Genomic DNA, 57,671 nt, shown 5'->3' with positions numbered 1-57,671 from the left:
TGAATCGTTCCAAATGTATCGGTCATTTTTTTGATATAGACACCATCTGAATTCGGCTGAAATTCATTTGCTTTAAAAAATTTATCGTTGCCCTCATAATCAATGGAATAGGTGTGAAGGGGACCTTTACCTGTTTTTTCATATTCATTTGATGCAATTGCCGTAATCGCACTGGAGTCTACACCACCAGATAAAAAAGTGCTAAGCGGCACATCGGAAACAAGCTGTCTTGTAACGGCATCTTTAAATAAAAACCGTACTTTTTCGACTGTTTCTTCAAATGAATCTTCATGTTTTTCACTTTTTACATTCCAGTAGCGCCAGATTTTTAAGCCATCTTGCGAAAACTTCAGCGCGTGGCCTGGTCTTAATTCTTTTATACCTTTAAAGATGCCAGAACCTGGTGTATGAGAAGGTCCTAAAGCAAATACTTCTGCCAATCCTTCACGATCTAACTCTGCTTTTACATTAGGGTGTGCAAGTAATGCTTTGATTTCTGAACCAAAAATAAATCCTGTTCCTACTTCGGCAATAAATACTGGCTTCACACCTAAACGGTCTCTGCCAATAAATAATCTATTTCTTTTTTCATCCCAAACTGCAAAAGCAAAAATTCCATTTAAGTATTGTAAACAATCTTCTCCCCATTCCATATAGGAAGCTAATAAAACTTCTGTATCAGAATGACCGTTAAATGAATATCCTTTTATTAGTAATTCTTTTCTTAAGTCTTCTGTGTTGTACAACTCACCGTTATAACAAATTGTATAATGAAAACCTTGTTTTTCTTTCGTCATTGGTTGAACGCCACAAAGAGGATCTACTACTACTAAACGTTTATGACCAAACCCTGCATGAAGTGCAGTCCATACATTTGTGTCATCGGGACCTCTTTTTGCCAATGTTTCTGCCATTGCTGATAATGTATCCGTTTCTTTTCTTAAATCTCTTTTATAATCAACCCAACCTGTTATTCCACACATCGTTATCATCCTTTCTTCGTGGAATTTTTGACTAGATGCCAATCAATATGGAGTATTCTATTCCGGAAAGAAGAAAATGGTTATTTGTCCATAGAAACTAATTCATTCTCTTGATTTTTTGAAGGGTATAACATCGTAGCCATCAACTTAAACATTTATCCATTTCGCGGAATTATTGAAATTAACGCGGGATTCACTAGCCTTTTCACGAAAGAATCTATTTTTTGTTAGCTTGATGGATATGGCTTATTACACCGTTTTTCTATACAAAAGCTTTATAAGTTTAGGCTGTTTTCTCAAAATTTGTTGTTTTTTATGTAAAAAAACGGGAGAAGAAGTACTCAGCAGCCTGAATACACGAAGACTCCTGTGGGAATGCGAGAAAGACGAGACCCCACAGGAGCGTATGCGACGAGGAGGCTCGACGCTCGCCCATGGAAAGCGAAGTGTATTCAGGCTGCGAGTTTAAAAGCAACAATCTATACGAAAACAGCCTAAGTTTAAAAACAATAAATTATGTCAAAAAAAGAAATTAACGGAGGAGGTTTATAATGAAACAGCAGCGTGCAAAACTGATTGAGTATCAAACCCGTGCGTTTACTACGGGAACTGTTGAATACATGAACGATCATTGGATTTTTTTTGATGATGAAACAGAGGAAGCCTCTACTTTAGAGGAATATATTCATCAAGAAATTGAAGTTTTATTATTAAATAATTGGCGGAAAGGCATCCTGTTAGAGGATGGAAGAGTCAACACTTCTGGTTCCACCCTTTCCCTTAAAAATCAGGATACAATCCGCATTCGCAAACACCTCGTTTTCGCCTTAGAAAGACTATTAGACGAAATTAGCGATGATAGCTTTTATCATTTTGTGACGACACTTAATACAATGAATTTTTCGATTTATGATTGTATTTACTGTTACAACCAATTAACTTTTCTAAAAGACGAAAAACGTAAAAGCGGCGTCAATATGATGATATTTGATAATCAAGAAGGATTATGCAGCGTCAATCACCATTTTTATTACAACGAAAAAATTTCCGATCGATTTGAATTTACCTTAAATACAGGCAAACGGATGATTATTGAGAAATTATCTTCTTAAGAGCTGAAAATATGTTTCAAAAAGGCTGACTTTTGTTAGTCTTTTTTTGTTGTTTGCATGTTTAGATGAAAATTTTTCCTGTTAATACGAAACTAATTAAGCATTAATACGTAAATAAATAATAACAAGTGCTGAAATTCTTCACTAGAAAGAAGGGATATTATGACACGGGAGACATTATATTTTACTGATAATTTTTTTTCAGCAGGAAAAACGACTATTTTCAATGAATTAAAGAAAGAAGTAGGCGTGCTTGATCTAAAGAGTGCTTTTACCTCTGGAGTAAGTGTTCTTGATACAGATGGTAATGCCGTCATTAGTGGAAAGTTCCCGTTAATGGGGAGTAGATGGAGAATCTATGATAATCAGGGCACAGAAATTGGAAACTTAAGAAATAAATTTTCTCTTTTATCTAAAAAATACGAATATAATGCATATGGTCGCGGGATATTTCTAATAAAATCAGAGGCTTTTTCTAAACAATATCAGCTGGTGAAAGAAGGAACGGAAGAAGTAGTTGCTGAATTTAATCGAATAACCGGTTTCTTTTCATCGCCTGCTTATCAGCTAATAAAATTTGATGACGTCCTCTTCATGGAGGAGTTAATAGTAGTTGTTATGGGCGTAAATGCAATTGAAAAAAGCATTAATAGTGCAGCAAGTTCATCTTGAGTGCCTGTCTAAGAAGTAAGAGGTTAATGCATATTTTATTTAACTATGTATTAACCTCTATGTTTTTGATTTAGGGTTTAAAAACTTCAAAGGGTATCACTTTTTTTAAACAGTCATTACCCTTTGATTTTATTTTGGAGAAAAGAAATGGTATCTGTTGCGATCTTTTTACGATGTAGGACGATTCCAGCATGTCCACAATGATAGATAAACCTTTTTGGTTTTCTCCATGACTCCCACAAGTAATTAGTATCTTCACTATGTACATATTGGTCATATTTTGCAGAGATTAGCAAAATATTATCTTTCTTCATAATAGGCATAGCTTGGCAAGGTTCTGTAATACGCCAATAATTGATTAAATCATGATAATTTACACCATGATGTTCTAAATCTTCCCTAATTAACTTCCCCGGTATGGTATTCCATATGGAATAAGAAAGACGATTAGCATAGAAAACAGAAACTAACGCATCAATTTGTGATTCAATCGTTGCAGCTAAATTTGTAATAAATCCGCCTAAGCTGACACCTATTAAGATGACAGGTCCTTTTTTATTTGCTTTAATCCATTGAATCAATGCTCTTAAATCAACCACTGCTTGTCTAGTAGATTGAACCGTCCGCTGGATATTGGCGCTTATCATATATTCTCCGCTGTAAAGTGAATGTTCTGGCTTCCTCTTAAGATGGTAGGGAAGAGGAAAATAATATAGATTCCACCCCATTTTCATAAAACGATTGTGAAATATTTTCTTCACGCGATCAAAAGAGTTCATACGCCATCCATGAACAAAGATAACATTAGGCGCACCTTCATTTTTATTTAAAAAAACATCTCCCACTAAGTGATCATTAGAGTGATCACCAGATGGAAGCAAGCTTTGGAATTTAAAGGTTCCTGCCTTGTATTTTCCGTCTTCATTATGTATGTCACAATGAATATCTATCGGATGTGTTTGATAAAATTCCATTCTGTCTCTTACTTCACTTATATCCGTGGAAAGTGAGGAATATTGAAACTCTTTGCTTCGATTTTTATGTAGCTGATTTAAGGCATATAAATCTATGATCTTTGAAAATATCAAAGTAAAAGCTCTCCCAACTGTTTAAAAATAATGGCATAATGCCATCTTACAAAAAAACTAATTATTTTGTAAGTTTAATCATACAAATTTTCGAGTTCTTTTGTTTTGTTTATTCTAATCCATCTGAAAATTTTTATTGTTTCTTCTATTTATAATTCTTTAGTCAAAAAACAGCCCTTCATTGTTATACCTTCTATCCTCATTAGGAAAAAGTTTTAACATAAACTTCCCTTTTAATTATCCTGCGACTATTGTAAACGCTATCATTTCATAATTTTCTAAAAATTCATTGACATCCCTGTACGTACAAGATAAAATGAAAGCGTAAACAAACCCTATACGTACAGGAAAGAAATCAACATAGTTTTTACAACTTAATGAAAACGCTTTTTTTGTTGAAAGGTATTATCGTTTTTATTTTTTTATCTTTTGTGAAAGCGTTACCTAAACATTAACTGAAGGGAAGAAAATCGATGAGTAAATTTACTGATCCAGCAAAAGAATTGCTGCAGTATATTGGAGGAAAAGATAATATTTCAACCGTAACCCATTGTGCGACAAGAATGAGATTTGTTTTAAATGAGCCAAGCAAAGCAGATGTCAACAAAATAGAAGCTATTAAACTTGTAAAAGGGACTTTTACTCAAGCTGGTCAATTCCAGGTTATAATTGGAAATGAAGTATCCTCGTTTTATAATGAATTTATAAAAGTTTCTGGTGTAAGTGAAGCTTCTAAGGATCAAGTAAAAGATGCAGCAAAGCAGAATATGAACTGGATACAACGGATGATTGCCCATCTTGCAGAAATATTTTCGCCATTAATTCCAGCTATCGTTGTCGGCGGGCTTATCCTTGGCTTCCGCAATATTATAGGGGATATTAAACTAGCGGCAGATGGTACGAAAACACTTGTTGAAGTTTCACAATTCTGGGGAGGCGTTCACTCTTTCTTATGGTTAATTGGTGAAGCGATATTCCACTTCCTTCCTGTTGGGATTACATGGGCAATTGCCAAGAAAATGGGCACAACCCAAATACTCGGAATTGTCCTTGGACTTACGCTAGTATCGCCGCAATTGCTTAATGCATATGCAGTTGCTACAGCAAAAGACATCCCTGTATGGGATTTTGGATTCGCACAGGTAGAAATGATTGGATATCAGGCACAAGTTATTCCGGCTATTTTAGCAGGACTGCTGTTGACTTTCCTTGAACGCAAGCTTCGTGCTATTACACCAAACTCTATTTCTATGATTGTAGTACCATTTTTGTCCTTATTGCCGACTGTTATTATTGCGCACACTGTCCTTGGTCCTATCGGCTGGAAAATAGGTGCTGTTATTTCTGCTGGTATATATGCTGGCCTTACTTCTTCTTTAGGCTGGTTGTTTGGAGCTGTATTCGGATTTTTCTACGCTCCGCTTGTTATTACTGGACTTCATCATATGTCCAATGCAATTGACCTTCAGTTAATGGGACAATTTGGCGGAACGAACCTTTGGCCGATGATTGCACTGTCCAATATCGCTCAAGGTTCAGCCGTGCTCGCTATGGTTTACTTAAATAGAAAAAATGAAGAAGAAAAACAAGTTTCCATCCCTGCTACTATTTCCTGTTATCTTGGAGTAACAGAACCAGCAATTTTTGGAATTAACTTAAAATATGGCTTCCCTTTCATTGCCGGTATGATCGGTTCTTTAATCGCTGGTGTAGTGTCTGTAGCATCCGGTGTAATGGCAAACTCTATTGGTGTTGGAGGAATTCCTGGAATCCTTTCTATCCAGCCGCAGCACATGATTATGTTTGCTGTCGCTATGCTGATAGCAATCACTGTTCCGTTCCTGCTTACGATTGTGCTTTCTAAAAAACCACAGTTTAATATAAAAACAGGATCTAAGCTTTTAAAAGTAAAAGGTTAAATGATAGATGGGAGAGCAATCTCCCTTTTATTTTAGCAAGGAGGACTATCAATGAAAGACTTTAAAAAAAGCATTGTTTATCAAATTTATCCTAAATCATTTAATGATTCAAACGGAGATGGACTTGGCGATTTAAATGGAATTATCGAAAAGCTTGATTATTTAAAAAAGCTCGGGGTGGATTATCTTTGGATTACCCCTGTTTATATTTCCCCCCAGAAGGACAATGGCTATGATGTAGCAGATTATACGTCTATTGATTCTCGTTTTGGAACAATGGAGGATTTTGAACGTTTAGTGTTCGAAGCAAAAAAACGAAATATCGATATTATGATGGATATGGTATTTAATCATACATCGACAGAGCACGAATGGTTTCAAAAAGCGATAAAAGGAGCTCCAAACTATAAAGATTATTATATTTTTAAAGAGCCAAAAATAGATGGCGGCCCACCTACCAATTGGATTTCTAAATTTGGCGGTTCTGCCTGGGAATACTCCGAAAAATATGGAGAATATTATCTTCATTTATTCGATGTTACACAGGCAGACTTAAACTGGGAAAATCCCATGCTTAAGCGGGAAATTTTTGATATAGTCGAATTTTGGCTGGAAAAAGGGGTAAAGGGATTTCGCCTGGATGTGATAAACCTTATATCTAAACCAGAAGTTTTCGCGGATGATGATTCGAGAGATGGACGGCGTTTTTATACAGATGGTCCAAAAATCCATGAGTATTTGAAAGAACTTAATAAAGAAACCTTTGGGAAATATGAAAATATTATCACCGTCGGAGAAATGTCCTCCACATCGATTGACCATTGTGTAAAATATTCTCGCCCTGAAGAAAAGGAATTATCGATGGTATTCAGCTTCCATCATTTAAAGGTTGATTACGAGAATGGCGAAAAATGGACGACAGCAGACTTTGATTTTCAAAAATTAAAAGAGATTCTCAGTTCCTGGCAGTATGGGATGCAGGAGGGAGATGGATGGAATGCCCTTTTTTGGTGCAATCATGACCAGCCGCGGATTGTGTCCCGTTTTGGTGATGATCAAAAGTATCATAAGGAATCAGCAAAAATGCTTGCTGCTGCCATTCATATGCTAAGAGGAACTCCTTATATTTATCAAGGAGAAGAGCTTGGAATGACAAATCCTTATTTTTCAAGCATTGATCAATATAAGGATGTCGAATCCATTAATTACTATAATATACTGAAATCTTCTGGAAGAATCGAGAAGGAAATAATGTCTATTCTCCAGGCGAAGTCCAGAGATAATTCAAGAACACCAATGCAATGGGACAGTTCACCTCATGCCGGTTTTACATCAGGTGAACCTTGGATTCAAACAGCGGAAAATTACAGAGGCATTAATGCAGAAAATGCCCTTGAAGATCAGGATTCTATTTTTTATCATTATCAAAAATTAATTGCTTTAAGAAAAAAATATGATGTGGTTGCATACGGAGAATATAACGAGATTTTACCAGGGCATGAGAACATCTATGCCTATACACGAAGCTACAAGGATGAGATATTATTAGTTATTAATAACTTCTATGGGCAAGAAAGCAAATTTGAATTGCCTAAGCAAAACCTTGTTGGCTATGAAAGTAAGATATTGTTGTCGAATTATCAAGATTCTAGTGATTCATATGCAAAAATGGTTCTTCGTCCGTATGAATCTGTTATTTACCTTTTAAAAGAATCAAAATAATAATATGTCTGGTGATGGAAATGAGCAGTAAATATGTAGCGCTTTACAGCGATATTGTTTCTAAAATTGAAAATGGCTCCTATACTACCAACTCTAAGCTTCCTTCAGAAAGCAGTTTAATGGAGCAATATGAAATATCCAGAGATACTGTCCGGAAAGCTTTGCATGCATTGGAGCAAAATGGATACATCCATAAAATCAAAGGAAAAGGCTCCTTTGTCATGGATTTCAGTAAATTTGATTTTCCAGTGACGGGATTAGTCAGCTTTAAAGAGCTTGCAGAAAAATTACATTTACAGACGAAGACGATTGTACATACACTGGAGCTTATACCCTCAGATTCTTTTTTGCAAAATCAGCTCGACCTGACAGGCAATGAAAAAGTATGGAAAGTTTTTAGAGCAAGAGAAATAGGCGGGAAAAAGATTATATTAGATAAGGATTATTTTCATCACACCTATATTCCATGTTTAACAAAAGAAATTTGCCAATACTCCATTTACAAGTACATTGAAGAAGAAATTGGACTACAGATAGGATTTGCCAATAAAGAAATTACAGTGGAGCCCTGCACTGAAGAAGATCGAAGTATTCTAGACTTAGAAAATTATCATATGGTCGTCGTCGTAAAAAGCACGGTTCACCTGCAGGATGGCAGCTTATTTCAGTACAGTGAATCAAGGCACAGACCTGATAAATTTAAATTTACCGATTTTGCAAGACGGATACAATTAAACTAATCTGGGTTGATGTTATCCCCTCTTTGTATAGCAATGAACTATTTATACTCTAGAGGGGATCAAGGCGACGAGTGTGAGTTTGTTATAGCGAAATCTAAAACTAAAGATAAAAGTACTTAAAAGGATTTAAAAGAACCATTAAAGTTAAAAAAACACACGTATTGAATTACAGATTAGTAGTTCAACGTGTGTTTTTTTTGACTATAGATTAAGTTATTTTTTTACTTATTCTACTAGGACAATATATTCCTTTATGAAACCTGAAGATACATATTAAAATTTAGAGGTCTTGGAAGAAAACCGCTGTAAAGTATCCCAACAAGAGAAACAATATTTGGATAAGAATCTTTTTAATAAGGCTGTTTTCTAAAAGTTTGTTGTTTTTGAATAAAACAATAGACTTGGTTGAAGCACTGAGCAGCCTGAATACACGTAGACTCCTGCGGGAAAAGCGAGAAAGACGAGACCCCACAGGAGCATAGCGACGAGGAGGCTCGGCACTCGTCCGCGGAAAGCGAAGTGTATTCAGGCTGCGGGGTACATAACAACAATCTATACGAAAAGAGTCATAAAAATAAAGACGAAACTTAATTTGATTTAATTTCTACTAAAACCAATCACCCAATCTACGAATTTCTACTCCTGCTTCTATTAAAGCACTCTTTATTTGTTGTGCAAGCTTTAATGATCCACTTGTGTCTCCATGAAGCAGCAATGATTGGCCGTCAACTTCTATTTCTTTACCAGTTATTGAAGTCACTTTCCCTTCAACAACCATCTTGACACATCGTTTTACAACTGTTTCAGGATCATGAATTACAGCGTTGGGATTATCTCTAGAAACCAATGTTCCATCGTCATTATATGCACGGTCCGCAAATATTACATATGCAACCTTTAGCCCTCTTTGTTCTGCTATGTTAGCCATTTCCCCAGGAGTAGTAACTACCATAAGAGATGGATCAAATCTCACTATGCCTTCAACAATTGCTTCAGCATATTTGCGATTCTCAACAGAGAGATTTCCTAATCGTCCATGAGGAGTTACGTGCTGCAATGTACCTCCATATGCTTTAACAAATGCGTTCAGTGCACCTAATTGATAGAGAATATCTGTTGTAATTTCCCATGATGATAACTCTATATGTCTTCGGCCAAACCCGACCAAATCAGGAAAACCTGGATGCGCACCAATCCCCACATTATTTTTTACTGATTTTTCTACAGCATCTGCCATCGTCCGAGGATCCCCTGCATGAAAACCACAAGCAATATTAGCGGAACTTACCAATTCAAGCAAACTAGAATCATCTGCCATCGTATAAGATCCAAAACCTTCTCCTAGATCTGAGATTATGTCAATTACTTTTCTCATAAAATGCCTCCGTCACCCGTCTTTATTAAACATGTATTATGAATTTCTCATCATTATTATAACGGTATTTACTTCTATATACCTATATTTTTTCTATATTGCTATTCCCCCCAGTATGGCATATCTATTAGATATGCCATATGAGCTTGGTATGCAAGCAACCGTTGTTAACCTTGTTTATTATACTTTCTTCATTTTAGTCCAATGATACTGTAAGTTTTGACGCGATGTTAACAATGTTCGCGTGATTCTCATTCCTATATTCCATCGCCTTTTTCTTGAAGTAATTTGCATCTTGTTTCAACAATTATCCCCTTATTGCTGAAGTAGACCTTGCTTTAACTTATTGGCCTGTTTTTTGCTTGCTGAAACGAGATCAAATAAATTCTTATTGGTTTCTTTGCGACGCGGCTTCAAACGGTTCAACCTGGTCTTGTGTTGTAGAAAATACCTCTTTGCTGATATCTTCAATTGATTGTTGTCTTGTTTCAATGCCTATAACAAGGATAACTAAAGCAACTGTTAGAAGTAATGCTCCTATTGCAATAAAAACAGCAACAGTACCATAATTAGTTAAGATCCAAGCAACTCCATAAGGTGTAAAGATGGATACAGCTCGTCCACAAGCATTACAAAATCCGGAACCTCTTAGGCGAATTTCAGTTGGCCATAATATCGAAGAATTGAATATTTATAATTTACTAAATATTTAAAATTAACAAAAGTCGCACTTAAATAGACCCGCCAATTAAATAATTTATATTAATTAGTAAGAAAATCTTCCATACTCGATTCACATAACCACATTTACCTATTTAAATAGTCTCTTGTTCGACTTAGAAATCAGCGTTTCAAATCCTTCCATTTCAAAGAGGCACTGACACTCTTGCAAGGTTTCAATTAATTCACATTTTCCTTTACATTTACTCCTATTTAGACAGCATCCTTTTCCTGAATTTACAATAAAAATTAACCTTTACAATTAAGCAGGAAGGGTTTTATAATTTTGTTAACTAAAATTGAAAGTAGGTTAACAAAATGAAGTTAAAAAAAATAATGTATGTTTCTATGTTTGCTGCAATTATGGCAGCACTGGGAATTGTTCCGCCAATTTTTTTAGGAATTACTCCTGTTCCAATAACGTTGCAAACATTAGGGGTCATGTTATCAGGAAGTGTGTTGGGAGCGCGTTTAGGTCCTAAATATGCAGCTCTTAGTCAAGCTTTATTTTTATTATTAGTAATGACAGGATTGCCTTTATTATCTGGAGGGCGCGGGGGAATTGGTGTTTTCTTTGGTCCATCAGGAGGCTATTTCATCGGCTGGATCATTGGTGCTTACGTAATTGGATATTTATGTTATCATATGAAAAACGTATCATTTGTGAAGATTTTGCTTACTACTATTCTTGGAGGTATTTTGGTTGTTTATCTATTCGGGATTCCGATTCAGGCAGCTATGATGAATATTTCTATTGCTAAAGCTATTACTCTTAGTCTAGTATATCTTCCAGGTGATTTTATAAAAGTAATTATTTCTTCATTTCTTGCGATTAAATTGCAAAAAGCTATTCCGATTTCAGAAAGGTTGAAGGCCTAAGTGAAAATTACGAGTACATATAGGATATATGCTCAAAAAGATAATAATCGACCTGCCATCGTAACAGATGACGAAAACGTTACATATGGTGAATGGTTCAATTTAGTGCAGCGTACAGCTGCCTCTTTTTTTAATGAAAAGGCAATTTATAAAAGAGTTGCCTTATTCTTGCCAAACGGCCGCTTGTTTTTACAACTATTCGCTGGAGCGAGTGAAGCAGGCTGGGCTAGTGTGGTAGGAGATATAAGGTGGAAAGAGCGAGAGCTAGCGGATCGACTTCAACAAATAACGCCTGATCTTATTATTGCTGATGAAAAGATGAAAGGATATTTTAAACAATATTCAACAAAAACGATTTTTTCAGACGAGATCGAAGAATGGCTATCTTCAAACAGCAATTTTCATAAAAGTGACGAAAATGTCCCTTTCTACATTGGTTTTACCTCTGGTTCAACTGGAAAACCAAAAGTCTTCATACGTTCCCATGCTTCATGGATTGAAAGTTTTCGCTGTAATCAAATAGATATAGGAATGACAGCGAAAGACCATGTGTTAATCCCCGGTTCCTTTATAAATTCTACCTTTTTATATGGTGCTTTAAGCACTTTATATTTAGGAGGCACGATCTACGTGCTGACAAAGTTTTCGCCTGCTCGTTTGATGAATTTTTTACATGACTATCCGATTTCTACTGTATATGTAGTACCTACCATGATTCAAGGACTATTAAAGGAAGGATATTCTTATAAACACCCCGTCTCCTTTCTATCTACAGGAGCGAAGTGGCTGCCAAGCGTAAAGACGAAAATGCGCCGTCAGTTTCCAACCGCTACTTTTTATGAGTTTTACGGGTCTTCCGAGCTTAGTTTTATCTCCGTTTTAAAAAATAACGAACAAATTCAATATGCAGATTCAGTTGGAAGAGCATTTCATAATGTTGAAATTAGTATTCGTAATGAAAAAGGACAGGAATTAGGTGTTGGAGAAGAAGGAATTTTATATGTGAAAAGCAACATGCTTTTTGATGGATATTTAAATAATAAGGAAGAAACAAAAAAAGTATTACACGGAGATTGGGCGACAGTTTATGATATTGCCAAAATTGATGCAGAAGGTTATGTATACATTCTTGGCAGGCAAAATGATATGATTCTTTATGGTGGAATGAATATTTACCCCCAAGAAATAGAACAAGTATTACTTAAATACGATGGAGTCGAGGAAGCAATTGTTTTAGGAGTCAAAGATGAGTATTGGGGGCAAAAAGTGACTGCTTTCATTAAAGGGAATGTATCTTTGCCTTCTTTAAAAAATTATTGTCTTCAGACGCTGTCCTCTTATAAAATTCCACGAATTTGGAGAAAAGTAGAAACTTTCCCCTACACAACGGGAGGGAAGGTTTCACGCCAAGAAGTAAGAAAATCGTTTGAAAAGGGGGAGTTAGGATGACGAGAGCGGTGATCGTCAAAGCAAAGAGAACCGTAATAGGAAAAAAAGGCGGCATCTTAAAACAGTATCCCCCTGAACAATTAGCAGCATTTGTTATTAGAGACCTCATTCAAGACCTGCCTGAACAGGTAGATGAAATTATTTTCGGCAATGCGGTGGGTCCTGGTGGAAATATTGCGAGATTGTCAGGCTTGGAAAGCGGTTTATCTGTTGCTATACCAGGTATGACAATCGACCGGCAGTGCGGCTCTGGATTAGAGGCAATTCGCCTTGCTTGTTTTCTTATCCAAGGCGGTGCAGGGCAAATATATATTGCGGGCGGTGTCGAAAGTACAAGTCAATCTCCTTATGAAAAACGGGCGCGTTTCTCACCTGAACAGATCGGTGACCCTGATATGGGCGTTGCAGCTGAATATGTAGCTGAAAAATATGGGATCACAAGGGAGATGCAAGATGAGTATGCTCTGCTTAGTTATCAACGAGCGATTCACTCATTAAAAAAAGGCTATTATGCTGAGGAACTCGTAAAAATCGCTGATTTTCCCTTGCAAGATGAAGGATTAAATCCGAAACTTAATTATGAAAGAATGCTTCGTCGATTGTCTCCTTGTTTTAAGGAAAATGGTACGGTAACGTTGGGAAACTGTTGTGGAGTCAATGATGGGGCATCAGCGGTCCTTGTCATGTCTGAAGAAAAAGCGAAGGAACTAGGATACGAGTCAATCATGCGTTTTGTGGATAGTGTTGTAACAGGAGTGAACCCAAATTATCCAGCTAGTGGTCCGATTCCTGCCGTTTCGCAATTATTATCTAAGCATTCTTTATCGATTCAGGATATCGACCTATTTGAATTGAATGAAGCCTTTGCTTCAAAAGTAGTCGCATGTGCAAGGGAACTTTCGATTCCTTATGAAAAATTAAACGTAGAAGGTGGCGCCATTGCATTAGGTCATCCTTATGGAGCATCGGGAGCAATTTTGGTAACAAGATTATTTTATGAAGTACAGCGATACAAAACGAACTACAGCATTTCTGCGTTAGGGATTGGCGGCGGAATTGGAATAGCCGTTTTATGGGAGAGTATGTTGTGAAAACAGAGGCGACTTACGTGACAATAACAGAAGAAATGGTCCATAACTATGAAGCTATTTTTGGTAAACAAAAGAAATTGCCGCCAACCTTTCCGATGATCTTTTATCGTTATATCAAGGTTCAATGGAACTACAAGGGAGCTCCCATTCATCGAAAACAGACCTGTGTTTGTTCCAAAGAACTTTCCATCGGAGAAACTTATCAGTGTGTCATTTCACTTGATCAAGAAAAGAAAAAAGGAAACTATACGTTTTACACCCAATCTCTCGTAGGGTATAACTCGGAAGGAAGCGAGTGTTTTCGATGTGTGTCCGAATTAGTCGTACATTTACCATAACGGAAGAAAAAGTGAAGCAATATGCGTTCCTCTCCGGGGACTTCAATCGGATTCATATGGATCAAAAGGAAGCAGAATGTTTTGGATTTAAAGCGCCGATTGCCCACGGAATGTTGACAATGGCCCTTACATCAAATATCGCTTCTTTTTTTATTGAAAAAGGAATGAGAATCTCCTCGTATGAGATGCAATTCCTAAAACCAATATACATGAATGATACGATTCATATATTAGCAGAAACGAAGCAGGAAAATGATTTAACCATTCTTGTCATTGAAGGCAGGAATGAAAATGAAATTGTAGTAAGAGGGCAATTAACTTTGAAGGAGTCTCTGTTAAACAATGATGTTGTTTCTGGGAAGGAAATCTGCGAGACTCCTGCGGAAAAACGGACTTGCAAGACCCCCGAGTAGAGGTACGAGAAGGCTTGCCAGTTCGTCCGAAGAAAGGGCTGTCCAAAAAGTCAGTGTAACTAACTTTCTGAACAGCCCCTAGATATTTTAGTTTCAATAAGGTAAGAGTTCATTCTGTAATTCTATGGGTTTGAGTTTCCTCCAACAGATCGATAAATTTCTTCAATCGTCTGCCCCTTCGCCCTTGCAAGGATCTCGATTCTTAACATAAGCTGTTTTTCCGAGTATTTCTTAATTTCAGAACTGTATTCCTTTCCTTTTTCACCCTCAATAATACCCTCTGCATTTAAGGAGGTAGCAAGAGGTGCCAATTCCTCAAGCTTCTTAACCACCCTGTCAAAAAGATGAGGATGTTCACAAATTAAGCGCTGTAGAAGAAACGTTCCATATGCAATATGCCTTGATTCATCTTTCTTTAAGTGGCCAATGCCCTCTAGAAGTCCAGGCATCTTACCGAACATTTGCAGTCCATCATAAAACGATTTATATCCAGTTTCTGCTAATACCCCTTCTACAAACATATTGTATACAGTTGCTGCATCAGCTATTACCTCTGGGGTTTGTTCATGCCATAGACGTTCCATTGTTTCGGGGAGAATTTCATAAAATAACTTTCGATAGGATTCAGAATGCAAGTGGGTAAGATCGCCTTTTGCACCAATAGCATTTAACACCAGCCGAAAGAATTCAGTATGTTTAGCTTCATCGCATAAAAATGTAGTGAGGAACATCTCCTCTTCTAACCTACCTTCTTTAGCAATCACCCTAAGCAATGGGAGTAAATCAAGAGTAACCGCTTCTTCCCCACCCTGAAATTGAGCGAGAAGTTTCAGAATCCACTCTTTTTGTTTAACAGATAGTGTATTCCAATCTTCTTGATCCTGTGAAAAATTGATAAGCTGAGGGTTCCATCCTCCAAACTTTTTTGCCTTTTGATACAACTGGTACGGATATGAATCTTCCATTAAACCTTCGGAGCCTGTTGTTAATAGTTTCTTTCTCAAAAATATTCCTCCTTAGAGTTACTATACATGCTATTTTATGCAAGGAGAAAATGATATGTTTGGACATATATTCGGGTCTGTTGAAAAAATAAAACAAGAGAATAAAGCGCATATATTAGTTCTAACTTCATCCCGTATAGTTTTAGTAGTCTACATAATTAACATGCTATGTGGAAACATAAAAGAAAAAAAGGAGGTGCTGATCATGTCAGAAGAAAGAAAAGATAGTAAGGCGTATTCAATGTTCCAAGCTAAACTAGTTGAAAAGAATATTTTTAATATCTACAAAGAAGATGTACTTGTAGCGGAAGTGAGAGGAACGAATCCTGAAACACAACAAGTGATTCCGATGCGTGAGCTAAATAATTACGAAGAAAATAAATTGCACGAATATATCGGTCATTTAGGGGAAAGGAACGATTAATTTACTCTTTCAATTATCCCCTATTATATTGTACTATATATCATTTTAGTGAAAAAATCTCTAGAAAAGTGGCCTCTAGAGATTTTTTCAAATCGTAATACTGGTAGCAAGAATCTGCACTTCTTTACCCGCTTAGGAGGTAAGCGTATATAAAATTGTTGAATCTGGTAAAATATTCTTCTATACCATTGCTCCCATCGAATACAGGTTATTTTTTGATAAGTTTCTTCTATAAATTCATTTCATAACAAAGGACATAATGTTAACATGATTATTCTTAAGTTATGATGGTTGAGATCTCTTTTTTCTTTCAACCTCTGGGTTGGCCAAATATTTTGTTTTTTCCCCTCGAAGAATGGCGATAATATTTTTCGAAATTGTAGTGGATGCTATGTAATTACACTCATCTGTTGTTCCACCGACATGTGGAGTTACTATAACATTAGGCAGCGATAACAGAGGTAATTCCTTCGGCGGAGGTTCTGGATCAAAAACATCTATTCCAGCTCCCGCTATTTTTCTATTTTTTAGGCAGTGATAGAGATCATCCTGGTTCACAACAGCTCCACGTGCCGTATTGATTAAATAAGAAGAAGGTTTCATATATGATAGCAAGCGTTTGTCTACAAAGTTTTTCGTGTGTTCATTCAGTGGTATATGCAAAGACACAAAGTCCGACTGAGAAAAAACTGCTTCAAGGTTCGTTGTGACTGTAACATTTAATTCTCTAGCAACTCCATGCTTTTTTTCATCATATTCCCTAACCCCTGCAGTGACATCCATTTCAAAACCAAACGATAATCTTTTCGCTACTTCTTGTGCAATACTGCCAAATCCAATTAGTCCTACTTTTTTTCCTTTTAATTCATATGTTGGAATTAGTGTTCGAGAATGATAGTTGCCTTTCTTCATTTCATGATGAAAAGAAAGAATATTCTTGCTCAAAGCTGTAAGCAGCGTAACAGCGTGCTCAGCTGTTGAAACTTTATTAACCGAGGGTGCATGGACTACTAGTATTCCTTTTTCAGTTGCATATTTTACATCAATGTTATCCACACCTACGCCAGCTCCGGAAATCACTTTTAAGTTCGGACTTGCATCGATGATTTCTTTTGTAATTTTTGCAGGAGCCCGCAAGACGATAGCCTCAACATCTTCAACTAAACGACATATATTTTTCACCCTATAATCGTCCGTTCGAATGACATCCGCGTTTTCTTGTAAATACACTTCCCCATCTTTATGATACATAGATAGAATTTGCAACACCTTTGGTTTTATCATTTACTCCTGCTCCAATCTTCCTAATCATTAATATTATCATTAGCAGTAAATCTAGCACTAGATTTGTTGTATCTAAGTGAACACCTTCACCTATCACAAGTGACAGACTTGTGATAGGTGAAAGTAAAGTATCGACAATTATTTAGAACTTTCCATTTCCACTACATACCAGCCGTCCTTACCAAACTTAACTTGTATACCATATTCAGTCCATGCTTGTTCTTTCGATACATATCCATTGATAACATCCTGCAGCACCGCTTGGGGTGCTCTATCACTCGGATTTCCATATCCTCCCCCTCCTGGAAGCTTCAACGTAACGATATCGTCTGGGTTTAGTTTGTATACTATTTTTGATTTATTAGATTTTTCTTCATTTATATAGACTTCTGCTTTTGCACCTGATTTTCCGCCATCTAACCCCTTTGCTCCTTGATTAATGCGATCAAACATACTAGGAAATTTCCAAGGCTTATTTGTACGTACACTGAATCGAATAGTTTGACCTAAACCGCCGCGATAACGGCCGCATCCGCCAGAATCTGCTCTCAATTGTTTTTCATGGAAAATAATAGGCGCACTTGTTTCCATAATCTCAACAGGAACCCCTCGTACACCTGACGGAAAAGCAGTTGCAGACAAACCATCTTTATTTGGTCTTGCTCCCATTCCTCCCGCTGTAAAGGCAACATATGAAAAATCTTCCCCGTTAATTGGCAAGCTCCAAATGGAGGAAGCTCCCTCTGCAATGGTACGGTTTGGCACTGCATGATACAAAGCACCGAGTACACATTCCGGAGCAAAGTGGCCAATAACATGTCGCGCTGCCGTAGACATTGGAGGAGCTGCATTTACAACGCTTCCCTCAGGAGCTGTGACTGAAACAGGACGGAAGCTTCCTTCATTATTTGGGATATCTGGTGCAATAGTTGCTTTCAAAATATACGTTGTGTAAGCTGTTATATAATATAGGCAAACATTAATTCCTTTCGTGCTTGCTGGCGATGAACCATCATAATCCACGACAATTTCATCACCTTTGACTAGTACTTTACACTTTAACGTAATTGGTTCGTCAAAACCGTCTGTAATTATTTCATTCTCATATATACCATCCGGAACCTCCGAGATTGCTTTTCGCATTCCTGCTTCTGATCGCACCATAATTTCTTCGCCTAATGTATCAATCTCTTCTAATTGAAATTCTTCAAGCATTTCCACTAAACGTTTAATTCCTACTTCATTTCCCAGCACCTGTGCTTTTAGATCCCCTAATACTTCATATGGAGCGCGAACATTAGCAGAGATAATAGTCTGCAGACTTTCATTTAGTTTTCCTTCCATATAATATTTCATATAAGGAATTTGAAGCCCCTCTTCAAATATGCTTTCGCCTTCCGGAGTATATCCCCTTCCCCCAATATCAGCTACATGGCAAGTGGAGGCAAAATATCCTATTAACTTGTCTTTATAAAAAGCAGGTGTAACGATGGTGACATCAAGAAGGTGACCAGAGATTTCATATGCGTTATTGCCAATAAGGACATCGCCCGGATGAAGCGATTCCGGTGGAAATTTATCTAAAAAGTGCTTCACACCTAATGCCATAGAATTAATGTGTCCCGGTGTCCCGGTATTAGCTTGGGCAATCATATTTCCCCTACTGTCAAATAGGCCTGCTGATAAATCCTCTGAATCTGCTAAAATACTAGTAAATGAAGTGCGTATTAAAGTTTTAGCTTGTTCTTCTAAAATCGTGATTAAACGATTCCACATAATTTCAACTTGAACTGGATTAAATGTGCTGTTTTGCAAATTTGCCATTAACTTCATCTCCCTCTATGTGTTTCTCTTTTTGTAAAATTAAATTTAAAAATGGATCCACTGATATAGAGAATCCTGGTGTTACGACCATTGTAGATTCCCTTTCTTCAATAATGGCAGGACCTTTTATAGAGATTCCAGAATGTAAATTTTTCCGATCATATACAGGTGTTAATCGATAATCCGCATATTCTCCAAAATAAACGTTTCGATAATTCTTAGGCTCCACTTTTTGATCATTTTTCGCTTGCAGGTTTAGGTTTATTTCCGGTATCGGCCCTTGGACAATGACACGCCAATTCAACGTTTCAATCGCCATGTCATTTAAAGCTTCCGCGTATAACTCTTCATATTGGATCTCAAAGTTTCGTTTAATTGTATGAAATGATTGTTCTGTTAATGTTTCATTTGGAATTGGCACTCTGATTTCATAACTTTGGCCAGTGTACCTCATTTCACAACTTCTAAATATTTGAATGTCATTGGATGAAATATTGGACTTAGCAAGAAGACGCTCTCCTTCTTGTTCCATTTCCTTCAGTAATTTCATTACCTCTGACCAGTTCATTTGATCAAGGCGGCCTTGATAGCTTCTTACAAAATCAAAAGCTATTGGCGAGGATAGAAAACCAAATGCTGAGCCGACTCCTGCTCCTACTGGTGAAATAACTGTTGAGATATCCAAGATAGAAGCTACATTGCATACATGCACGGGTCCTGCTCCTCCTGTTGCAAACAATGGATAATCTGTAATATCCTTTCCTTTTTCCACCGTATGAATGCGAGCAGCACTTGCCATATTTTCGTTTACTACTTGATGTATTCCCCAAGCGGCTTCTACAACACTTAAACCAAGCGGCTTTGCAACTTTTTCTTCAATTGCCTTGTAAGATGCATCTGCGTCTAATGCCATCTCTCCCCCTAAAAAGAAATCTGGGTTTAAGTAGCCTAATACTACGTCTGCATCCGTTACCGTAGGATTTAATCCACCTCGTCCATAGCATGCTGGTCCCGGTTCTGAACTAGCACTTTCCGGTCCAACCTTTAACAATCCAAGTCGATCAACATGGGCAATGCTTCCACCACCCGCACCAATCTCAATCATTTCAATTACTGGAACCTTCACTGGTATGCCGCTGCCTTTCATAAATCGATGGGCACGTCCTACTTCAAACTCGTTGGTCACTAACGGAACTCCATCATCTACAACGCTTGCTTTTGCTGTTGTCCCGCCCATATCAAAAACGAGGAGATTGTTTAAATCACAAAGCTTACTATAAAAGGATGCAGCCATAGCTCCTCCAACTGGACCTGATTCTAATATGCGAATCGGAAATTGAATTGCTGTTGGAATCGTACAAGTGCCGCCACCAGATAGCATCATATGAAATTGCCCTACAAAACCTCTGTTGTCCAGTTCTTCCTCTAAGCGATTTAAATATTTTTCTACAATCGGCTGCACATATACATTTGCTATTGTCGTGGTAGTCCTTTGGTATTCCCGAATTTCCGGTGATACTTCTGAAGAAATGGATATACGAATTTGCGGAGCCTCTTCTTTGCCAATTTCCATAATTCTCTTTTCATGTACAGGATTTTTATAGCTATGCAATAAACATACTGCGACAGCTTCTACATTCTGTTTTACTAATTCCTTAAATACTTCTTTTACATTTTCTTCATCCAATGCAACAAAAATTTCACCCGATGCAAGCATTCTTTCCTTTACGGGAAATCTTAGGGATCGTGGGACAAGCATCTCAGGTTTTTCCAAAAACAAATCATATAGATCATATCGGTTCTCTGTCCCAATTTCGATTTGATCACGAAATCCTTCTGTTGTTATTAATGCCGTTTTTACCCCTTTTCTTTCTATTAAGGCATTAACAACTAATGTTGTGCCATGGATGATGGATTGAATGTCTCCATATGAAAACCCATACTTCTCTAAATTTTCATCCAGTCCCTTTAAAAATCCTACAGATGGATCCGGGTATGTAGTAAGCGTTTTTCCATAAAATCGATTCCCTTCTTCATCAAGAAAGACTAAATCTGTAAATGTACCACCAATATCAATACCAATATTTACTTTTGTCATATTCTACCTCCAATATAATTTTTTGTAATGAAGATCAATCTGAATTCATTTTTCGGTTTTCAAAAACCGAATTTCGGTTTAAATGAACTATACTATGTCCCATATCCTCTTTCAACTAACTTGTAAGATTTATTAACATAAAATTTTATGTTATTATCAACACTTTCTTTTATATGGACTAATAAGAAATTATTCGGAAGCTCTTGTAACATAAAAATTTGTATGTCATGATTAGTTTATATGTGGAAAAGGAGAAATATTTATGAATGTAACAATTGTGAAATCAATGGACGTTCTGTATCTTTTTATTAAGCACCCTAAACTAAATCTAAATGAAATCGTTCAACTTTCAGGAAAGCCCAAAACATCTGTTCAGAGAATTGTAAATGCATTTGAAGAGATTGGTTTCCTTGAAAAAGATGAGAATGGAAGGTATTCACTCGGATTATTCTTTCTGCAATTCGGAGACTTAGTCCATAAAAGATTAGATATTAATACAATTGCTTCTCCTATTATGCATAAATTAAAGGAAGAGGTAGAGGAAACGATCATTCTTACATACCTTCAAGAAAGTGAAACCGTCAATATTGCCTCTGTAGAATCTGAACAACCAATACGGCTTTACTCTCAAATAGGTCAAAAATCTCCCTTATATGCAGGAGCAGGCTCGCGAATTATTTTGGCTTTCTTAGAAAAAGAACAGTTAGAAACCTACCTTTCTAATACAAAACTCATCAAACTCGCCTCAAATACAATAACCAATCCTAACGAACTTCGCCGAGTATTAAAGAAATCGAAAGAGGATGGATATGCAGTCAGCTACTCTGAAATAACGGATCTAGGAGCAGGTATTGCAGCACCTATTTTTAATCATCGAGGCGTCCCAATAGCAGGGCTTACCATTTCAGGAATTGATACGATTTTTACAAAAGAAAAAGAGCCCCTATTTATTGAAAAAGTGAAAGAAGCAGCTAAAGAAATTTCTATAAAGCTAGGATATACGGAAACCCTAACATAAATTTAGAAGCATAAACTGAAAAAAAGAAACGCTAGCCACAACGTTTCTTTTTTTGTTTACGATTATAAATTAAGCCGTGAATTCTACTAAGAAGAAGAATTGACAGTGATCGTAAGTATCTATATACGTAAGAGTTATTAAAAAACTCTATTAGCTTTTTAAAGATCTATTTAATATTTCGATTCGTTTACTTCAGCTTTAACCTGAGTTGACTTTGAATAAAAAATTTTAATTAACTGTCCATAAAACGCAGCTAGTATTTGTTGAAATAACATGCCGATTACTACGGGCATTGCAACTGCGGGTGGGAAGAAGCTTACTGCTAAAACAGCACCGGCACTTATATTCCTCATGCCGCCCGTATAAATCATGCCAATGATTTCTTCTTTGCTTCTTTTGGTTAAAACACCAAGAATCCAAGCGAAAAAATACCCAGATAAAGCAATCAAAAAAATCGTCAACGCAATTTGAATAAATTTTTTATCAATATGGCGTAAGTAAGGTGCAACAACAGAGCTATTGATGCTGACAACAGCTGCTAATTCTACTTTAGAAAAAGGAGCTAATGTTTTATTCCATTTTTCTGCAACAGACTTGGAATATTGGTTAATCGCCATGCCAGCTATAGAAGGTAATACAATCATACCCAATAACCCCTTCACCATCCCCCATATTTCCAAGTGAACACTTTCTCCCACAAAAAACGACATGCTGAGTGGAACAAGAAAAGGAGAAAGCAATGTATCTAATAAGATGATAGCCAATGTCAGCGGCACATTTCCTTTATACATCGAAACCCAAATTACGCTTGTAATCCCCGTAGGAATAACAACTGCCAATGTTAATCCGGTAATAGTAAAAGGATCATTTTGAAAAAATAAATGCCCAATCGCAAATGCCCATAATGGGGTAATGATATGTAAAACAGCTAACGTTAAAATTAATGATAATGGATGAGTAATAGTGTGTTTTACTGATTTGAAATTAGATGTGAGGCTGCCAGTAAAGGTCATAGCAGCAAATATCCAAGGAACTAAAAAAGAAAGGTGATGTAGAAAATTGGCTAAAAGTACACCAATAATGACACTAATAGGTGTAAGAAGAGCCATCCATTTTCCGAGAAAAGCATTTAATCTTTGTAACATTTTCTGAACTCCAATCTAATTACTAAAAACATACTAATTACATAGGAGAAAATTTCCAACTATTTTTTTCTATGTAGATTTATAGGTTTTCTTATGCGAATCCCAAAACTTTTATAAGTAAATCAATTCTTGCAACTTAATTTTACTTATAAAAGCCTAAATAAAGCATTAGATAATACATACAATAAGAATGAATTTTCAGATAACAATCTTTAGTTAGTTTTTATAATGAAAATTTTCATATTCTAATTATTTTGTATCAAAATATTTTTTATCTTGTATTTTTGGTAAAAAAAACGAATGACAGACTCCTTTGTCCGTCATCCAATGTTTAAACGCTACTAAAAATAATATTGATTATTCAATCACTTTTATCCAACCTTCAGGAGCTTCTATGCTTCCTAACTGGATTCCAGTAAGTGTATCATATAATTTTTTCAAAATAGGTCCCATTTCTGACATGCCACTTGGGAAGCATATTTCGTTCCCATGATCGTTTATTTTACCGACTGGTGAAATAACCGCTGCTGTTCCACACAAACCACATTCTGCAAAATCTTTCACTTCCTTAAAGTATACTTCTCTTTCCTCTACTTCAAGGCCAAGATATTCCTTAGCAATTACCATCAGTGACCGGCGGGTAATGGATGGTAGAATGGTTTCTGACTTAGGTGTAACCACTTTGTTGTCCTTTGTAACAAATATGAAATTGGCGCCGCCTGTTTCTTCTACTTTTGTTCTAGTTGCAGAATCCAAATACATATTTTCATCAAATCCATTTTCATGTGCCGTTATAAGAGCATGAAGACTCATAGCATAGTTAAGTCCTAACTTGGCATTTCCGGTTCCATGAGGGGCAGCACGGTCATAATCACTGACACATAGGGTAATTGGCTTTGCTCCTCCTTTAAAATAAGGACCAACTGGTGTAGTAAATATTCTAAACTGGAATTCTTCAGCTGGTTTAACACCAATAGTTGGGTTGGTTCCGAACAGATAAGGACGTACATATAAGGAAGCACCAGAGCCATAAGGCGGTACATATGCAGCGTTCGCTTTTACTGTCTGTACAACGGCATCAATAAACCGATTTTTTGGAAATGGAGCCATATGTATTCTCTTCGCAGAATCTTCCAAACGCTGTGCATTTAGCTCCGGTCGAAAAATAACAATTTTTCCGTCTTGCGTGGTATATGCTTTCATCCCTTCAAAACATGTCTGGGCATACTGAAGAACACCGGCACATTCATTGATTACAATATTGCTATCCTCTGTTAAAATGCCTTCATCCCATTTTCCGTCTTTAAAATTAGAAACATATCGCTGATTTGTTTTTCTATAAGCAAATCCAAGGTTTTCCCAATCAACACTTGTCTTTTCCATTTGCCAAAACTCCCTTCTTCCTTTTGGTTAATTTTAACATAATTCACCTGATTAATTATTGCAATTTTAAGATAATTCTTTATTTAATCATTCTAATTTTATTATTTGTTCTGCTATTTCCTTATATTTAATACCTGTTACGTGATCTTCTTGATAAATAGAAGGAGCGAAATTTTCTTCATCCCAATAAGGTTGAACTATAGGCAATTGGCCTAATAGAGGAATATTCATTTCCTCTGCCAGCCTGCTGCCTCCTCCTTGGCCAAATACATATTCTTTTTCTCCAGTTGTTTTGCTTTCTAAATAGGACATATTTTCAATAATACCAATTACTTCATGTTTTGCTTTTAAAGCCATTCCTCCTGCTCTTGCTGCAACAAATGCGGCAGTTGGATGTGGGGTGGTTACAATAATTTCTTTGCTTGAAGGTAGCAAGGAATGCACGTCCAAAGCAACATCTCCTGTACCTGGAGGCAAATCAAGGATAAGATAATCTAAATCTCCCCACTCTACTTCATGAAGAAATCTAGCAATCATTTTTCCTAGCATTGGGCCTCTCCAAAGAATAGGGGAATTATCATCCACGAAAAAACCCATTGACATTACTTTTACACCGAAACGTTTCACAGGAATTATTTTTTCATTTTCAACAGTAGGGCGTGTCGTTATTCCCATCATATCTGGAACGCTAAAGCCATAAATATCCGCATCTATTATTCCAACTTTTTTCCCTAACCTTGCAAGTGATACTGCAATATTAACTGAAACGGTAGATTTCCCTACGCCCCCTTTTCCACTAGCAATTGCAATATAAACAGGGGATCCTTTTGGTTTTTGTGCTTCTTTTATTGCATTCGTCCTCTCTCTTGGCAGTTGGGTAAATCTAAGTCCAACCGTCTCTACTCCATTTTCTTTTAATACAGATACAATATTCCCCTGCAATTTCAACTGTTCTGAAGAATTCAACTTAGCTATAGCCACTTTTATACTTACATGATTTTTGTTTTCATCCCATTTTATTTCTTTAATAGAATCTATTTCTGATAAAGATTTTTGAAAATAAGGATCTATTATATGCTTCACTAAATTTTCTATTCTTTCTTTTGTCGCCATAAGCTATTCCTCCTCTTTCACTATCGATATGAATCTCCTATTATTCAACTTAAGAGCATTGATCCTATAAAGGATTATCCATGTATAGTCTGTGACTATATATTCACTGAAAAATAGGCCTTTGTCTATTGTAAAAAGTAAACTATAAAAATATTTTAAATATTAATATTTTTATATAAATTATCCATATCTCTTTAACAGCGTTTGGCAATTCAGGCGTTTATATTGAAAAATTTATAGAAGATTTTAGGCTGTAGAAATTCAAATTTTAGCCGATAACTTTGGAAATACCATTCATTTAGATGCGCGGGATTGCAGTATGCAGAGACGTTTACAAAAATTAATCGAAGAAACACCATCCCCTGCTATAACAGAAGAAAAAAGAAATGAAATAGGTGAGGCAGCTGTTCGTGCAGCAAAAGCTGTTCATTATTCAGGCGCAGGTACAATAGAGTTTATTTATGATTATAATGAGAATAAATTTTATTTTATGGAAATGAACACACGTATTCAAGTGGAACACCTAGTTACAGAAATGGTTACAGATGTTGATTTAATAAAAGAACAAATCTATATTGCATCAGGGGAACCTTTAAAAATATCACAAGACATGATATCCCTAAATGGCTGGTCCATTGAGTGCAGGATTAACGCTGAGAATCCAAAGAAAAACTTTATGCCATCAGCTGGAAAAATTGAAAAATACCTTCCATCAGGCGGATATGGAGTAAGAGTAGATTCCGCTGCTTATCAGGGGTATACAATTCCTCCCTATTATGACTCAATGATTGCAAAAGTAATCACTTATGGGAAAACAAGAAATGAAGCGATAGACCGTATGAAAAGAGCACTTAGTGAATTTATTATCGAAGGCATTCATACAACCATTCCATTCCATCTTCAAGTTCTTAACGATGAGACATACGTGAGCGGAGATTTTAATACTAAATTTTTAGAGCATTTTAAAATGGTATAAGATCATAATTAAAAGCCTTTGAATGACTTATCATTAAGTTTCTATTAATACAGGATTTAATCAAACTTTTTATAAAAAAAATATATAATCCTTGCATGTGAACCAATTTCCTGCTATATTACAGTCAATTAAATATTTTCTTATTTCAATACTTTTTGAAGTGAGGATAGAGGTGCAAAGATCATGAGTACACAATCTGAGGAGAATGAGATCCAATGACAATTGTGGAAAGGGGTATTTGCCGAAGCAGAAAGAATCTCATGTTCTTGAAGCTGGTTCTGCTGTTGAATAAATACAGAACTGTCATATGGGAAACTATATGGAGGGCTATCTTGCGCACTGGAACGATTTTTATTTATTTTGTTTCTACTGCAGCAGCCATTCCCTCGCTGCTGCTTTTTTCGTTCCTAAAAAATGGCCCTATCACCTCTAATTAAAAAATTTTAAAAAGGGTGTGTAGGTTTATGAATTTTGGCCAAGTATTAACAGCAATGGTTACTCCGTTTGATCATAATGATGAAATTGATTTTCAAGCAACGAAAAAATTGGTTGAATATTTAATTGCAAATGGAACAGATGCTTTAGTTGTCGCTGGAACAACTGGAGAGTCTCCAACATTAACCACCGAAGAGAAGATCGAATTATTTAAATTTGTAGTAAAGGCTGTTGACGGAAGAGTTCCAGTCATCGCTGGAACTGGCTCAAACAACACGAAAGCTTCGATTAGCTTAACGAAAATTGCTGAGGAAACAGGAGTCGATGGCATCTTGCTCGTTGCTCCATACTATAATAAACCGTCTCAAGAAGGATTGTACCAACACTTTAAAACGATTGCTGAATCAACTTCTTTGCCAGTCATGCTTTATAATATCCCAGGACGAAGCGTAGTTAATATTTCTGTCGAAACAATCGTTCGTCTTTCAGAGATTCCTAATATTGTTTCAATTAAGGAAGCAAGCGGCAACTTGGATGCGATGGCAGAGATCATCAGCAAAACACCTAGTGATTTTACGCTCTATAGTGGCGATGATGGATTAACAATGCCAGTATTAGCGATCGGTGGAGTAGGAGTTGTTTCCGTTGCTTCTCACATCATTGGCAATGAGATGCAAGAAATGATTGATTCCTTTAAAAATGGCGATGTCCAAAATGCTGCTTCTTTACATCGCAAACTGCTCCCAATGATAAGAGCATTATTTACAGCACCAAGCCCTTCACCGGTAAAAGCTGCATTAAATCTAAATGGAATACATGTTGGTAGGGTTCGCTTGCCGCTGGTTCCTTTAAGCAATGAAGAGCAAAGTGAACTTGAAAAAGCTTTGCAAACAAGTAACATTAACGTTACTTGTTGAAACAAATAGATTAAGAGAGAGACTTTCCTCTCTCTTAGTTAAAACCGCTCATTCACTTGATACAACAAGATCGATATCTGCCAAAAGCACAATCCGTACCCTTATTTGAAATGATTTTTTAAAACATCTCTTTCAATCCTAGTACTAGAATGAGTATCACATTCTATTTTATTTAATGTTGACGTCATAATTGAGTTGCAAAAACGCATGACATTTTTCGTGTCATGCGTTTTGATAAGGCGTGATGTATTATTACCGCCAAAAATTCGTATATTCTGCTTTATCCTGAATATTAAATTCAATCATTTTCTCAAGTAATTCGTAATTTACCGGCTTATTCCACGGAATTCGAAACAAGCCTTTAGTAGAGCTGTATCCAGCTTGGGCAATTTCATCAGCAAAGTACGTAATGCCTACTTCTTCGGGTGAAACGCTCAAATGATGCTTCGCTGTGGAAAAGCCGATAATAAATGTGCCATGATCGGTAAACATTGGCGTATTCCACTTGATTTGCGGTTCCAAATTGGGGAATTTATTAACAACCCACGCCAAAATTTCTTCTGTTCGATCGCGGTGATCGGGGTTATCAATATCCGCTAAATATTTCGCAAAAACTTCCATATTTTTCTCCTTTACTCATTATTATCGCATGCAATTTATTTATCTCCGTTTCAATCTATTTAACCTAAAATACTACTAAGAAACCAATTGTAACATGATCCCCTTTACCTTTTTAAATACCCTCCGTTAATTTAATAAAAATAGCTGCCTAATTTGACACTTGTTCTTAATAAAGTTCTGGTTATTGGGAAATCAGTGATAATACAAAAAAATGAACTTACTCCGAAATTGAATTAGTTTACGAGTCAGAATTAACCAAAATGCAATATTAATGTATATCCTATACAATTCTAGAATTGCTGGTATCCGTATTATCTTTGTAAAAAGGATAATTTTCTCCTTATTTTATTAAAACGCCCTATAATGGAACAACAGAGTTGCTAAGCCGGTATAGCTCAACAATGCCGATTCTATCTCACATCATTCATTTTCCATTGTTAATCTCACATTTGAAGCTCGACGTGACTGTTCATTTAAATTCGGTATCTCCTCAAGGTTAAACAGTACGTGTTGTCCAGATGAAAGTGATTTAAAACCATCTATTTGAATAGAACTGAAGTGTACCCAAACGTCATCTTCACCTTCAACAGAAATCCATCCCCAACCTTCTTCTTCATAAAAAACTTTACAGACTCCTATTAAATCATACCTCATTTAGGATCCCCCTTTGTACACAAATTCCATACAATTACTATTCTAATTTAACTAAGCTGCAACCTTTAGTTTATTAAAATAAAGTTACTGGCAACCATTGTTAAACTATTGCGCCAGTTTGTTCAGTAACTTTATTATTCTTTGATTATTTCATATTCGCATAAAAATCTCTCAACACCAGGATATTTCTCACCAAGATTTGTTATCTTAAAACCAAATTTCCGATAAATTTCCACAGCATCTTCATCCGTTTCAGCAAAAAGCTTTCGAGGAGAATATTTGTAACAAATGAACTCAATCATTCTGCTTCCAATACGATTTCCTCTAACATTAGGTACAACGGCAATATGTGTTATTTCGAATTCATCCCGCCCTAAAATCTTTATTCCGATACAACCAACAATCTTTCTTTTATAGACAAATCCATACAATGTATGGTCTGAAAATCCAACGTATTTCTCATATGATTGGAAAATTCTCTCTTTGGAAGTGGCATAGGATAAAAGTTCACTTACCTCTGAAGTAATTGTTTTAGATATTATCCTGAGCACTATGAGTTCACCTTTTTCATAGTTTAGACAGTATTTAACTCCCCTTTTATTGAACTGAACTGCATTCACTTTTATTCAAATCCTTCTAACACCATAGTATAAATGATGCTTTTTATGTACAAAACATAAAAGAATAAAATCCATAGGAGGATTAGAATGAACCACGAACTGGATTATGACCGTGACTTTGACAACGAAGACGAATTATCTAAGAAATCACTAAAACATATCTTACAAATGTCACTAGAAAGAGAAAATGAAATGATGAAAACATACTTGATCACCGCTGAACGTATACATGACAATGAAGAACTACAAAACCGATTGCGAAATTTTGCTGAAGGCAATGCTAAACGTTCTTGACAATTGATGGATGAATTAAAAGATAATGTATAGGTTATTCACTTCAAGAAGCCAGGTTGCTGAATAAAAAAGTGGGATTTTATACAATCCTACTAACACCACCATTAGTTGAAAATTAGAATAGCTATTTATTTAATTTTGGGTAATATCATTTTCAACTCAATTAAGTCATTTATTACCATATCAGCCTGAGAAAGTTCATCTTCTTGTGCAAAATCAAAATTACATCCTATTAAAACTAAACCATTACCTCTAGCTGCAATAATATCAGATAGACGGTCTTCAACTACTGCTGCATTGGTAATATCATATTTTTTATAATACTCTGAACTAAGTCTGATTTATTCAACGATTCAATTTGTTGAATACTAAATGTTTCAGTAACCTAATTTTCGAATAATTTAAAACTGTTTAACAATTTTTTTATAAAATATAAGGGTTGTATTTTCGTTCAATTTCTTATTAACACCTGTTTTGATGTAGCCCATTTTTTCATACAGATAACAATTACGTTCTTCTTCTAAAATTGTAGCTAATTCCCAACTAGTAGCTTTAATAAACATTTTCTCAACTGAAATGATAGCTTTCTGCGCTATACCATTACCTTGGTATTCAGGAAGAATAAACATTGGACTTATCCAATGTACGCTCTCTTTCCAGACTACACAAATAGCACCTACAAGGATATTATCAGCTAATATTTTGTAAAACCCACCATTAAGGTTATTAATTCTTGTAAAAACTCTATCAATGGTTTCATTTGCTGGATTTGTATCATAATCCTTATATTTTTCTAACAGTGGCATAAAAACCTTAACTTGCATATCAAAAATAGATTGTGCATCATCATTTGTAGCTTTCTCTAAAATAACGTCCATAAGGTGCACCACCACATCATGTGTAAAATTTCATATGGTTTTTATCCTGTCTATAATAATCTAATCTATCTTGTAATGTACCTGTATGAAATTCGAACTTATGGCCATCTGGATCAGTGAAGTAAATAGATTTTTTATCCTTTTTATCTCTTGGGCGACCTGAAAGAATGTTCACATTTAGCTCCTTCAGTTTTTCGTACATTTTTACAAAGTCTGCTTCTTCTATTGAAAAGGCTATATGTGTGTATGAATGGCTTATCTCATTACGAGGAATGTCTTTTTCTTCATTAAGAGCAAGCCACATGCCATTTAGGTCAAAATAGGCAGTGCTTTTCCCTTTAACTAATAGCTTTGCATCAAAAACATTTTGATAAAACTCAATTGAATTTTCTAAATTAGAAACTGAAAACAAAAAATGATTCAGACCTTTAACAGTCACTACATCACCTCATTCCTGCAGAAATGCCCCCGTTAATTGAAAAAAATTCGATAATTTTGCTTAGCTTTTTCCCAAAGAAAAACCGTCAAATAGCCGTCCTCCATAAGGTTCCAATACATTATGAACTAAGTTTATAATTTTATTTTTGTTACCTGTCTTATAAAAAATATCGAAAGCCTCAACAAACTGTTCGGCAAACTCCTCATCATAGTGTTTTAGTGAACGTGCAATCCATTTAGAAGTACCAATCCATTTTCGGTTTATTCTCAAAACAAATTCGCTTACCAATTCAGCAAGGGTATTAGCTATAAATATTTCTTCTGCTCTATTAGAACATCCTATTAAATCGTCTAGTGCATCCGTAATAAAGTATCTCCTTATTTTTATAGTTTCTGCTGACCATTCTTTTGGACCCTTATCTAATAATTCTCTCGCCTCTTTTTTAATAGGCTCAATTATACCATCATCCTTTAAGATAATTCCCTCTGAAACCATTCTGGGCATAGAAGGTTTTGCTGCTTTGCAATCACTTTCAAAAAAAAACTTGTAAGACGTTAAGTTATGTAAAAAAAGTTCTATTGCCCAACCCAAATCAATAAGTGACTCTCGATAAGATGAACTAAGGTTTTTATCAAAAACTACAATATCAAGGTCCGAAGTTTCTGTTGCTTCATCACGGACTACACTTCCAGCTAAAATAGTGCCCTGACAATCTGGAAAGTTTTTAAAAACAAACTGTTTTGCAGCATCAATAGGTTTTAATTTCTTAATTTCCCCCATTACTTCACCTCTTATTTAGCAATATACTCCTTTAGTAATTAAGATGCATCCATGGAAATTCCTGCATTTTAATTGCTGATTTATTCAGCAATCTGACCCAATTCATACAGAAAAATATACTACAATAGCTATGAGCAATGCTTCACTGATATTACTGAATAGCGCCCGATTGTTGAAGATCAAAGGCTGTTGAAGCTGGCTCGTACTTAATGAACTCTAGCACCCGTTCGTTCAACAAGAATCATTGAAGTTCTATTCAATTGGTGTAAGTCTAAACATCCCATTCATATCAGGTGGTTCTTTAAATCCAAACTTTTCATATAAACCAGCACCTTCTTTAGTAGCAAATAACCCAATAAAAGCTGGTATCGGTGCATTTTCTTTTAAATAAATAAAAAGTTGGTTCATAAGTTTTTTTCCTACGCCTTTTTTCTGATGTTCTGGTGATACAACAATGTCTTGAAAATAAAAATACATTTTCCCATCACCAACAATTCGTGCCATCCCAACTACTTCCTCTTTGTAAACTACAATCACTGCAAAAACAGAATTTTCAATAGCCTCTTTTGCAATTTCAAAGTTCATATAATCCCAACCAACAGAGACGCACAATTTTCTATATTCTTCGTATGTAGGTAGACGGCTTATAACTTTATAGTCTTCAAGCATAATATCATCCTCACTTAAATTGTTTACTATTTTTTCTTCAATTGCTGTTGCAATTCCTTCTTCCACCAACCCGCACCGTTAGCACAAGAAGAAACTGCCCTTGAGTAATCGTGCCCGTTTGTGGAATAAAAAATAATGTCTAAACCTGGATTTTATCGTTAAATTCAAAAAATCCATTTTGAAAAAAGGTCGATCAAAATGGATTTTTATTTATTAAATTTAAGTTTTGTACTTATTTCATTTTCTACCTATAACCTTCCACAATTGCAACTTTTAATTGAATATCAATTGGTTTTGTTCAACCTTGCTTTACCAGCTTCGGCTTTTTTCCTCTTGTCGACTGCTTAAAAAACCCCTTTAACAAAGATATTATAATTTGACGCTTACCTATTTATTAATTACTGCTGCTCTGCATATTTTTTAAAATTATCTAAAATCGCTTGCCATCCTTGTTGTTGTAACTCAATTGAATTAATGGTTTCCGCATCAAAAGTTTCATTGATCTTGGTTTCGTTTTCCTGATCAATAAAGGTAATTTTAACTTTTCTTCCATCACTAATAGTATAAGAAATTACCTCATTTAATTTCACTTCATCATAAATCCCACTAAAATCAAAACCAAAACTTCCATCTTTAGCTTCCATTCTTGAAAGAAATTTCCCGCCAACCCTTAAATCATTTTCAGCAAATGGTGTATGCCATTCATCTGAAGCATTGTTCCATTTTGTTATATGTACTGGTTCTGTCCAATATTTCCATACTTTTTCCACTGGTGCTTTGACTGTTGTTTCTACTGTTATTTTCACATTATTACTCGATTCCATATTTACCTCCCCTTAGAACATTTGTTCTTATTTAAATTTTACCACTTTTAAATAAAAAGTGGTAGTTTAAAGAAAAAATTTTGCTTTTAATATATTCTAAAATTCTTTCCTAAAAAATATTTAAATAAACCGAAGAAAAACAGAATTGGTCTTATAAAAATATTATTTTAGATTAGACAAAGTTACAAAGATTTCTCCAAAATTTCAACAATATCCAGCGTTTTAACTTGTTCATCCACTTCTTTACTTTTTACTCCATCATTCATCATCGTTAAGCAGTATGGACAATTGCTTCCAATCGTTGTTGGATTTAATACAAGTGCTTGTTCGGTTCGCTCAATATTTACGCGCTTTCCTTGCGTTTCTTCCAGCCACATCATTCCACCGCCAGCTCCACAACACATAGCATCTTGCTTATTTCGCGCAATTTCTAATATATTGACACCTGGCACAGAATTTAGAATTTTTCTTGGTAGATCATAAATATCATTGTATCGGCCAATGTAGCAAGAATCATGATAAGCAACTGCTTCTTTTACTTCTTTTGTAGGATTGATTTTACCCTCTTCTAATAGTTTCCAAATAAATTCAGTGTGATGGTATACTTCTGCTTCTAAACCAAACTCTGGATATTCATGTTTAAATGTATTGTACGTATGTGGACAAATCGTTACGATTTTATTAACGTTATATGCCTGGAAGGTAGCAATATTTTCTTGGCACAATTGTTGAAACAAGAATTCGTTCCCCATACGGCGGGCAGTTTCTCCAGAGCTGCGTTCTTCATTTCCTAAAATGGCAAACTTAATGCCAGCGATATTCATAATTTTAGCAAAAGACTGAGCTATTTTTTGGCTGCGTTTATCGAAAGAACCCATTGATCCTACAAAGAAAAGATAATCAAAGTCTTCTACTTCGTCTACTGTAGGCACAGCAATATCCTCTCTGCCTTCTCTCCAATTAATGCGCTCCTTGCGGTTTAATCCCCAAGGATTACTTTGGCGTTCAAGATTTTGAAAGTAGCGAGAAGAGTCTTGCGGCACCTTTCCTTCCGTTAACACTAGAAAACGCCTCATATCAATAATCTTCTCTACATGTTCGTTTGCTACTGGACATGCGTCCTCACAGTTTCGGCAAGTTGTACATGCCCAAAGTTCTTCCTCTGTAATGACATCACCTACTAAATTAGGCATTTCTAATGAGGCTGCTGATTCCATGGATGTAGATTGTGTTGCTAATTGGTTAGCAGTTGAGTTGCCGAAAATAAAATTTGGCAGCCATGGCTGCTTGGAAGTAACAGCTGCTCCTTGATCTGTTAAATGATCACGCATTTTTACGATTAAATCCATTGGAGATAAAGTTTTTCCAGTCCCTGAAGCTGGACACATATTGGTACATCGTCCACATTCAACACATGCATATAAATCAATTAATTGGTTTTGCCTAAAATCTTCTATCTTGCCAACTCCATATGTTTCCAAAGACTCATCTTCAAAATCAATCGATGTTATCTGTCCAACCGGTTTTGTATCTCTTAAAAACACATTAACCGGTGCAAATAATAAATGAGCATGTTTAGATTGTGGAACATACACTAAAAATGACAGCAAGGTAAGTGTGTGTATCCACCAGAATAAATAGAATAAGACTCCTGCCGTTCCTTGGCCAATATTTTGAAAAACAAACGCGATGGCTGTTGAAATCGGAGCATAAACACCACCCATTTCCCCTAGCCATAAATGTTCAAATGCTAACGACCCGAAAACGGAAACCATTAGAACGGATAGAAAAATAAGAACTAGTCCAGATTTTAATCCTCTTTTTAGCCGTACTAACTTCTCAATATATCTTCTATAATAAGCATATAAAACAGCCAATAAAATAAGGAATACCGTAATTTCTTGGGTTATACTAAAAAATTTATGCGCTGCTCCTAAAGGAAGCTCAAATCCTTGTATAAAGCCTTTAATTATAAGTTCTAAAGCACCAAGCTGAAGGATAATAAAGCCATAAAACATCACAACATGCATTATCCCGCTCTTTTTATCCTTCAATAGCTTTTTTTGTCCAAAGACATTGACAATAAACTCATTTACACGGATTTTCGTATCTTTTTTTAGATTGCTTTTTTTCCCTAGTTTAATGAAAGTAATTCTACTATATACAATAGAAGCAAAAAGATAGAAGGCATATCCTGCAACGAGTAAGAATAGCAAAAAATTAATAAACGAAACCATGATTTTCCCCCTTTATGTTAATCTAAGCTTGCAAGAGGCGCTAAAGATCCACCAGCTTTTATTGGACTGTTTTCATGTTCCATAGCATCATTGGTTTTTCCCTTACCATATTACATCCAGTAAAGAAAAACCTATTAAGCATTCAATTGGAAACTAGCCTCCCTCCCTCTAGTTTTGAATTTTCTAAATTTATCAACTTTATACAAAGTTTATATTTTTTCACTATCCATAACTATGTGGAAAATGTACAAAAATTTGAACGGAACTACCTAGTAGTTCCGTGTATTTTCTACATATTAAACCTTTTGGAATTCCCACTTCCTTTATGTAGGAAAGAAAAGCATAAAACAAAGTTGCGTCATTGTAGTAGCTGATGAAGGTTCAATTATTTGCTTTATACGTACCAAAACTAAATCTAGTTGAATTTCTTCTTTACTTACGAGTACTAAATCGTCCAAATATTTTAATAAAATAGGAAATGCAAGCCCTTCCGATTGAATATTCTGCCTATTCTGATTAAAATAATAATTAACAAATACAAAGGTAAGACTTTTTTTATTTTTTCTTCCCTTTCTTCAGTGATTGATAACTATCCCTTGGGTGTTAGAAGAATCAACATAGTTTACCCATTCAGTTTATTGTGCTTGATATGGCTTTTCATTATTCTCTGTTTGTTTGGAGCCTTGTTTCTTACTAGTAAGAACATAAGAAATAAGAATTATTGCTGTAGTAGTTAATGTTGCTATTAACTGTATACGAGTTGTTTCCATAAATGCCATTGCTATAAGAAGACATACCATAGCAGCTATTGTAAAATACGTTAAATAAGGAAAGAACCACATTTTCACAATTAAAGCTTCAGGATTATTTCTTTCTAATCTTTTTCTCATACGAACATGTGAAATAGCAACAAATAAATAGACGATCAAAGCAATACAAGAAGTAGCGTTAATAAGTAATACATAAAGTTTATCAGGAGAAATCGTACTGGATAGCAGTGTTATAAGTGAAAATACAGTACTGCCAAGCACGGCCCAGATAGGTGCACCTTTTTTCGTTACACGTAGTAATGCTTTAGGAGCATCTCCTTTTTCAGCTAGTGAGAATAACATTCTAGAAGTAGTATAGATACCAGTATTTAATACAGAAAGAACAGAAACTAAAATAATAATATTCATGATTAACGAGGCACCTGGAATTTCTAGCATGTCCAATACGGAAACGAAAGGACTTTTAAGAATAGAGGAAGAATTCCAAGGAAGAAGTGTCACTAGGATTGTTACCGAACCAATATAAAATACAAGGATCCTCCATATAACACTATTAATCGCAGCCATAACAGCTTTTTTAGGATTTTGTGATTCTCCTGCAGCAATTGTTGCTATCTCAATACCTGGATAAGCAAAAATAACAACCGAAATAGCAATTAAAAGAGAATTAATACCTTTAGGCATTATACCGCCTCTATCAAGAAGGTTTGATACACCCGGCTTCTCGACTTGAGGGAAAAGTCCAAAAATCATCGCAACACCAATAATTAAAAATGAAACTATAGCTACAACTTTGATAATAGAAAACCAGTATTCGAATTCTCCAAATAATCTAGCAGAAAAAAAGTTGGTCAGTGTTAATAAAATAATGCAGAGTAAACTTAGTATTCCAACAGAAATGAATGGAACCCACTCGTGAATAATGATTGCGGCCATCATAGCTTCAATTGCAATGACTACAACCCAGTAAAACCAGTATAACCACCCAATTGTATATCCTGCCCATGGACCAATCTCATTATAAGCATAAGTAGAAAAAGAACCACTATTTGGATGTGCAGTAGACATTTCCCCTAACATGCGCATAATAAAAACCATAAACATTCCTACCAATGCATAAGTGAAAACAGCTCCGGGACCTGCAGAGTTAATGACTGTTCCACTGCCTAAAAACAAGCCTCCTCCTACTACACCTCCTATTGCCATCATAGTCATGTGTCTTTGCTTCAGATTTTTTTGCAACTCATTATTAGTATAGATAATAATCCACTCCTTATCTTTTATATTGTTCCTAAGAAATTATTATTCTATTGACCGCAGGCTATCAATTCCTTTCTTGATAGTTTCTAATTTTACTGTAGATATAGTATTTTTTTCGTCAATAGAAAGTATAATACTCATTCTACCTATAAATCAGTGAGTTTGTTAATAATTGTAATATCATCTAACATAGGAATAACCTTCAACTAACATTAGATTCTTTTATATATCCTTAAAATGCAATTAATAACCACCTCACTCCCTACAAACAATTTATTATCAAGTACTTTTGTTTAATCTTTTTATCCTTTCTTATTTCACAAACTAATATTCACCTCTATTCAATTGATATATCTGAATATTTAAATTTTATTATTAATAACTTATTAAAGTGCATAATGCTAGACTCAAAAGTAGACACAGATTGTTATAATAGAAATCCAAACTATAATGAGGTGTGTCTAAATGGCTAAAGGAAATGGAAAACGTTATGGTGAAACATTTAAAAGAGAAACAGGCGTAAATGCAAATAATTTGCATGGTTGGATCAAGAAATATAGTCATCAGCCGGAAATTAAAGCAGCACAAACATTTTCTAGTCCTGATACTGAAATAAGAGCTTTACAAAAACAGTTATGTGATCTTGAAGAGGAAAATGAAATCTTAAAAAAGGCGATGCACTACTTCGCAACTCGGTAAATTTTGAATTTATCTATGAAAATCGCTCCCTATACTGAGTTGAGAAGATATCCCTAGTTCTGGGAGTATCAAAAAGTGGCTACTTTAATTGGCTAAACCGGCCAAAAAGTGAACAACGAAAAAAGCAGGAAAAGCTATCCCAAGCCATACTACAAACGCGCCTAGAATTTAAGCAACGATATGGTTGTGTTAAAATTACCAAAACCTTGAATAAACGTGGTGTGAAGGTGAGTGAACGAACCGTTTCTCGTATCATGACAAATAAAATAATTGGAAGTGTTGTACCGCCAAAAAATTACAAAGCTATTACAAACTCTAGACATAAGCATCCAGTCAGTGAAAATGTATTAAAGTAAGTAAACCCAATCAGTCATGGGTAACAGATAGCACCTACATTCCAACAAATGAAGGCTGGTTGTATGTAGCGAGCGTAATAGATTTGTATTAACGTAAAATCGCCGGCTGGTCCAATGCTTACTGGATTTATTATTGAGTATACTAGTAGCTATAATAGTTATATAGGTTCGTGTTCCTTAGGTCGGAAGTTTGCCGCCGACTTCCTTCAGATTCCGCGTCGCCACGGACAGCCTTGGCTTAAGCTATCCCCTACTACTGCCTTCGAGGTTCGGGACTTACACCCTAGAGATTACACCCATGCCGTGCACACTAGATAAACAAATCTATTACCTATTAACTAGCTCTTCCTTTCTAAATATTACAAATTAAATTCTTAATGCACACTTTCTTTTTTGTTTATATTATTTAAATAGTTTACAATTTTCTCTCCTGCTTCTTGTAGAATATCTACTGAGGCTGCAAAGGAAAGTCTTACATATCCTTCTCCAAAATTTCCAAATGCATTTCCAGGGGCAAGAGCTACACCTGTTTTTTCTAATAACTCCAATGCAATTTCATTAGAGGTTTTTCCAGTATGTGAAATATTTATAAAAAGATAGAATGCTCCTTCCGGCTTTTCGATCTCTATATTTTCTGATTTAGAAAGAATATCCACAATCAAGTCTCTGCGACGATTAAATTCCTCACGCATTTTTACCACATCAGGCTCTGCTTCTTGAAGCGCTGTCAGTGCTGCCTTCTGTGTAAAGGATGGCAGGCAAGTAACATTATATTGATGAACCCTGACAAGTCCATTCAAAAGATTGGAAGGTGCGTGAAGATAGCCTATTCTCCAGCCAGTCATCGCATATGCTTTCGAGAAGCCATTAACTGTTATTGTTCGTTCTTTCATTCCAGGTAGTGACGCAATACTGCAATGTAGTTGATTATCATAAATAATTTTTTCATAAATTTCATCAGACACAACGATTAAATCATGCTTAATCGCAATTTCAGAAATAGCTAGCAGTGTCTCTTTATCTATAATCATTCCAGTTGGATTGCCAGGTGAATTAATAACCAGCATACGCGTTCTTTCCGTAATGGCTTTTTCTATATCTTCTGCTCTTAAAGAAAAGGCCCCTTTATCATATACAAGTGGAACTTCTACAGGAGTTGCGCCCGCTAATTTGGGGCATGATTCGTAATATCCCCAAGTTGGAGAAGGAATGATCACTTCATCTCCTGGATTCAAGATTCCCATCATAATGATAGAAATTGCTTCTGTAGCCCCTATAGTTAACAACACTTCATCACTAGTTGCTGGAATATGATTTACCTTTGTTAATTTTTCAGCAATTGCCGTTCTTAATTCAGGTACCCCATAATTGGATGTGTAATGAGTCTCTTCATTTAAAATTGCTTCTATTCCTTTGTCAGAAACAATTTTAGGTGTTGGAAAATCAGGTTCTCCTAATATCAAGTTATATACTTTTTTACCTGATGCACTTAACGTAGTCGCTTTTTCATAAATTTTTCGAACATTGGAAAATCCTACAGAGTCTAATCGATTAGCAACTGTTAACAATGTAAACACCTCAAATTGATTATTAGTTATCACATTTCCTTTTATCTCTATCTGTTTATTTTTACTCGCCTGACAAGTTAGGGAGCTCTATGAAGAGCCAGCCCTAGCAGATTCATTTAATCATATATATAGAAAAAGTTCCTTGCCTCTGAAAAATGATGAACAATATCTTTTTATAGAACGGCAGTTTCAAGGATTAATTGCTTTTTAGCAAAACGTTCAATGGATAGGGATGATAGATCAATTGTTTCGTATTTTCCTAATCGTATCAACTCAGCCAACCCTTTTCCTGCTGCTGGCGCTTGCTGGAATCCATGACCACTAAATCCTGTTATCATATAATATCCTTTCATATCAGGATGGCCCCCGATTATAGCATTATGGTCAATATGATTGAAATCATAAAGCCCTACCCAGCCGCGTTCTAACTTTAACTGTTCAAAAATTTGGCTTCTTTCTGCCAATACTGGCCAAATCTGCTCCTCGAAACCAGATTTTTCTGAAGTAAATTCAAAACCATCTGGATTACGATGAGGCATTCCTGACGAAATTTTCGCTCCTTCTTTTCGGAAATAGACTCCAGAAGGATCAAATGTTATGGATGGAAGTGTTTTCTCAAATTGTGTAGCAAGGTCAAAACTGTATATCTGATAACGAAGCGGGCGAACTGGGATTTCAATTCCAATTGTACTACTTATTACTCCTGCCCATGCACCGCAAGCATTTACAACGACTGGAGCTTGATACTCTTCACCAGACTCTACTTTAACACCCGTCACTTTCCCATTTTCCGACAGAATAGATTGTACAGGTTCATAAATACACTCTACCCCTAAACTTTTTGCTTGCTTCACATAGAATTGAAGGACAGTGTACGGATCCATAGTCCCTGCATCCCTATCTATCGCTCCTCCTGCCAAGTCATCTACATTTAACTCTGGGATAATCTTTTTAATGTCATTTACAGAAAGCACTTCTATATTTGCACCTAATTTATTTTGAAACTTGGCATTATCAATATATTTAGGCAACGTTTCATTCGTAGCTAAATATAAATAACCATCTTGCTTAAAATCTAATAAAGGTGTTTCTCCGTCAATTTCCATTTCTTTCTCAAACTTTTTATAAAATTCAAGACTGGTATGGGACAATTGAATGTTTACTTCTGTCGTAAAAGAAAGGCGGATTCCTCCTTCACTTCGAGGAGTGGATGAAAATTCATACATTTGATCTTTCTCAAAAATAGCAATACTACCGGTAAACCCATCTTTCCGAAGATTATAAGCTACACTAGAAGCCATAATTCCTCCACCAACGATAATCACATCATACTTTTTCATTCTATCAACGCCTTTCTCTATTTTTATTTGTTATTCCGCAGTAACTGATAGGGTATTTTTAAATGCTTCCGTTAATTTTGGCACTACTTCAAATAAATCTCCTACAATTCCATAATCAGCAACACTAAAAATAGGAGCTTCTGAATCCTTGTTTATAGCAATAATTACTTTTGAGTTAGACATTCCAGCAACGTGCTGAATTGCTCCAGAAATGCCGCATGCAATATATAAATCAGGTGTAACTATTTTTCCAGTTTGTCCTATTTGCATAGAGTAGTCACAATAGTCCGCATCACATGCTCCTCGTGTTGCACCTACTGCACCACCAAGTACACCCGCTAATTCATTTAAAACTTGAAAGCCATCAGCACTTTTAACACCGCGACCACCTGCAATAACTACCTTTGCTTCTGATAAATCAATTCCACCAGATGTCTTGCGAACAATCTCTTTAATCGTCATACTCGGTTCATTTAATTCAACCGAAAACGGGATAAACTCTGTACTGTTTCCTTCTGGTTTAGGCAGCTCAAAATTATTAGGGCGAATCGTAGCAAATACAGTACCTTCTACAATAGCTTTCTTTTGAAAAGCCTTTCCACTGAATATTGGCCTTGTAAATACAATTTGATTATCTTCTACCGCAACATCTGTTACATCAGAAATTAAGCCAAGTCCCATTCTTGCTGCTACCCGTGGAGCTAAATCTTTCCCTAATGCTGTATGTCCTAGAAAAATAACATCAGGCTCTGTTGCTTTAATTACTTGAATAAATGCTCGGAAATATGCATCCGACGTATATTCTTCTAACTTCTCATCAGCAACACCGTATACTTTATGTACTCCATATTCTTCTAATATAGGAGTATACTGTTCTACTGATTTTCCAAAAACAGCTACTACTATTTCTCCATCCTCTAAAACTTTTTTCGCTGCGGAAACAGCTTCTAATGTTACATTTCTTAATTGTCCATCACGGATTTCTGCCAATATTAATGTTTTTTTTGTCATTTCGGTAGCCTCCTAAACTATTTTATGGTCTTTATTTATAAGTTGAACGATTTCTAATACTTGCGAATCAATTGCCCCTTCAAGAATTCGGCCTTTTTCCTTTACAGCAGGAAGAAATTGATCAACGATCTTTGTTTTTGCTTTTACATCTGAAATGCCTAAATCACTAATTTGGATACGCTCAATAGGTTTCTTTTTTGCTTTCATAATACTTGGAAAAGATGGATAGCGCGGTTCATTAAGCCCTTGTTGGGCTGTGATTAATAATGGCAAGGAAAACTCTAAAACAGCTGTATCACCTTCCACATCCCGATTCACTACGACGCTGTCGCCTTCAATTACCACCTTTGTTACTGCTGTTGTATAAGGTATTTCGAGTTCTTCTGCCAATCTTGGACCAATTTGACCAGTTCCGTTATCAATAGACATATTTCCAGCAAAGATAATGTCGAAAGAATTATCTTTAATAAATGATGCCAATAGCTTTGAAGTAATAAATTCATCTTTTTCCTCTAAGTCATCTTCAATAAGCACAGCTCGATCAGCGCCAAAGGCATAAGCAGTTCGAAGGATTTTCTCTGAATGGTCTGATCCAACTGTTACAACCGTCACTTCTCCTCCAGCTTCTTCTTTTAATCGAATCGCTTCTTCTAAAGCATATTCATCGTATGGATTTATAATAAATTCAATGCCATCTTCTACAATTTGGTCCTTTTCAATTACAACTTTCTCTTCCACATCAAACGTTGCTTTAACGATTACAATAATATTCATCGATTAAGCCTCCTCCTTAAGAAAAGTTACAAAAAAGCTATTGCAAACTTCTTTGGTTCATTTTATTTGAGTTAACTATAATTCATCTGCCTGATAAACTACTATGTGTAATTTACACAAAAAAAAGAATATTTCTTCAATTCTTATAGTTTAATTTTTACAATAGGCATTGTAATTTCGTTATAAATCTTGGGATTCCCACCTATATTTTCAAGTTTCATGTAAGCTTTCCTATCAAAAACACTTTTAAACATGTTATGTTTTCTAACATATTTGTTGAGATATTGAAAAAAATAAAATACACTGTAAACAATATGACCAAAGTAAGAATAGGAATATACTTCTGTAGAATTTGAATAAAATTAGTAGATTGTCAGTTAATTCTTTATTAGCACAGTATGTAGAAAAATAGATTTTTATTGGAGGGTAATGTATGATTCTTGAAAAAATTGCACAGACAGTGGCTCAAGAAACAAGTAATATAATAGGCTATCCAGTCAGTATTTCTGATGACAAAGGATATCTTATAGGAACAAACGATCCTAGTCGGGTAGGAATTTTTGATAAGCTATTTTTTGAAGTAGTAAAGCAAAAGAAGATGATTCAGTGGGAAGCTATACATGTAAAGAATTTACTAAATATTTTTCCTGGATCAAGCGCACCTATCATTGTAAATAATAAAGCTATTGGCGCTATAGGTATTATTGGTAAAGCAGATGAAACAGAAAAATATATACAGTTAGTAAAAAACCATATCGAAATGCTTTGCTATCAACATTTAAAATCGGAAATAGCTGATTTAGAAACAAAAGCATTAGATACTTTAATGCAATATATCTTTCATTTTGACAGCAAAAATGACAATATAGAACGAATAACTGATTATGGAAAAATGATAGGATATAATTTAGAAATAGAAAGAGCCTGTATTATTATTGATATTGCTGCTTTATCCACTAACATACTAAATACCACTACCAATAAAATATCCTTACATCAACTTCATCAAGAATTACTAGAAAGTATCAAGTTTCACTTTGTTGAACATAATGAAGATCTCATTGGACAAGCAAACCTAGAGCAATTCTCTATATTTCTTGCAACAGGTTCCAAAGGAATGGATAAATCATTTATAAATAGAATTGACTACAAAATTAACAAAGTGAATCAATTTTTAGAAAAAAAATACGGTTTATCAGCAGTCGTTGCAATCGGAAACACTGCTAAGGGTACACAGGGGATGAAAGAATCCTATGATAACGCAATAAGAACATTGCAGGCTGGAAAGAAGACAGAAATACACCCAAAAATATACTATTATAATAGCTGGAATATCACTTTAGAAATTTTAACAAATGAACTGCCTCCCACATTATTAACACAGCTCAATAAAAATGTAGATCCTTTTATTAACCACTATAACTTTGAAACGTTAGCCTCCACTTTTATGGTTTATTGCAAAAGCAATATGAATTTAAGTGAAACTGCTCGAAATTTATTTATTCACCGCAACTCTTTAATCTATCGCCTTGAAAAAATAAAGGAATTGACTTCATTAAATATATCGAATTTTGAACACTGTATTCTTCTTTATATAGCGATTAAAAACAAAATACAAGAGAACCAGAATCTTCAGTCTGTTAGTTCCAACGCTAAATAATTATTTTACCAAATTCCCCTCTTATCATTCTATGGTTCTAAGAGGGGAATTTGGTATTTAAAAAAATCGCCAGTTGAGTATACACTTTGATACTCAATTGGCGATTTTTTATTATTCATTTAATTCTTTAAAGAATCTATTCCTCAAGATAAGAACAGCAATAATCTACAACTTCATGAACAATTAATTGGAAACTTTCATTGCTAGGTACATAGAAAACGCCGGTGCCGTTAATTTCTTTCCAATCTTCACCTTGCAGCTTGTAAGATAATTTCCCTGAAACAATGTCCATTTCTTCTTTACTAGAAGTAGAAAATTCATACTCGCCTGGCATCATAATGCCAAGTGTTTTCTTTGTTTGATCAGGAAAAATAATCGTTCTGCTTGTCACTTTTCCCTCAAAGTAGATATTTGCTTTTTTTGCAAGTGTAACATTTTCAAATTGATTCAACTAAGACACTTCCCTTGTTTAACTTATATTTAAAATACGTGTTCAAAAAGGTGACAAATTAGAAGCAAGAAGATCGAGGCGGCGTAGCTTTGAGCAACGGAACGTATGCAATTAGATACGTGAGTAGCGGAAAAGCAAGCCAACGAAGAGATTCGACGCTTATCATTTGGTGCCTTTTTGAACATCCTCTTAAAGAACTAGGTGGAGATTTCATCTCCACCTGCTCCCTCTTGTTATATATTAATCGAACATTAATGGACGAGCAATTTTATTAATTGCTGCTCCGTCAACCATCAATGTTTGACCGCTGACATATGTAGCTTCATCAGAACACATAAATAAACATGCATTCGCGATATCATCGACAGTACCAATTCGGCCAAATGGTTGGAATTCAAGTGTTTGTTTAAATGCTTCTTCTGGATCAGGAAGACTTGCAAAAGTCAGATCAAGTAAAGGAGTCTTAACTGTACTTGGGCAAACCGCATTTACACGAATGTTCTTAGGACCACAATCCAATGCCATTTGTCTTGTTAATGCAGTCATTCCTCCTTTTGATGCAGCATAAGCAGCTAAACGTGTAATTGTTTTTTCCGCATGCCATGAAGCAATATTGACTATTGCACCACCACCTCGTTTTTCCATTTCAGGAATAGAATATTTGGAGCATAGGAATGCACCAGTTAAATTCACACCAATAACTTTCTGCCACTCTTCTAGTGAAGTATCTACAGCTGATTTACGCACATTAATTGCCGCATTATTAATTAAAAGATCAATTCCTCCAAAACGTTCCACACCAGCTTTAACCACTGCAATTACATCTTCTTCGCTGCTAACATCTGTTTTCACAAAGATAGATTCAATTCCCTCTGAAGCCAGCTGGTCTACTAGCTTAGCACCTAATTCTTCATTTACATCTGCAAGGACAATTTTTGCACCATTTTTTCCAAATGTACGTGCAATTCCTTCCCCAATTCCTTGGCTGCCACCAGTTACAATTGCTACTTTGTCTTTTAATCTCATCATGTACTCCTCCTACTAGTCGTTTATATTTCTTATTAGAAAGGTCATTAAAAATAAAAAAAAGATGTGTTTTATTTCTTGATATCACTATACCTAGTATGATTGGTCCAAACTATATGTAAATTGTACAAAAATACGAATATTCTAATAATAATTTTTGTGTTATTTTTATCATGCCTTTTAATTGAGGTGCTCTCCATGAAGAGGTAATAGTAATTGTAACAGGGGTTCATGTAATTTAAAAAGAAGCAATGTCCAGTAAATTCATCTGCCATACTTTATTTTAAGTAACATTTAATTAATATAAGTTCTTCTATTTACTCCCTATTTCTCCAATGTCATTCCAGCCATAAACCAGCTCGTTTATTCTTTTACCGCTAATATTAATTACTTCACTTCCTACTTTTTTGCCGCCTAATGCTTCATAAAAATAGCAAGCGCTGTTTTCTTCTAAAACTTGTACGATCATACTGGTAATTCCGATCCCTTGTAAATATACTGCAACTGTTTCTACTAGTGATTTACCAAGCCCCATTCCTTGATAGCTTTTCAAAAGATAGATTGCATACAGTTCTCCATCAAAGTTTTTGTAGCTTCCACTTCTTTCTTTTCCCCCACAAGCAAAGCCAACTATTTGACCATCTTCTTTTTCCGCTACAAAAACATGTCCATTCGGTATTTCACTTACCCAAATTTTTTCACGTTCCTCGTAAGTCAACCCTTGCAAAAAAGCAGCTGGCACTATATTTTCATAGGTAGTCCTCCAGCTATCTACATGTACTTTGGCAATGCTTTTTGCGTCTTTTAACACAGCTTTTCTTATTTTCATAGAATCACCTCTTTATCATTCAGGCTGTTTTCGTATAGATTGTTGCGTTTAAATTCGCAGCCTGAATACACTTCGCTTTCCGTGGGCGAGTGTCGAGCCTTCCTCGTCACATACGCTCCTGCGGGGTCTCGTCTTTCTCGCATTCCCACAGGAGTCTACGTGTATTCAGTCTGCTGAGTACTTCTTCTCCCATTTTTTTACGTAAAAACAACAAACTTTGAGAAAACAGCCATCATTTAATACACCAATTAACAGGAATGTATGTAAAAAAGTCGTTTACATTAATACGTCCAAACATAAATTAATCTATACAAATATCAAATTCCGTTCTATTCTCTTGATCTTCTTTATCAACATCTTGATAAAAATAAAATGACAACCCAGAAATATCATCAGGTAATGGTGGAGAAATAATAAAATCTTGGGTGGTATGTCCTTGTGTCCCTCCTCCTCCTGATTTCCTGCAACGAAACTCCTCTCCTATATATAATTTTAAATGTGGAGGGTATTCATGATCGCTCTGATCACTTGTCGAATCCCAATCTATTGTCATATGTAAAACACTGGCGTTCGCATACTGCCGTATGAAGATAACCGTATAAATATATTTATTTATCTCCACCGACTTTAAGACAGGAATGTTTTTTCTAAACTTTTCTGGTTCTACTGAAGGTTTATAACGATCGACTTCAAAATCAGAAAATATTGTCTGCAGCATTTCCTCTGAAAGCTCGTATTTTTCTGCCCAGTCTACAATATTTTTTGGAGGCGGTACCAAATAACTTTTTTCTGTATAATCTATTCTTTGCTTTATTAATGCACATAATTGTTCATCCATTGCTGCCATTTTATCGTCGTATTGCTTTTTTGGCCCATTAAAAACGTTCATGATAATCTCCTCCTATTTTGTAGTTTAAAAATAACTTCTGATCCTGTTTCCTTTTCTTTTAAGTGATCACTATACTCTTTAAAAACGAATGTTAGACCTGATAAATCTTCTGGCAGAGGCGGTGTTATGTTGAAGATATAGCAGCGATGTCCATCTGAGCCACTGCCACGTACCATTTGGCAATCATATTTTTCATTAATAAACAATTCGAAGTTCATAAATGGAGCGAGTCCATCTGTACCTTTACTCGCATCGTCCAAATCTTGATTAAAATATAAAACACTTACATTTTTATATTGGAAAACATGGGTAATAAAATACATTACCTCTTCCATTTCAACTAATTTTAAAATAGGGATATGCTTTACAAACCCTTTTGGTTCAACAGGTTGCCTAATATGTTCCTCACTACTAATTGTTCCAAAAAATGCATTCAAAAAACATTCGTCCTTATCATACTTTTCCGCCCATTTTGCAATATAGGATGAAGATGGCACTCTTGATTTCTTATTGCAAATTTCCTTTCTTTTTTTTAAAAGAACACATAATTCTTCATCAATTTCAACGAGCCTTTCATCATCATAATTGCTTTTATGTCTCATTGGTTTCTCCTCCTTCTATATGGCAAGTACCTTCATATCCAAATATTTCTATAAATACTTACTTTCCCCTGCAAAAATGTTCTATAAAATGCAAAAGGGGTGCCTCAAGTGAGACAGCCCCTTCCTTTCGTCATCTATTGTTGCAATTTTTACTATGATTGTTGCAGTTTTTCTCTATATTGTTGCAGTTTCACGCAATTTTGTTGCAGTTTTTCCGAAATAGCTACTTTTCGACAAAATCCGCATCACTTTACATTAAACATGCCTTCTCTCAATCAACCGAATGCCTACGCCTAACATCAACGTTCCCATTAACAGCAATACTGCTGCTGGCAGGAGAATTTCTTGCATTGGAGCATCTTGTATAATTGCTTTTTTCAGCATCTCCATTCCATACGTAATGGGAATAAATTTGGATAAAAGCAATAGGAATTTGGAAGTTACTATTTCTAATGGCCAATAGGCGCCGCCAAGCATCGCAAAGCTTACAGTTATAAGCGGGATAAGCGAATTAAATTGACTCGCTGTTTTTACTAAACCGGTAAGTAAAATTGCCAATGCAACGATGGCAAACAAATAAGGGATGATCAGGAGAAAGACCCAATAGTACTTCCCATAGAAATCTACCCCAACACCGTATTTAAAAATGGTGAATATCAACATTATTTGAATATAGCCAACTGCAAAGCTAAACAGTAAATGACCTAAATAAAGCTGTGTTTTCGACGTAGAAGATAAAATAAACCGATCCCAAATACCATTTTGCTTATCTCGTAAAATTTCCACCACCGTATAAGCAATTGTATAGATGCTAAAAAATAGTGTAAATCCAAATAAAGATTGAAGCGCCTGATTATAAGTGGATTTTTTCTTCGACACATTACTGTCAAATGATACTGGCAAAATTGGATTTGCTTCATTATCTGCTAAAATTTTTTCTGCGTCTTGATGATTTTGTGCCAATTGTATCATTGCTGCCTTTTGCTGTTTATTTTGATAATATTTTTCTAAAAAGCGATTGATCACAATTACATTAGAACTTTCTGCAACACGATAAAGTGTATAATTATTTTCTCCCAACGCTATACCAGCTTCAGATGTACCTTCTTCTACTTTCTTTTTTGTTTCTTCTTCCGAAAACACCTTAAATGTGTAGCTTTCGCTTTTGTTTAAGTCCTTTACAATGCTGTGAATATCCTCTGTCCCGTTTGCACTATAAACAGGAACTTCTATTTTTGTAAAAGAAGATTTCCCCAGCAAAAAGGCAAACGCCATACACATAATGGTAGTTACAATAAGAGCACCAGGCTTGCGGATAAACTGTCTATATTTTCCCCAAAGTATCGCCTTCATGATGCAATCCCTCTTTTCCTAATAAAAGCAAGTGTTAATACGATTAATATTCCGGTAAATAATAATATTGCTTGAATTTGACTCCAAATATCACTAAAAGAGTAATCCTGAACTACTTTTAAATAAGCGGTTATTGCCGCACCACCTGGCGAGTATTGTGCCAATGTCTCCATAAAACCGCCAATAGCGCTAACATCAAAAAAGCTTCCGCCAATAAATGCGAGAATAGGAATAAATAAACTAGAGAAAATGTTGGCGATGTTTCTTGAATTTAATTTATAAGCAATGCTTGTTATAAATACAGCAAAGCTTGCAGTCATTGCATTTAAGGCTAATGTTATACATAAATAATTAATAATATTAGGAAAGTTCACCCCATAAATGAGTGCTGTTAAACCAAACAATACATTGAGCTGAACAAAAGATAGCAAAAATGTCGCTGCGAATATTCCAGCAAAATATGAAAAACGTGATACATTTGCGAGTAATGTCCGCTGATACATATACTCTTCTTTTTGTTGATAAGCAAATCCAGCTACAGTTGTAGCGACATAAAAAACAAACATGACACACATGCCAACTGCATAATAAGAAATGGCGTCTACCTCTTTTTTCTTTGTGATATTTTCAATAGTGCCTACCTTTGTCTGGGCTGCAGACAGCTGTGTGTAATCAACTTTTAATTGCTGTGCTGTTTGCGAATAGGTTAGCTCTTTCTGAAAACTTGATACAACATCTTGAATAACCGTCGCTTCTAAGGAAGTGTTGTCGCTTACTGCTAATTTCCACTTTTCAACTTCTCCATCTCCCTGCACGAGCTTTTGATAAAATTGTTCAGAAAACGTAGAAGGAATTTCTAAAACACCACTATATTTTTTTTGTTCTTTTGCTGTTAGTTTGCCTTCCTTTATGACTGTAACTTTTAACACTTTTTTTAATTCTTTATTTTCAGTTAGTTCCTTTAAAAAAATATCAACTGGATTAAAAGAATAAATAATAGCTGTTTTTTCCGCTTTTTCTTTTTCTGATAAAGATGATGTTTGAATTTCGTTTATCGCTTTTTCCTGTGCTTTTTTCGGATTATCTTGCAACAACACAGCAAGTTTTGCATTTATTGTTACTTCTTTATCATCTAATGCTCCTAATGCACTTCCTAAAATCGTAATAAGAATAAAAGGCATTAACAGCAGCACAATTAGTTCTCTTGGTCTTCTCCACATAATCAGCAATTCTTTTTTTATCAGCTGCCAAAACATAGTACCCCTCCTAATCCCTTAACTGCCGACCAGTAAGATGCAAAAATACATCCTCAAGGGTTGGTGTTTCAATATTTACGGAAAGCACGTTTGTTGCATTTTCTTCTGCTAGTTTAAAAATATCTTTCAGCAAGTTGATTTGCTTTGGAACAATGACTGTAATAATAGATTGCTGGATAGAGAGATTTTTTACATTGGCATGATTTTTTAATGCCTCTACAAATTCATGCTTCACCATTTCTACTTTAATATTTATCGCCGTTTCAGCAGACAGAATATTTTTTAATTCTTCTTTTGTTCCAGAGGCAATAATTTGACCATGATCCATAATATAAATGCGGTCACAAAGGAACTCTACCTCTTCCATATAATGACTTGTATAAAGGACAGTCATGTTTTGCTCTTTATTCAGCCTTTTTACCGTTTCTAAAATATAATTGCGAGACTGCGGGTCAATACCAACGGTCGGTTCATCCATGATGATAATCTTCGGCTCATGAATGAGGGCTACGCCAATATTTAATCTTCTTTTCATCCCGCCGGAAAAAGTTTTCACCAAGTCCTTTTCCCTATCCTTTAAACCGATAATGTCAAGGACTTCATCTACTCTTTGCTGCAGGCGGCTGTTTGGAATTCTGTGCATTTTTCCAAAAAAGATTAAATTTTCTCTTGCCGATAATTCCATATAAAGGGCAATTTCCTGGGGAACTACTCCTAAAATCTCCCGCAACTGTTGTGGAGATTTTAAAATACTTTTATTGTGCAATCGAATATCGCCGTTATTTGGTGCAACCAAAGAAGAAATCACCGATATCGTCGTCGATTTACCCGCACCATTTGGCCCTAATAATCCAACCGTTTCTCCGCTTTCTAAATATAAATTAATCGAGTCTACTACCTTTTTCTGTTTATATGCTTTGGACAACTCTATAATCTCTAACATTTTTATCATCCTTTCTACAACCTATCATAAAGATTTTTCTTTTTATCTCCTATACCTAAAGGTCATTTCTTTTGGGAAAATAATGACTTAGGTCATGGGGTAAGGTCATTTTTTATAAAAGGTGTTTTTCCTCCCCAAAAAACGTAACATATATATTGCATTACGTAATATATATGTTACACTATTGGTAGGAGGCGGTAATATTATGAAGAATATGGTGAAAATCGCACGTCTTCAAATGAATTTAACACAGCTGCAATTAGCTGAATTAACTGGTGTAACTAGACAGACGATCAGCTTAATTGAAAAAGGGAAATATAATCCCACCTTAAAACTATGTCTAGACATCTGTTACGCAGTCAACAAATCTTTAGATGAATTATTTTGGATCGATAAGGAGGAATTATAATGCAAATAATGAAAGACGAGCGCCTAAAATTAAAAAACTTACGGAATTTTCGAACTGCCTTTCTGTTTCAAACGATCTGTATCATAGGGATTTTAATTTATAATGGAGTGAAGCATGGGTTATATGCAGTAATGGATAATCCACTATACTTAGTGATTTTAAGTACATCGATTTTGCTTGGCTACTTAAATATTACGATATCTGTTGATGTATATGGCGATCATGTAAAAAAGCCGGGCCCTTATTACAAAACGATTTTCTACTCTTTAGCAATTGGCATTGTTTTTTACCTCATTACTGTACTAACACCAGATGGAACGAATAAAGCTGGCATGATTGTAGGCTCTGTATTGTTTGTATGTTTTTTATGCACCTTTACTTTTGCCTATTTTCTAAGGAAAAAACGCTATAATGAATTTAAGGATGAAGATGAGGAAATATGATAGGTACGAGACTCCCATTTTCTTGAAATAAAACAGGACAACACCTTTTAGTAAATGGTATAATTTTCAAAAAAGGGAGTGTTTAATATGGATGCAAATTTGATGGAATACGTAAATAAACGTATTGAAGAACTCACAGCATACAAGTCTGAAACCCTCCAATCATTAAAAAAAGTAACAAAAACAGTAGAGGAATTAAATGCAACAGAGGAAAAAGAGATATCTGAGAAGAAAATGACGTATTATTTCGCAACTGGTGCATTGGCAGAGTTACAAGAGCTAAAGAGAGTATTAAACAGTTAGAAGAGATGGCATACTTCAAGTATGCTTTTTTAAAGTAAAGGAGTAAATATACATTTAATAGAGTAGATTTTGGAGGAATGCTAGTGACAAACCCTGATGTTGTTCTTAAGCAATATAATCCCGATTGGGTTCGACAATTTGAATGGGAGAAAAAAAGAATTATAGAAGCAATCGGTGATAGAACTATTAAAATAGAGCATATCGGCAGCACTTCCATACAAGGATTAGGAGCAAAACCAATTATTGATATAATGGTAGCTGTTAAAAATTTAGAGGAAGTATCCAATCTAATTATTCCTTTAAAAAACATTGAATTTGAGTATGTTCCAAAACCTGAGTTTAAAGATAGAATGTTTTTTAGAAAAGGGTTATGGGGAAAGGGAACTTGCCATCTACATATATGTGAATTTAACAGCAGTGAATGGAATGACAAGCTATTATTTCGTGATTATTTAAGGCTGTATCCTGAAGCAGCAAAAGAATATTACCTATTAAAAAAACAACTAGCTTCTGAATATTCATTTGATAGACTGACATACACTCTGAAAAAAGAACCCTTTATTAAGCATATTATTGAAAAAGCTAAAAGAGAAAATGCTGATATATAAACACCTTTTTAGAATGACTGATAATAAAATTATTTAATATAGTGACTACGCATAGGTTATCATGTGTTTGTGTGCTTTGTTGCAATAAGAAATCAATAAGGAGTTTATAACAATGGATAATCAGAATAAATATTGGGATAAAGTCGCTAATGAAAAAGAATTTACTACCCCTTTTCAACCCGAACTATTTTTAAAATATGTGGATCAAAATGCTTCCATATTAGATTATGGGTGTGGCTATGGACGAACATTACTTGAATTAAGAGATTCAAACTTTAATCATTTACACGGTGTAGATTTTTCAGAGGAAATGATTAAAAGAGCTAAATCCAATGATTCAGAAATTGATTTTCAGGTTGTTCAAAGTGGAAAGCTTCCTTTTCCTGATCATACTTTTGATTCTGTTTTACTTTTTGCAGTTTTAACATGCGTCTATAAAGACGAAGAACAAAATGCTATTTTAGATGAAATTAAACGGGTATTAAAACCAGGGGGCATTATTTATATTAATGATTTTTTACTAAATGATGATGAAAGAAACAAAGCTCGTTACGAAAAAGGCTATGCTAAGTATCATACTTACGGAGTATTCGAATTAACGGATGGAGCCATTTTACGTCATCATGATAAAGAGCGTATAAAAGAATGGACGATCCCATTTGAAGAATTAGAATACAGGGAAGTAGAATATGTAACGATGAATGGTAATCGTTCTAATGGGTTGGTTTATATAGGTAGAGCAAAATAAATGTAATATCTAAAAGGAAAACCTTTGAATCTCAAGGATTTTCTTTTTTGAATCGCTAGGTATAATTACAAAAAAAGTTCAAAAAAAATAAATGAAAAGGGACGGGTGGTTAGGTTAAGTTTATCTCTTCAATACAAAAACAGTTCCGTTAGAGCTAATAACGAAACTGTTTTTAGAATTATCTATATTTTCTTATTGAACTAACCTGCCCCGTTAATAAAATGAATAAAGAGTTACTTTTTCTGATCAATGAGTGAATGTCTTTTATCAGCCGCACTTGCTATAAATAAGAAAGCAATACCAATAACAACAGCTTCTGTAATTATCGTAATCCAAATACCAATAGGGAACAAAAGTGACAATAAGAATAACAATAATCCAGTAAATAATATTAAAGTTAAGCCTATAGAAAATGCCACCTTTTCAGGTAATACTTTAATTTTATCTAACATTATTTACACCCTCTTTAAGTTCTTTAAATGACAAAAGTAATTTTCATCAATTCATAACTTTTATACCAGAATTACTATGAGATTCTTATTAAAGATACCTGCCTCGTTAGTTGAAGAACATCCTTAACTATATTTTAACATAAAACACAATAGATCCTTTGTTTAATCAATACCAAAATATTAAAAAAACAGGCTATTATATAAAATCATTCTTCACCGCAAATATTGCAAGCTGTGTCCGGTCTCTTAGTTCCAGCTTCGTTAATATTTGGGTAATATGATTTTTTACCGTTCCGACGGATAAAAACAGTTCGCTGGCAATTTCTTTATTTGTTTTGCCTAAGCCGATATTTTTGACAATGTCCCGCTCTCTTTCAGTTAGGGGAAATAGTTTTGCTGACTGCTTTTCTGTTTTATTTTCTTTTAAAAGCTTTGGCATTACTTTTGCTGCCACTTGTTCATCTATCGATATTCCGCCTGCTAAACAGCTTTTTATACTATGCAATAAATATTTGCTGTCTGTTGTTTTTAATAAAAAGCCATTTGCTCCTTCTTTAAATGCTTGAATAGCATATTCTTCGTCATTAAAAGTGGTAAGGATAAGGATTTTCACATGTGGAAACCTCTTTTTTATGTGCTGTGTTGCCTCCACCCCGTCCATAACAGGCATGCGAATATCCATTAAGATGATATCTACAGCATGCTGCTCTAACAGATTTAGTACTTCCTTTCCATTTTCCGCTTCTGCTACAACCTTTATTTCTTCATCTTGTTCAATGATCATTTTTAAGCCGTTTCTTACAATCTGTTGATCTTCCGCGATTAAGACCCTTATCATTCTTCTATCTCCTCTACCGGCATATTTCCTTGTAGAATAAATTGGTTGTCTGCTTGATAAACATCTAACTTACCACCAATTTCTTCTAATCTTTTTTTCATATTTTTTAAGCCAAATCCTTCATATATAGGATATTTATGTACGTATGTATTTTTTATCTCTATTGTTATATGACCAATTGGCGACACACCTAATGTAATAAAAACTTTTTTGGAACTGCTATATTTCATCGCATTCGTTAAGCCTTCTTGAATAACCCGATAAAGGATCGCATTTTGCCTATTGCTGATGCGCATGCCTAATACACCTTGTTTTGTTGTTAAGTGAACATGGACTGCATTTTCACTTTCCAGCTTTTTCACTAAATGAATAACAGATGAAATTCCTTGTATTTCTTCTGCTTGCAAGATGCGGACAGCTTTTCTTGTTTCTTCTAACGATTCAGAAGCCATATTTCGCAGCAGCGCAAAAGACTCGTTTTTTTCTTGAATGGATAATAGTTCAATTTGCATCAAAAGGGCGGTTAATTTATGTCCAACTGAGTCATGCATTTCTCTTACAATCATGTTTCGTTCTTCTATTCTCGCAGTATGTTCATTTTTAAATGCTTGGCGTTTCTGGATACGATATTCATTTAATAAAGATTCATATGTTTCTCTAATAGATGCATATTCATGACTATTTTCATTTAAACGAACAAACAGAATGATTACCATGGTCGCTGCACATACATATAAACTAATGGAAAAATGAAACAAAACAACACTGATAACAAAATGTATAATAACGGTACTTAAAAGGAGGATACGAAATGTTTTTACGGATAACATTTGACTGCTTTCCATTAAGATAAACAGCATGATCACGACTAAATAAAAAAACACTGCTCGATCAGTTACTAAAGATATAGTTTGAATCAGTATAAGGATAAGTATATAAATAAGT

The 57,671-nt window shown here is 35.1% G+C and carries 57 protein-coding genes, 2 pseudogenes and 1 riboswitch (2 of these 60 cut by a window edge); of the genes and pseudogenes, 23 read left to right on the top strand and 36 right to left on the bottom strand.

Going from position 1 to position 57,671, the window contains the following annotated elements; translation table 11 throughout:
- Positions 1-983, bottom strand: the 5' portion of a protein-coding gene (gene asnB, locus ACTYA4_RS12275) for an asparagine synthase (glutamine-hydrolyzing) (protein WP_443481836.1). Its footprint begins 865 nt before the window's first position; only the first 983 of its 1,848 coding nucleotides appear in the window; the start codon lies at positions 981-983; the stop codon falls past the left edge of the window.
- Between the two features lie 548 nt (positions 984-1,531).
- Between asnB and ACTYA4_RS12270 the strand changes: the two genes are divergently transcribed.
- Positions 1,532-2,095, top strand: coding sequence for a DUF2777 domain-containing protein (locus tag ACTYA4_RS12270; protein WP_443481878.1), 564 nt, complete (start codon positions 1,532-1,534; stop codon positions 2,093-2,095).
- A gap of 162 nt (positions 2,096-2,257) precedes the next feature.
- Positions 2,258-2,767, top strand: a complete 510-nt coding sequence (locus ACTYA4_RS12265) for an LURP-one-related family protein (protein WP_443481835.1) — start codon at positions 2,258-2,260, stop codon at positions 2,765-2,767.
- Positions 2,768-2,883: 116 nt separating this feature from the next.
- On the opposite strand, the gene ACTYA4_RS12260 is transcribed toward ACTYA4_RS12265, so the two are convergent.
- Positions 2,884-3,855, bottom strand: coding sequence for an alpha/beta hydrolase (locus ACTYA4_RS12260; protein ID WP_443481834.1), 972 nt, complete (start codon positions 3,853-3,855; stop codon positions 2,884-2,886).
- A gap of 473 nt (positions 3,856-4,328) precedes the next feature.
- Between ACTYA4_RS12260 and treP the strand changes: the two genes are divergently transcribed.
- From treP to treR, 3 genes are read left to right on the top strand one after another with little or no spacing between them, the layout of a single operon-like run.
- The gene (gene treP / locus ACTYA4_RS12255; protein WP_443481833.1) at positions 4,329-5,774 is read left to right on the top strand and encodes a PTS system trehalose-specific EIIBC component; all 1,446 of its coding nucleotides are present in this window, start codon (positions 4,329-4,331) and stop codon (positions 5,772-5,774) included.
- A gap of 51 nt (positions 5,775-5,825) precedes the next feature.
- Positions 5,826-7,496, top strand: a complete 1,671-nt coding sequence (gene treC / locus ACTYA4_RS12250) for an alpha,alpha-phosphotrehalase (RefSeq protein ID WP_443481832.1) — start codon at positions 5,826-5,828, stop codon at positions 7,494-7,496.
- A gap of 20 nt (positions 7,497-7,516) precedes the next feature.
- Positions 7,517-8,236, top strand: a complete 720-nt coding sequence (gene treR, locus ACTYA4_RS12245; RefSeq protein ID WP_443481831.1) for a trehalose operon repressor — start codon at positions 7,517-7,519, stop codon at positions 8,234-8,236.
- Between the two features lie 607 nt (positions 8,237-8,843).
- On the opposite strand, the gene ACTYA4_RS12240 is transcribed toward treR, so the two are convergent.
- Positions 8,844-9,611 (bottom strand): LamB/YcsF family protein, encoded by a 768-nt coding sequence (locus tag ACTYA4_RS12240; RefSeq protein WP_443481830.1) that lies wholly within the window; start codon positions 9,609-9,611, stop codon positions 8,844-8,846.
- A gap of 1,038 nt (positions 9,612-10,649) precedes the next feature.
- On the opposite strand from ACTYA4_RS12240, the gene ACTYA4_RS12235 reads away from it, so the two are divergent.
- The 5 genes from ACTYA4_RS12235 to ACTYA4_RS12215 are packed head-to-tail and all read left to right on the top strand — an operon-like array spanning position 10,650 to position 14,501.
- Positions 10,650-11,210 carry a biotin transporter BioY gene (locus tag ACTYA4_RS12235; protein ID WP_443481829.1) on the top strand — a complete coding sequence of 187 codons (561 nt, stop codon included), beginning with the start codon at positions 10,650-10,652 and terminating at the stop codon, positions 11,208-11,210.
- A complete protein-coding gene (locus tag ACTYA4_RS12230) occupies positions 11,211-12,659 on the top strand; it encodes an AMP-binding protein (RefSeq protein WP_443481828.1) in 1,449 nt (482 codons plus the stop codon). It abuts the gene before it with no gap.
- Positions 12,656-13,750 (top strand): acetyl-CoA C-acyltransferase, encoded by a 1,095-nt coding sequence (locus tag ACTYA4_RS12225; protein WP_443481827.1) that lies wholly within the window; start codon positions 12,656-12,658, stop codon positions 13,748-13,750. The genes ACTYA4_RS12230 and ACTYA4_RS12225 overlap by 4 nt, the downstream gene beginning before the upstream one ends.
- Complete coding sequence (locus ACTYA4_RS12220; protein WP_443481826.1) at positions 13,747-14,088, top strand: hypothetical protein; 342 nt, start codon at positions 13,747-13,749, stop codon at positions 14,086-14,088. Before ACTYA4_RS12225 ends, ACTYA4_RS12220 begins: the two co-directional genes overlap by 4 nt.
- Complete coding sequence (locus tag ACTYA4_RS12215) at positions 14,055-14,501, top strand: MaoC family dehydratase (RefSeq protein WP_445505669.1); 447 nt, start codon at positions 14,055-14,057, stop codon at positions 14,499-14,501. Before ACTYA4_RS12220 ends, ACTYA4_RS12215 begins: the two co-directional genes overlap by 34 nt.
- 122 nt (positions 14,502-14,623) lie before the next feature.
- On the opposite strand, the gene ACTYA4_RS12210 is transcribed toward ACTYA4_RS12215, so the two are convergent.
- Positions 14,624-15,505, bottom strand: coding sequence for a R2-like ligand-binding oxidase (locus ACTYA4_RS12210; protein WP_443481825.1), 882 nt, complete (start codon positions 15,503-15,505; stop codon positions 14,624-14,626).
- 205 nt (positions 15,506-15,710) lie between these two features.
- Between ACTYA4_RS12210 and ACTYA4_RS12205 the strand changes: the two genes are divergently transcribed.
- Complete coding sequence (locus ACTYA4_RS12205; protein ID WP_443481824.1) at positions 15,711-15,929, top strand: hypothetical protein; 219 nt, start codon at positions 15,711-15,713, stop codon at positions 15,927-15,929.
- A 282-nt stretch (positions 15,930-16,211) separates the two neighbouring features.
- Here the strand turns inward: ACTYA4_RS12205 and ACTYA4_RS12200 are convergent, their stop codons facing one another.
- The 3 genes from ACTYA4_RS12200 to ACTYA4_RS12190 form a co-directional block, all read right to left on the bottom strand.
- Complete coding sequence (locus tag ACTYA4_RS12200; protein WP_443481823.1) at positions 16,212-17,213, bottom strand: NAD(P)-dependent oxidoreductase; 1,002 nt, start codon at positions 17,211-17,213, stop codon at positions 16,212-16,214.
- A 138-nt stretch (positions 17,214-17,351) separates the two neighbouring features.
- A complete protein-coding gene (locus ACTYA4_RS12195; protein ID WP_443481822.1) occupies positions 17,352-19,037 on the bottom strand; it encodes a hydantoinase B/oxoprolinase family protein in 1,686 nt (561 codons plus the stop codon).
- A complete protein-coding gene (locus ACTYA4_RS12190; protein ID WP_443481821.1) occupies positions 19,009-21,135 on the bottom strand; it encodes a hydantoinase/oxoprolinase family protein in 2,127 nt (708 codons plus the stop codon). Before ACTYA4_RS12190 ends, ACTYA4_RS12195 begins: the two co-directional genes overlap by 29 nt.
- 262 nt (positions 21,136-21,397) lie before the next feature.
- Here ACTYA4_RS12190 and ACTYA4_RS12185 point away from each other — a divergent pair, with 262 nt between their 5' ends.
- The gene (locus tag ACTYA4_RS12185; protein WP_443481820.1) at positions 21,398-22,153 is read left to right on the top strand and encodes an IclR family transcriptional regulator; all 756 of its coding nucleotides are present in this window, start codon (positions 21,398-21,400) and stop codon (positions 22,151-22,153) included.
- Between the two features lie 170 nt (positions 22,154-22,323).
- On the opposite strand, the gene ACTYA4_RS12180 is transcribed toward ACTYA4_RS12185, so the two are convergent.
- From ACTYA4_RS12180 to salA, 3 genes are all read right to left on the bottom strand, one after another.
- On the bottom strand, positions 22,324-23,298 hold the full coding sequence (locus tag ACTYA4_RS12180) for a bile acid:sodium symporter family protein (RefSeq protein ID WP_445505668.1): 975 nt from the start codon (positions 23,296-23,298) through the stop codon (positions 22,324-22,326).
- Positions 23,299-23,655: 357 nt separating this feature from the next.
- Positions 23,656-24,681 carry a branched-chain amino acid aminotransferase gene (locus ACTYA4_RS12175; RefSeq protein ID WP_443481818.1) on the bottom strand — a complete coding sequence of 342 codons (1,026 nt, stop codon included), beginning with the start codon at positions 24,679-24,681 and terminating at the stop codon, positions 23,656-23,658.
- An 87-nt stretch (positions 24,682-24,768) separates the two neighbouring features.
- Positions 24,769-25,794, bottom strand: coding sequence for an iron-sulfur carrier protein/transcriptional regulator SalA (gene salA / locus ACTYA4_RS12170; protein ID WP_443481817.1), 1,026 nt, complete (start codon positions 25,792-25,794; stop codon positions 24,769-24,771).
- A 197-nt stretch (positions 25,795-25,991) separates the two neighbouring features.
- Here salA and ACTYA4_RS12165 point away from each other — a divergent pair.
- Positions 25,992-26,770, top strand: a pseudogene (locus ACTYA4_RS12165) (ATP-binding protein); the annotation flags it as partial.
- Between the two features lie 159 nt (positions 26,771-26,929).
- Positions 26,930-27,108: riboswitch (Lysine riboswitch) on the top strand.
- A 126-nt stretch (positions 27,109-27,234) separates the two neighbouring features.
- Entirely contained in the window at positions 27,235-28,122 is an 888-nt protein-coding gene (dapA, locus tag ACTYA4_RS12160) for a 4-hydroxy-tetrahydrodipicolinate synthase (RefSeq protein ID WP_443481816.1), read from the top strand.
- A 252-nt stretch (positions 28,123-28,374) separates the two neighbouring features.
- Here dapA and ACTYA4_RS12155 read toward each other — a convergent pair whose 3' ends face one another.
- The 3 genes from ACTYA4_RS12155 to ACTYA4_RS12145 form a co-directional block, all read right to left on the bottom strand.
- The gene (locus ACTYA4_RS12155; protein ID WP_443481815.1) at positions 28,375-28,743 is read right to left on the bottom strand and encodes an iron chaperone; all 369 of its coding nucleotides are present in this window, start codon (positions 28,741-28,743) and stop codon (positions 28,375-28,377) included.
- 420 nt (positions 28,744-29,163) lie between these two features.
- Positions 29,164-29,397 carry a cold shock domain-containing protein gene (locus ACTYA4_RS12150; RefSeq protein ID WP_443481814.1) on the bottom strand — a complete coding sequence of 78 codons (234 nt, stop codon included), beginning with the start codon at positions 29,395-29,397 and terminating at the stop codon, positions 29,164-29,166.
- 134 nt (positions 29,398-29,531) lie between these two features.
- On the bottom strand, positions 29,532-30,017 hold the full coding sequence (locus ACTYA4_RS12145) for a GNAT family N-acetyltransferase (protein WP_443481813.1): 486 nt from the start codon (positions 30,015-30,017) through the stop codon (positions 29,532-29,534).
- A gap of 87 nt (positions 30,018-30,104) precedes the next feature.
- Between ACTYA4_RS12145 and ACTYA4_RS12140 the strand changes: the two genes are divergently transcribed.
- Positions 30,105-30,311: a hypothetical protein gene (locus ACTYA4_RS12140; protein WP_443481812.1), complete on the top strand. Its 207-nt coding sequence runs from the start codon at positions 30,105-30,107 to the stop codon at positions 30,309-30,311.
- A gap of 128 nt (positions 30,312-30,439) precedes the next feature.
- Here the strand turns inward: ACTYA4_RS12140 and ACTYA4_RS12135 are convergent.
- The 8 genes and pseudogenes from ACTYA4_RS12135 to ACTYA4_RS12100 form a co-directional block, all read right to left on the bottom strand.
- Positions 30,440-30,696: pseudogene (locus tag ACTYA4_RS12135) on the bottom strand (hypothetical protein); the annotation flags it as partial.
- 16 nt (positions 30,697-30,712) lie between these two features.
- Complete coding sequence (locus ACTYA4_RS12130) at positions 30,713-31,189, bottom strand: GNAT family N-acetyltransferase (protein WP_443481811.1); 477 nt, start codon at positions 31,187-31,189, stop codon at positions 30,713-30,715.
- Positions 31,190-31,205: 16 nt separating this feature from the next.
- Positions 31,206-31,628 (bottom strand): FosM family fosfomycin resistance protein, encoded by a 423-nt coding sequence (fosM, locus tag ACTYA4_RS12125; protein WP_443481810.1) that lies wholly within the window; start codon positions 31,626-31,628, stop codon positions 31,206-31,208.
- 60 nt (positions 31,629-31,688) lie between these two features.
- Positions 31,689-32,408: a nucleotidyltransferase domain-containing protein gene (locus ACTYA4_RS12120; RefSeq protein WP_445505667.1), complete on the bottom strand. Its 720-nt coding sequence runs from the start codon at positions 32,406-32,408 to the stop codon at positions 31,689-31,691.
- Between the two features lie 252 nt (positions 32,409-32,660).
- Entirely contained in the window at positions 32,661-33,077 is a 417-nt protein-coding gene (locus ACTYA4_RS12115; RefSeq protein WP_443481876.1) for a GNAT family N-acetyltransferase, read from the bottom strand.
- Positions 33,078-33,475: 398 nt separating this feature from the next.
- Positions 33,476-33,901 carry an SRPBCC family protein gene (locus ACTYA4_RS12110; protein ID WP_443481808.1) on the bottom strand — a complete coding sequence of 142 codons (426 nt, stop codon included), beginning with the start codon at positions 33,899-33,901 and terminating at the stop codon, positions 33,476-33,478.
- Between the two features lie 182 nt (positions 33,902-34,083).
- Positions 34,084-36,138, bottom strand: a complete 2,055-nt coding sequence (locus ACTYA4_RS12105; RefSeq protein ID WP_443481807.1) for a (Fe-S)-binding protein — start codon at positions 36,136-36,138, stop codon at positions 34,084-34,086.
- A gap of 635 nt (positions 36,139-36,773) precedes the next feature.
- Positions 36,774-38,123, bottom strand: a complete 1,350-nt coding sequence (locus tag ACTYA4_RS12100) for an amino acid permease (RefSeq protein ID WP_443481806.1) — start codon at positions 38,121-38,123, stop codon at positions 36,774-36,776.
- 510 nt (positions 38,124-38,633) lie between these two features.
- Between ACTYA4_RS12100 and ACTYA4_RS12095 the strand changes: the two genes are divergently transcribed.
- On the top strand, positions 38,634-38,867 hold the full coding sequence (locus ACTYA4_RS12095) for a transposase (RefSeq protein ID WP_443481805.1): 234 nt from the start codon (positions 38,634-38,636) through the stop codon (positions 38,865-38,867).
- A 47-nt stretch (positions 38,868-38,914) separates the two neighbouring features.
- Entirely contained in the window at positions 38,915-39,223 is a 309-nt protein-coding gene (locus ACTYA4_RS12090; protein WP_443481875.1) for an IS3 family transposase, read from the top strand.
- A gap of 374 nt (positions 39,224-39,597) precedes the next feature.
- Here the strand turns inward: ACTYA4_RS12090 and ACTYA4_RS12085 are convergent, their stop codons facing one another.
- The 4 genes from ACTYA4_RS12085 to ACTYA4_RS12070 all read right to left on the bottom strand — a co-directional run bounded on the left by ACTYA4_RS12085 (position 39,598) and on the right by ACTYA4_RS12070 (position 43,916).
- Complete coding sequence (locus tag ACTYA4_RS12085) at positions 39,598-40,791, bottom strand: pyridoxal phosphate-dependent aminotransferase (RefSeq protein WP_443481804.1); 1,194 nt, start codon at positions 40,789-40,791, stop codon at positions 39,598-39,600.
- Positions 40,792-40,964: 173 nt separating this feature from the next.
- Entirely contained in the window at positions 40,965-42,131 is a 1,167-nt protein-coding gene (locus ACTYA4_RS12080; protein WP_443481803.1) for an NAD(P)/FAD-dependent oxidoreductase, read from the bottom strand.
- A gap of 30 nt (positions 42,132-42,161) precedes the next feature.
- Positions 42,162-43,142 (bottom strand): electron transfer flavoprotein subunit alpha/FixB family protein, encoded by a 981-nt coding sequence (locus tag ACTYA4_RS12075; RefSeq protein WP_445505666.1) that lies wholly within the window; start codon positions 43,140-43,142, stop codon positions 42,162-42,164.
- Positions 43,143-43,154: 12 nt separating this feature from the next.
- Positions 43,155-43,916, bottom strand: a complete 762-nt coding sequence (locus tag ACTYA4_RS12070) for an electron transfer flavoprotein subunit beta/FixA family protein (RefSeq protein ID WP_445505665.1) — start codon at positions 43,914-43,916, stop codon at positions 43,155-43,157.
- A gap of 433 nt (positions 43,917-44,349) precedes the next feature.
- Between ACTYA4_RS12070 and ACTYA4_RS12065 the strand changes: the two genes are divergently transcribed.
- Positions 44,350-45,576, top strand: a complete 1,227-nt coding sequence (locus ACTYA4_RS12065; RefSeq protein ID WP_443481800.1) for a sugar diacid recognition domain-containing protein — start codon at positions 44,350-44,352, stop codon at positions 45,574-45,576.
- A 136-nt stretch (positions 45,577-45,712) separates the two neighbouring features.
- On the opposite strand, the gene ppnP is transcribed toward ACTYA4_RS12065, so the two are convergent.
- The 8 genes from ppnP to ACTYA4_RS12025 all read right to left on the bottom strand — a co-directional run bounded on the left by ppnP (position 45,713) and on the right by ACTYA4_RS12025 (position 52,925).
- Positions 45,713-46,027, bottom strand: a complete 315-nt coding sequence (ppnP, locus tag ACTYA4_RS12060) for a pyrimidine/purine nucleoside phosphorylase (RefSeq protein ID WP_445505664.1) — start codon at positions 46,025-46,027, stop codon at positions 45,713-45,715.
- A gap of 240 nt (positions 46,028-46,267) precedes the next feature.
- Positions 46,268-47,056, bottom strand: coding sequence for an SDR family NAD(P)-dependent oxidoreductase (locus ACTYA4_RS12055; protein WP_443481798.1), 789 nt, complete (start codon positions 47,054-47,056; stop codon positions 46,268-46,270).
- A 310-nt stretch (positions 47,057-47,366) separates the two neighbouring features.
- Positions 47,367-47,882 carry a GNAT family N-acetyltransferase gene (locus tag ACTYA4_RS12050; RefSeq protein WP_443481797.1) on the bottom strand — a complete coding sequence of 172 codons (516 nt, stop codon included), beginning with the start codon at positions 47,880-47,882 and terminating at the stop codon, positions 47,367-47,369.
- A 301-nt stretch (positions 47,883-48,183) separates the two neighbouring features.
- Positions 48,184-48,771: a hypothetical protein gene (locus ACTYA4_RS12045; protein ID WP_443481796.1), complete on the bottom strand. Its 588-nt coding sequence runs from the start codon at positions 48,769-48,771 to the stop codon at positions 48,184-48,186.
- Complete coding sequence (locus ACTYA4_RS12040; protein ID WP_443481795.1) at positions 48,768-49,373, bottom strand: hypothetical protein; 606 nt, start codon at positions 49,371-49,373, stop codon at positions 48,768-48,770. Before ACTYA4_RS12040 ends, ACTYA4_RS12045 begins: the two co-directional genes overlap by 4 nt.
- A 255-nt stretch (positions 49,374-49,628) precedes the next feature.
- Positions 49,629-50,726, bottom strand: coding sequence for an ABC transporter permease (locus tag ACTYA4_RS12035; protein WP_443481794.1), 1,098 nt, complete (start codon positions 50,724-50,726; stop codon positions 49,629-49,631).
- The gene (locus ACTYA4_RS12030) at positions 50,723-51,982 is read right to left on the bottom strand and encodes an ABC transporter permease (RefSeq protein WP_443481793.1); all 1,260 of its coding nucleotides are present in this window, start codon (positions 51,980-51,982) and stop codon (positions 50,723-50,725) included. The genes ACTYA4_RS12035 and ACTYA4_RS12030 overlap by 4 nt, the downstream gene beginning before the upstream one ends.
- A 10-nt stretch (positions 51,983-51,992) precedes the next feature.
- Positions 51,993-52,925: an ABC transporter ATP-binding protein gene (locus ACTYA4_RS12025; RefSeq protein WP_443481792.1), complete on the bottom strand. Its 933-nt coding sequence runs from the start codon at positions 52,923-52,925 to the stop codon at positions 51,993-51,995.
- A 205-nt stretch (positions 52,926-53,130) separates the two neighbouring features.
- On the opposite strand from ACTYA4_RS12025, the gene ACTYA4_RS12020 reads away from it, so the two are divergent.
- The 5 genes from ACTYA4_RS12020 to ACTYA4_RS12000 all read left to right on the top strand — a co-directional run bounded on the left by ACTYA4_RS12020 (position 53,131) and on the right by ACTYA4_RS12000 (position 55,436).
- The gene (locus ACTYA4_RS12020) at positions 53,131-53,334 is read left to right on the top strand and encodes a helix-turn-helix transcriptional regulator (RefSeq protein ID WP_443481791.1); all 204 of its coding nucleotides are present in this window, start codon (positions 53,131-53,133) and stop codon (positions 53,332-53,334) included.
- The gene (locus ACTYA4_RS12015; protein ID WP_443481790.1) at positions 53,334-53,777 is read left to right on the top strand and encodes a hypothetical protein; all 444 of its coding nucleotides are present in this window, start codon (positions 53,334-53,336) and stop codon (positions 53,775-53,777) included. Before ACTYA4_RS12020 ends, ACTYA4_RS12015 begins: the two co-directional genes overlap by 1 nt.
- Positions 53,778-53,864: 87 nt before the next feature.
- Positions 53,865-54,080, top strand: coding sequence for a hypothetical protein (locus ACTYA4_RS12010; protein ID WP_443481789.1), 216 nt, complete (start codon positions 53,865-53,867; stop codon positions 54,078-54,080).
- An 83-nt stretch (positions 54,081-54,163) separates the two neighbouring features.
- The gene (locus tag ACTYA4_RS12005) at positions 54,164-54,688 is read left to right on the top strand and encodes a GrpB family protein (protein ID WP_443481788.1); all 525 of its coding nucleotides are present in this window, start codon (positions 54,164-54,166) and stop codon (positions 54,686-54,688) included.
- Positions 54,689-54,800: 112 nt separating this feature from the next.
- Entirely contained in the window at positions 54,801-55,436 is a 636-nt protein-coding gene (locus ACTYA4_RS12000) for a class I SAM-dependent methyltransferase (protein WP_443481787.1), read from the top strand.
- Positions 55,437-55,669: 233 nt separating this feature from the next.
- Here the strand turns inward: ACTYA4_RS12000 and ACTYA4_RS11995 are convergent, their stop codons facing one another.
- The 3 genes from ACTYA4_RS11995 to ACTYA4_RS11985 form a co-directional block, all read right to left on the bottom strand.
- Positions 55,670-55,888, bottom strand: coding sequence for a hypothetical protein (locus ACTYA4_RS11995; RefSeq protein WP_443481786.1), 219 nt, complete (start codon positions 55,886-55,888; stop codon positions 55,670-55,672).
- A gap of 196 nt (positions 55,889-56,084) precedes the next feature.
- Entirely contained in the window at positions 56,085-56,726 is a 642-nt protein-coding gene (locus tag ACTYA4_RS11990; RefSeq protein ID WP_443481785.1) for a response regulator transcription factor, read from the bottom strand.
- Positions 56,723-57,671: the 3' portion of a sensor histidine kinase gene (locus tag ACTYA4_RS11985; protein ID WP_443481784.1), read on the bottom strand. It continues 158 nt past the right edge of the window; 949 of the gene's 1,107 nt are visible here — the last part of the coding sequence; its start codon lies beyond the right edge, outside the window; the stop codon is at positions 56,723-56,725. Before ACTYA4_RS11985 ends, ACTYA4_RS11990 begins: the two co-directional genes overlap by 4 nt.

The sequence above is a fragment of the Niallia yueguangensis genome (assembly GCF_052663115.1).
This window is presented reverse-complemented; position numbering and strand designations above follow the sequence as displayed.

Coding starts and splice junctions, on each gene's coding strand:
- ACTYA4_RS12265 (WP_443481835.1), top strand. CDS start 2,258: ATGACACGGGAGACATTATATTTTACTGATAATTTTTTTTCAGCAGGA.
- treP (WP_443481833.1), top strand. CDS start 4,329: ATGAGTAAATTTACTGATCCAGCAAAAGAATTGCTGCAGTATATTGGA.
- treC (WP_443481832.1), top strand. CDS start 5,826: ATGAAAGACTTTAAAAAAAGCATTGTTTATCAAATTTATCCTAAATCA.
- treR (WP_443481831.1), top strand. CDS start 7,517: ATGAGCAGTAAATATGTAGCGCTTTACAGCGATATTGTTTCTAAAATT.
- ACTYA4_RS12240 (WP_443481830.1), bottom strand. CDS start 9,611: ATGAGAAAAGTAATTGACATAATCTCAGATCTAGGAGAAGGTTTTGGA.
- ACTYA4_RS12235 (WP_443481829.1), top strand. CDS start 10,650: ATGAAGTTAAAAAAAATAATGTATGTTTCTATGTTTGCTGCAATTATG.
- ACTYA4_RS12225 (WP_443481827.1), top strand. CDS start 12,656: ATGACGAGAGCGGTGATCGTCAAAGCAAAGAGAACCGTAATAGGAAAA.
- ACTYA4_RS12215 (WP_445505669.1), top strand. CDS start 14,055: ATGTGTGTCCGAATTAGTCGTACATTTACCATAACGGAAGAAAAAGTG.
- ACTYA4_RS12205 (WP_443481824.1), top strand. CDS start 15,711: ATGTCAGAAGAAAGAAAAGATAGTAAGGCGTATTCAATGTTCCAAGCT.
- ACTYA4_RS12200 (WP_443481823.1), bottom strand. CDS start 17,213: ATGATAAAACCAAAGGTGTTGCAAATTCTATCTATGTATCATAAAGAT.
- ACTYA4_RS12195 (WP_443481822.1), bottom strand. CDS start 19,037: ATGGCAAATTTGCAAAACAGCACATTTAATCCAGTTCAAGTTGAAATT.
- ACTYA4_RS12190 (WP_443481821.1), bottom strand. CDS start 21,135: ATGACAAAAGTAAATATTGGTATTGATATTGGTGGTACATTTACAGAT.
- ACTYA4_RS12185 (WP_443481820.1), top strand. CDS start 21,398: ATGAATGTAACAATTGTGAAATCAATGGACGTTCTGTATCTTTTTATT.
- ACTYA4_RS12180 (WP_445505668.1), bottom strand. CDS start 23,298: ATGTTACAAAGATTAAATGCTTTTCTCGGAAAATGGATGGCTCTTCTT.
- ACTYA4_RS12175 (WP_443481818.1), bottom strand. CDS start 24,681: ATGGAAAAGACAAGTGTTGATTGGGAAAACCTTGGATTTGCTTATAGA.
- salA (WP_443481817.1), bottom strand. CDS start 25,794: ATGGCGACAAAAGAAAGAATAGAAAATTTAGTGAAGCATATAATAGAT.
- dapA (WP_443481816.1), top strand. CDS start 27,235: ATGAATTTTGGCCAAGTATTAACAGCAATGGTTACTCCGTTTGATCAT.
- ACTYA4_RS12155 (WP_443481815.1), bottom strand. CDS start 28,743: ATGGAAGTTTTTGCGAAATATTTAGCGGATATTGATAACCCCGATCAC.
- ACTYA4_RS12150 (WP_443481814.1), bottom strand. CDS start 29,397: ATGAGGTATGATTTAATAGGAGTCTGTAAAGTTTTTTATGAAGAAGAA.
- ACTYA4_RS12140 (WP_443481812.1), top strand. CDS start 30,105: ATGAACCACGAACTGGATTATGACCGTGACTTTGACAACGAAGACGAA.
- ACTYA4_RS12130 (WP_443481811.1), bottom strand. CDS start 31,189: ATGGACGTTATTTTAGAGAAAGCTACAAATGATGATGCACAATCTATT.
- ACTYA4_RS12120 (WP_445505667.1), bottom strand. CDS start 32,408: ATGGGGGAAATTAAGAAATTAAAACCTATTGATGCTGCAAAACAGTTT.
- ACTYA4_RS12115 (WP_443481876.1), bottom strand. CDS start 33,077: ATGCTTGAAGACTATAAAGTTATAAGCCGTCTACCTACATACGAAGAA.
- ACTYA4_RS12110 (WP_443481808.1), bottom strand. CDS start 33,901: ATGGAATCGAGTAATAATGTGAAAATAACAGTAGAAACAACAGTCAAA.
- ACTYA4_RS12105 (WP_443481807.1), bottom strand. CDS start 36,138: ATGGTTTCGTTTATTAATTTTTTGCTATTCTTACTCGTTGCAGGATAT.
- ACTYA4_RS12100 (WP_443481806.1), bottom strand. CDS start 38,123: ATGACTATGATGGCAATAGGAGGTGTAGTAGGAGGAGGCTTGTTTTTA.
- ACTYA4_RS12095 (WP_443481805.1), top strand. CDS start 38,634: ATGGCTAAAGGAAATGGAAAACGTTATGGTGAAACATTTAAAAGAGAA.
- ACTYA4_RS12080 (WP_443481803.1), bottom strand. CDS start 42,131: ATGAAAAAGTATGATGTGATTATCGTTGGTGGAGGAATTATGGCTTCT.
- ACTYA4_RS12075 (WP_445505666.1), bottom strand. CDS start 43,142: ATGACAAAAAAAACATTAATATTGGCAGAAATCCGTGATGGACAATTA.
- ACTYA4_RS12070 (WP_445505665.1), bottom strand. CDS start 43,916: ATGAATATTATTGTAATCGTTAAAGCAACGTTTGATGTGGAAGAGAAA.
- ACTYA4_RS12065 (WP_443481800.1), top strand. CDS start 44,350: ATGATTCTTGAAAAAATTGCACAGACAGTGGCTCAAGAAACAAGTAAT.
- ACTYA4_RS12055 (WP_443481798.1), bottom strand. CDS start 47,056: ATGATGAGATTAAAAGACAAAGTAGCAATTGTAACTGGTGGCAGCCAA.
- ACTYA4_RS12050 (WP_443481797.1), bottom strand. CDS start 47,882: ATGAAAATAAGAAAAGCTGTGTTAAAAGACGCAAAAAGCATTGCCAAA.
- ACTYA4_RS12045 (WP_443481796.1), bottom strand. CDS start 48,771: ATGAACGTTTTTAATGGGCCAAAAAAGCAATACGACGATAAAATGGCA.
- ACTYA4_RS12040 (WP_443481795.1), bottom strand. CDS start 49,373: ATGAGACATAAAAGCAATTATGATGATGAAAGGCTCGTTGAAATTGAT.
- ACTYA4_RS12035 (WP_443481794.1), bottom strand. CDS start 50,726: ATGAAGGCGATACTTTGGGGAAAATATAGACAGTTTATCCGCAAGCCT.
- ACTYA4_RS12030 (WP_443481793.1), bottom strand. CDS start 51,982: ATGTTTTGGCAGCTGATAAAAAAAGAATTGCTGATTATGTGGAGAAGA.
- ACTYA4_RS12025 (WP_443481792.1), bottom strand. CDS start 52,925: ATGTTAGAGATTATAGAGTTGTCCAAAGCATATAAACAGAAAAAGGTA.
- ACTYA4_RS12020 (WP_443481791.1), top strand. CDS start 53,131: ATGAAGAATATGGTGAAAATCGCACGTCTTCAAATGAATTTAACACAG.
- ACTYA4_RS12015 (WP_443481790.1), top strand. CDS start 53,334: ATGCAAATAATGAAAGACGAGCGCCTAAAATTAAAAAACTTACGGAAT.
- ACTYA4_RS12010 (WP_443481789.1), top strand. CDS start 53,865: ATGGATGCAAATTTGATGGAATACGTAAATAAACGTATTGAAGAACTC.
- ACTYA4_RS12000 (WP_443481787.1), top strand. CDS start 54,801: ATGGATAATCAGAATAAATATTGGGATAAAGTCGCTAATGAAAAAGAA.
- ACTYA4_RS11995 (WP_443481786.1), bottom strand. CDS start 55,888: ATGTTAGATAAAATTAAAGTATTACCTGAAAAGGTGGCATTTTCTATA.
- ACTYA4_RS11990 (WP_443481785.1), bottom strand. CDS start 56,726: ATGATAAGGGTCTTAATCGCGGAAGATCAACAGATTGTAAGAAACGGC.